Annotated in this window: 47 protein-coding genes and 1 pseudogene (2 of these 48 only partly in view); 14 read left to right on the top strand and 34 right to left on the bottom strand. The window is 71.7% G+C overall.

Annotated features, from left to right (window positions below):
• The 4 genes from ACRAS8_RS04520 to ACRAS8_RS04505 form a co-directional block, all read right to left on the bottom strand.
• Positions 1-512, bottom strand: the 5' portion of a protein-coding gene (locus ACRAS8_RS04520) for a cupin domain-containing protein (RefSeq protein ID WP_438484467.1). The gene continues 148 nt to the left of window position 1, outside the view; the window shows 512 of its 660 coding nt (coding positions 1-512); the start codon lies at positions 510-512; its stop codon lies beyond the left edge, outside the window.
• Positions 513-564: 52 nt separating this feature from the next.
• Positions 565-2253, bottom strand: a complete 1689-nt coding sequence (locus tag ACRAS8_RS04515; RefSeq protein ID WP_438484466.1) for an FAD-binding oxidoreductase — start codon at positions 2251-2253, stop codon at positions 565-567.
• 53 nt (positions 2254-2306) lie between these two features.
• Positions 2307-3926, bottom strand: a complete 1620-nt coding sequence (locus tag ACRAS8_RS04510) for an FAD-binding oxidoreductase (RefSeq protein ID WP_438484465.1) — start codon at positions 3924-3926, stop codon at positions 2307-2309.
• Positions 3927-4034: 108 nt separating this feature from the next.
• Positions 4035-4697, bottom strand: a complete 663-nt coding sequence (locus ACRAS8_RS04505) for an O-methyltransferase (protein WP_438484464.1) — start codon at positions 4695-4697, stop codon at positions 4035-4037.
• A gap of 366 nt (positions 4698-5063) precedes the next feature.
• Between ACRAS8_RS04505 and ACRAS8_RS04500 the strand changes: the two genes are divergently transcribed.
• Both ACRAS8_RS04500 and ACRAS8_RS04495 read left to right on the top strand, forming a co-directional pair.
• Positions 5064-5633 carry a flavin reductase family protein gene (locus ACRAS8_RS04500; RefSeq protein ID WP_438484463.1) on the top strand — a complete coding sequence of 190 codons (570 nt, stop codon included), beginning with the start codon at positions 5064-5066 and terminating at the stop codon, positions 5631-5633.
• A 42-nt stretch (positions 5634-5675) separates the two neighbouring features.
• Positions 5676-7253 carry a 4-hydroxyphenylacetate 3-hydroxylase family protein gene (locus ACRAS8_RS04495; RefSeq protein WP_438484462.1) on the top strand — a complete coding sequence of 526 codons (1578 nt, stop codon included), beginning with the start codon at positions 5676-5678 and terminating at the stop codon, positions 7251-7253.
• A 46-nt stretch (positions 7254-7299) separates the two neighbouring features.
• On the opposite strand, the gene ACRAS8_RS04490 is transcribed toward ACRAS8_RS04495, so the two are convergent.
• From ACRAS8_RS04490 to ACRAS8_RS04425, 14 genes are all read right to left on the bottom strand, one after another.
• Positions 7300-8691, bottom strand: coding sequence for a class I adenylate-forming enzyme family protein (locus tag ACRAS8_RS04490; protein WP_438484461.1), 1392 nt, complete (start codon positions 8689-8691; stop codon positions 7300-7302).
• A gap of 78 nt (positions 8692-8769) precedes the next feature.
• Positions 8770-9879: a 3-dehydroquinate synthase II family protein gene (locus tag ACRAS8_RS04485; protein WP_438484460.1), complete on the bottom strand. Its 1110-nt coding sequence runs from the start codon at positions 9877-9879 to the stop codon at positions 8770-8772.
• Entirely contained in the window at positions 9876-10682 is an 807-nt protein-coding gene (locus tag ACRAS8_RS04480; RefSeq protein WP_438490341.1) for a 2-amino-3,7-dideoxy-D-threo-hept-6-ulosonate synthase, read from the bottom strand. Before ACRAS8_RS04480 ends, ACRAS8_RS04485 begins: the two co-directional genes overlap by 4 nt.
• A gap of 208 nt (positions 10683-10890) precedes the next feature.
• Positions 10891-13773 (bottom strand): NACHT domain-containing protein, encoded by a 2883-nt coding sequence (locus ACRAS8_RS04475; RefSeq protein ID WP_438484459.1) that lies wholly within the window; start codon positions 13771-13773, stop codon positions 10891-10893.
• A gap of 87 nt (positions 13774-13860) precedes the next feature.
• Complete coding sequence (locus ACRAS8_RS04470; RefSeq protein WP_438484458.1) at positions 13861-14172, bottom strand: trypco2 family protein; 312 nt, start codon at positions 14170-14172, stop codon at positions 13861-13863.
• A gap of 219 nt (positions 14173-14391) precedes the next feature.
• On the bottom strand, positions 14392-15600 hold the full coding sequence (locus tag ACRAS8_RS04465; RefSeq protein ID WP_438484457.1) for a M6 family metalloprotease domain-containing protein: 1209 nt from the start codon (positions 15598-15600) through the stop codon (positions 14392-14394).
• 59 nt (positions 15601-15659) lie between these two features.
• Positions 15660-16925 carry an alpha/beta fold hydrolase gene (locus ACRAS8_RS04460; protein ID WP_438484456.1) on the bottom strand — a complete coding sequence of 422 codons (1266 nt, stop codon included), beginning with the start codon at positions 16923-16925 and terminating at the stop codon, positions 15660-15662.
• 175 nt (positions 16926-17100) lie between these two features.
• A complete protein-coding gene (locus ACRAS8_RS04455) occupies positions 17101-17841 on the bottom strand; it encodes a GntR family transcriptional regulator (RefSeq protein ID WP_438484455.1) in 741 nt (246 codons plus the stop codon).
• A 44-nt stretch (positions 17842-17885) separates the two neighbouring features.
• The gene (locus ACRAS8_RS04450; protein ID WP_438484454.1) at positions 17886-19268 is read right to left on the bottom strand and encodes an aldehyde dehydrogenase family protein; all 1383 of its coding nucleotides are present in this window, start codon (positions 19266-19268) and stop codon (positions 17886-17888) included.
• On the bottom strand, positions 19265-20269 hold the full coding sequence (locus tag ACRAS8_RS04445; RefSeq protein WP_438484453.1) for a proline racemase family protein: 1005 nt from the start codon (positions 20267-20269) through the stop codon (positions 19265-19267). The genes ACRAS8_RS04450 and ACRAS8_RS04445 overlap by 4 nt, the downstream gene beginning before the upstream one ends.
• 54 nt (positions 20270-20323) lie before the next feature.
• Entirely contained in the window at positions 20324-21235 is a 912-nt protein-coding gene (locus ACRAS8_RS04440; RefSeq protein ID WP_438484452.1) for a dihydrodipicolinate synthase family protein, read from the bottom strand.
• Positions 21236-21350: 115 nt separating this feature from the next.
• Positions 21351-22814, bottom strand: a complete 1464-nt coding sequence (locus tag ACRAS8_RS04435) for an NAD(P)/FAD-dependent oxidoreductase (RefSeq protein WP_438484451.1) — start codon at positions 22812-22814, stop codon at positions 21351-21353.
• Entirely contained in the window at positions 22795-23109 is a 315-nt protein-coding gene (locus tag ACRAS8_RS04430; protein WP_438484450.1) for a (2Fe-2S)-binding protein, read from the bottom strand. Before ACRAS8_RS04430 ends, ACRAS8_RS04435 begins: the two co-directional genes overlap by 20 nt.
• Positions 23110-23199: 90 nt before the next feature.
• Complete coding sequence (locus ACRAS8_RS04425; RefSeq protein WP_438484449.1) at positions 23200-24354, bottom strand: NAD(P)/FAD-dependent oxidoreductase; 1155 nt, start codon at positions 24352-24354, stop codon at positions 23200-23202.
• Positions 24355-24556: 202 nt separating this feature from the next.
• Between ACRAS8_RS04425 and ACRAS8_RS04420 the strand changes: the two genes are divergently transcribed.
• The 6 genes from ACRAS8_RS04420 to ACRAS8_RS04395 all read left to right on the top strand — a co-directional run bounded on the left by ACRAS8_RS04420 (position 24557) and on the right by ACRAS8_RS04395 (position 31123).
• The gene (locus ACRAS8_RS04420; RefSeq protein ID WP_438484448.1) at positions 24557-26299 is read left to right on the top strand and encodes an ABC transporter substrate-binding protein; all 1743 of its coding nucleotides are present in this window, start codon (positions 24557-24559) and stop codon (positions 26297-26299) included.
• A gap of 12 nt (positions 26300-26311) precedes the next feature.
• On the top strand, positions 26312-27259 hold the full coding sequence (locus tag ACRAS8_RS04415; protein WP_438484447.1) for an ABC transporter permease: 948 nt from the start codon (positions 26312-26314) through the stop codon (positions 27257-27259).
• Positions 27256-28242, top strand: coding sequence for an ABC transporter permease (locus ACRAS8_RS04410; RefSeq protein WP_438484446.1), 987 nt, complete (start codon positions 27256-27258; stop codon positions 28240-28242). Before ACRAS8_RS04415 ends, ACRAS8_RS04410 begins: the two co-directional genes overlap by 4 nt.
• Complete coding sequence (locus tag ACRAS8_RS04405) at positions 28242-29246, top strand: ABC transporter ATP-binding protein (protein WP_438484445.1); 1005 nt, start codon at positions 28242-28244, stop codon at positions 29244-29246. Before ACRAS8_RS04410 ends, ACRAS8_RS04405 begins: the two co-directional genes overlap by 1 nt.
• Complete coding sequence (locus tag ACRAS8_RS04400; RefSeq protein ID WP_438484444.1) at positions 29243-30325, top strand: ABC transporter ATP-binding protein; 1083 nt, start codon at positions 29243-29245, stop codon at positions 30323-30325. Before ACRAS8_RS04405 ends, ACRAS8_RS04400 begins: the two co-directional genes overlap by 4 nt.
• Before the next feature lie 87 nt (positions 30326-30412).
• The gene (locus tag ACRAS8_RS04395) at positions 30413-31123 is read left to right on the top strand and encodes an SDR family oxidoreductase (protein WP_438484443.1); all 711 of its coding nucleotides are present in this window, start codon (positions 30413-30415) and stop codon (positions 31121-31123) included.
• A gap of 132 nt (positions 31124-31255) precedes the next feature.
• On the opposite strand, the gene ACRAS8_RS04390 is transcribed toward ACRAS8_RS04395, so the two are convergent.
• The 6 genes from ACRAS8_RS04390 to ACRAS8_RS04365 form a co-directional block, all read right to left on the bottom strand.
• Positions 31256-31951, bottom strand: coding sequence for a formyltransferase family protein (locus ACRAS8_RS04390; protein ID WP_438484442.1), 696 nt, complete (start codon positions 31949-31951; stop codon positions 31256-31258).
• Positions 31952-32127: 176 nt separating this feature from the next.
• Positions 32128-32325, bottom strand: a complete 198-nt coding sequence (locus ACRAS8_RS04385; RefSeq protein WP_438484441.1) for an MbtH family NRPS accessory protein — start codon at positions 32323-32325, stop codon at positions 32128-32130.
• Positions 32325-33563 (bottom strand): cytochrome P450, encoded by a 1239-nt coding sequence (locus ACRAS8_RS04380; RefSeq protein WP_438484440.1) that lies wholly within the window; start codon positions 33561-33563, stop codon positions 32325-32327. Before ACRAS8_RS04380 ends, ACRAS8_RS04385 begins: the two co-directional genes overlap by 1 nt.
• Positions 33560-35344, bottom strand: coding sequence for a beta-ketoacyl synthase N-terminal-like domain-containing protein (locus ACRAS8_RS04375; protein WP_438484439.1), 1785 nt, complete (start codon positions 35342-35344; stop codon positions 33560-33562). The genes ACRAS8_RS04380 and ACRAS8_RS04375 overlap by 4 nt, the downstream gene beginning before the upstream one ends.
• A 34-nt stretch (positions 35345-35378) precedes the next feature.
• Positions 35379-37196 carry a non-ribosomal peptide synthetase gene (locus ACRAS8_RS04370; protein ID WP_438484438.1) on the bottom strand — a complete coding sequence of 606 codons (1818 nt, stop codon included), beginning with the start codon at positions 37194-37196 and terminating at the stop codon, positions 35379-35381.
• Positions 37193-43240: an acyltransferase domain-containing protein gene (locus ACRAS8_RS04365; protein WP_438484437.1), complete on the bottom strand. Its 6048-nt coding sequence runs from the start codon at positions 43238-43240 to the stop codon at positions 37193-37195. The genes ACRAS8_RS04370 and ACRAS8_RS04365 overlap by 4 nt, the downstream gene beginning before the upstream one ends.
• Positions 43241-44620: 1380 nt before the next feature.
• Here ACRAS8_RS04365 and ACRAS8_RS04360 point away from each other — a divergent pair.
• Complete coding sequence (locus ACRAS8_RS04360) at positions 44621-44806, top strand: hypothetical protein (protein ID WP_438484436.1); 186 nt, start codon at positions 44621-44623, stop codon at positions 44804-44806.
• Positions 44803-46149 carry an MFS transporter gene (locus tag ACRAS8_RS04355; RefSeq protein WP_438484435.1) on the top strand — a complete coding sequence of 449 codons (1347 nt, stop codon included), beginning with the start codon at positions 44803-44805 and terminating at the stop codon, positions 46147-46149. The genes ACRAS8_RS04360 and ACRAS8_RS04355 overlap by 4 nt, the downstream gene beginning before the upstream one ends.
• A gap of 148 nt (positions 46150-46297) precedes the next feature.
• On the opposite strand, the gene ACRAS8_RS04350 is transcribed toward ACRAS8_RS04355, so the two are convergent.
• From ACRAS8_RS04350 to ACRAS8_RS04325, 6 genes are all read right to left on the bottom strand, one after another.
• The gene (locus tag ACRAS8_RS04350) at positions 46298-47224 is read right to left on the bottom strand and encodes a ketopantoate reductase family protein (protein WP_438484434.1); all 927 of its coding nucleotides are present in this window, start codon (positions 47222-47224) and stop codon (positions 46298-46300) included.
• A 132-nt stretch (positions 47225-47356) separates the two neighbouring features.
• Positions 47357-48382 (bottom strand): D-alanine--D-alanine ligase family protein, encoded by a 1026-nt coding sequence (locus ACRAS8_RS04345; protein WP_438484433.1) that lies wholly within the window; start codon positions 48380-48382, stop codon positions 47357-47359.
• A 176-nt stretch (positions 48383-48558) separates the two neighbouring features.
• Positions 48559-49284 (bottom strand): VWA domain-containing protein, encoded by a 726-nt coding sequence (locus tag ACRAS8_RS04340; RefSeq protein ID WP_438484432.1) that lies wholly within the window; start codon positions 49282-49284, stop codon positions 48559-48561.
• Positions 49285-49335: 51 nt separating this feature from the next.
• Positions 49336-49776 (bottom strand): PPOX class F420-dependent oxidoreductase, encoded by a 441-nt coding sequence (locus ACRAS8_RS04335; protein ID WP_438484431.1) that lies wholly within the window; start codon positions 49774-49776, stop codon positions 49336-49338.
• A gap of 169 nt (positions 49777-49945) precedes the next feature.
• Positions 49946-50350 carry a thiol-disulfide oxidoreductase DCC family protein gene (locus ACRAS8_RS04330; protein WP_438484430.1) on the bottom strand — a complete coding sequence of 135 codons (405 nt, stop codon included), beginning with the start codon at positions 50348-50350 and terminating at the stop codon, positions 49946-49948.
• Between the two features lie 146 nt (positions 50351-50496).
• Complete coding sequence (locus ACRAS8_RS04325) at positions 50497-50883, bottom strand: DUF5997 family protein (protein ID WP_438484429.1); 387 nt, start codon at positions 50881-50883, stop codon at positions 50497-50499.
• Between the two features lie 96 nt (positions 50884-50979).
• Between ACRAS8_RS04325 and ACRAS8_RS04320 the strand changes: the two genes are divergently transcribed.
• Positions 50980-51783 (top strand): LysR family substrate-binding domain-containing protein, encoded by an 804-nt coding sequence (locus ACRAS8_RS04320; protein WP_438484428.1) that lies wholly within the window; start codon positions 50980-50982, stop codon positions 51781-51783.
• 22 nt (positions 51784-51805) lie between these two features.
• Here ACRAS8_RS04320 and ACRAS8_RS04315 read toward each other — a convergent pair.
• The 3 genes and pseudogenes from ACRAS8_RS04315 to ACRAS8_RS04305 form a co-directional block, all read right to left on the bottom strand.
• Positions 51806-52818, bottom strand: a pseudogene (locus ACRAS8_RS04315) (glycosyl hydrolase family 18 protein).
• A gap of 194 nt (positions 52819-53012) precedes the next feature.
• The gene (locus ACRAS8_RS04310; protein WP_438484427.1) at positions 53013-53642 is read right to left on the bottom strand and encodes a TetR/AcrR family transcriptional regulator; all 630 of its coding nucleotides are present in this window, start codon (positions 53640-53642) and stop codon (positions 53013-53015) included.
• A gap of 234 nt (positions 53643-53876) precedes the next feature.
• Positions 53877-54422, bottom strand: coding sequence for a GNAT family N-acetyltransferase (locus tag ACRAS8_RS04305; RefSeq protein WP_438484426.1), 546 nt, complete (start codon positions 54420-54422; stop codon positions 53877-53879).
• A 220-nt stretch (positions 54423-54642) separates the two neighbouring features.
• Here ACRAS8_RS04305 and ACRAS8_RS04300 point away from each other — a divergent pair, with 220 nt between their 5' ends.
• The 3 genes from ACRAS8_RS04300 (at position 54643) to ACRAS8_RS04290 (ending at position 56705) form a co-directional block, all read left to right on the top strand.
• Positions 54643-55116: a nitroreductase family deazaflavin-dependent oxidoreductase gene (locus tag ACRAS8_RS04300; protein WP_438484425.1), complete on the top strand. Its 474-nt coding sequence runs from the start codon at positions 54643-54645 to the stop codon at positions 55114-55116.
• An 87-nt stretch (positions 55117-55203) separates the two neighbouring features.
• Positions 55204-55629 carry a MerR family transcriptional regulator gene (locus tag ACRAS8_RS04295; RefSeq protein ID WP_438484424.1) on the top strand — a complete coding sequence of 142 codons (426 nt, stop codon included), beginning with the start codon at positions 55204-55206 and terminating at the stop codon, positions 55627-55629.
• 338 nt (positions 55630-55967) lie between these two features.
• Positions 55968-56705: a hypothetical protein gene (locus ACRAS8_RS04290; protein WP_438484423.1), complete on the top strand. Its 738-nt coding sequence runs from the start codon at positions 55968-55970 to the stop codon at positions 56703-56705.
• An 83-nt stretch (positions 56706-56788) separates the two neighbouring features.
• On the opposite strand, the gene ACRAS8_RS04285 is transcribed toward ACRAS8_RS04290, so the two are convergent.
• Positions 56789-57671, bottom strand: the 3' portion of a protein-coding gene (locus ACRAS8_RS04285) for a hypothetical protein (protein ID WP_438484422.1). The gene runs 8 nt beyond the window's last position; only the last 883 of its 891 coding nucleotides appear in the window; its start codon lies beyond the right edge, outside the window — the gene reads right to left on this strand; its stop codon occupies positions 56789-56791.

Below are 57671 nucleotides of genomic sequence, written 5' to 3'. Positions count from 1 at the left end.
GCCAGCGCACCGTTCATCAGGCGCTGCAGCGGCCAGGGGCGATCCGTGAAACGCAGCACGTCGGCGAACTCCCGCATGGTCACCGCATGCTGGAGCAGCCCCGGACGCCCCTCGGCGTCCGTCTTGCCGTCCTGCGCCAGCCCGAAGAGCTGACGCAGTATCAACTGCTCGAAGCGATCGGCCCGGTTGACCAGCTCCACCACGGCGAACGAGGTCTCCTCGTCGGTGTTGCCGAACCATCGGTGCACCGTGCCCGCCGGCACCGTCACCGTCTGCCCCACCTCGGTGAGGAGCACGTCGCGGCCACCCACGTGCACGCGCAGGCTGCCGCGTACCAGCGTGAAGATCTCCTGGCTGTACGGATGGACGTGATAGCCGGCCGCGAACCCGCCGGGCTCGACATAGAGATCCATGACCGCCCGTACGCCGCCGGTGTGCGCGGCGGGCGTCCTGATGACGATCTTCTCCCGGCAGCGGGGGTTGTAGTAGACCTCGCCCGGACGAACGGACATCTCTCCTCCCAAGGGGAACCGCCCGGCCGGCCCTCCGGCCGGGCGTTTCCCGTCACGGCTTCGGCAGTCGCACCGACTGGCTGTGGTGGAAGACGTTGTGCGGGTCGTACTTCGCCTTGACCCGCTGCAGCCTCGGGTAGCCGTCCTTGTAGTAGAGCGTGTACCAGGGCACGTCGGACTTGTTGTACGCGGGGTCGTGCAGATCGATGTCGGGGTAGTTGACGTAGCAGCCGTCGGTGACCTCGTTGGGCACCGGCACGCCACCGGTCTCGGCGTAGACGCCGTGGAAGAACTCCCGGATCCACTTCAGCGACTTCGCCTCGTCCGCCCGGTCCGTCCACCAGATCATCCAGGCGGCCTTGTACGCGGCCTTCCGGTGCGGGGCGGCGGTGGCGTCCGGTGCGACCGCGTTGACCTTCCCGCCGAAGGAGCTGAGCATCACCGATGCGGTGGGGTTGCCCGCGTCGTCGCGGGTCAACTGCTGGTAGAAGGTGTCGATGTGCGCGTCCGGCATGGCCGTGCGGTAGTACGCGGACTTGAAGTCGCCGTTGAGGCTCGGGTCGTTCAGGGTCGGGTTGGTGGTCCCCAGGTAGCGGGCGGCCTGCAGCCACGGCATCTTGCGCGGCGCGAAGAACTCCGGCATGGCCGGCAGCTCTCCCATGTGGACGGTCAGCGGCTGGTGTGCGATGCCCAGCCCGGCCGTCACGGCGGCCAGGAAGTCGTCCAGCACCTTCGCCGCGCCGGGGGCGGTCGCGTCGGCCTGGGTGACCAGGCCGATGTACCCGTTCGACTTGTGGTTCAGCGAGAGCATGCTGACCAGGTTGTCGTTCGGGGTGCCGGGCCGCAGGTGCTTGGCGTGCCACTCGCCGAAGTTCTTCACCAGGCGCCGGAAGCGTTCCTTCGTCATCTGCTGCCACGGCCAGGAGATGGCGCTGAGCAGCACCTCGGCCGGCGGCTGAGGGAGCAGCGCGGCCGGGTCGGTGCCCTTGGCGCCGGGGGAGCGGAACCAGAAGCGCGTGATCACCCCGAAGTTGCCGCCGCCGCCACCGGTGTGGGCCCACCACAGGTCGTGGTGCGGGTTCCCGGGGTCGCGCGTGGCGACCTTGGCCCGGGCCACGCCGTCCGCGTCGACGGTGACCACCTCCACGCCGTGGAGGTGGTCGACGACCAGGCCCAGCGGGCGGCACAGCAGCCCCCAGCCGCCGCCGCTGACGTGCCCGCCGGCGCCGACCTGGAAGCACATGCCGGCCGGCACGACCACGCCCCAGGTGCGGTACATGCGCTCGTAGACGTTGAGGATCTCGGCCCCGGCCTCCACGGCGATGGCGTTCATCCCGGGGTCGTAGTAGACCCGGTTCATCTTCGTCATGTCGAGGATGACCCGGACCTCGGAGTTGAAGACGAAGTCCTCCCAGCAGTGGCCGCCGCCGCGGACGGTCAGCCGCTTGCCGGCCGACACCGCCTGCTGCACGACGCGGGTCACCTGGGCCGTGGTCTCCGCCAGGCACACCTTCTCGGGCGAGGCCACCCAGCGCTGGTTCCACCCCCGGACCACGTCCGGATACCGCTTGTCGGACGGCGTGATGACGGTGACCGGCTCCGCGGCCGTATCGCCCCCGCCGTCGGCCGCGGCCGCCGTTCCGGGTAAGCCCGCTCCCCCCAGCAGCGCGGCACCGCCGGCCGCGGCGCCCGCGGCGAGGACGTCCCGCCGCCGCATCGCGCCCTCCTCGTTCCCCCTCATGCCAACTCCTCGCAGATCAAGTGTCGTTGTTGTCGATGGACGCGGTGTACGGGTCAGCGGGCGTGCGGCCGCACCGACTGGCGGTGGCGGAAGACGTTGCGCGGGTCGTACGCCGTCTTGATCCGCCGCAGCCTCGTGTAGTTCTCCTTGTAGTACAGCTCGTGCCAGGGCACGTTGGACTTGTTGTACGCGAGGTCGTTGAGGTCGGCGTCCGGGTAGTTGACGTAGCAGCCGTCGGTGACGTCGTTGGGCACCGGCACACCGCCGGTCTCGACGTACGTCTCCGCATAGCTCTCCCGCGCCCAGGCGATGTACTTCGCGTCGTCGGCGGGGTCGTTCCACAGGACGGACCAGAGCATCTTGAACGCCGCGCCCCGGTGCACGAGGGCGGTCTCTGTCTCGCCGACCGCATGCGTCCGGCCACCGTACGGCGTCAGCTGGATGTTGATCTTCGGATTGTCGATGTCGGTGCGTGTGAGGTGCTTGTACAGCGTCTCCGCGTGGGCGCGCGGGAAGTTCGCCTTCATGTAGGCCGACTTGTACTTGGCCCGCAGCGTGGGGTCGTTGAGCTGGGGATTGGTGGTGCCCAGGAAGCGGGTGGCCTGCAGCCAGGGCATCCGACGCGGCGTGGCCAGATGCGGCATCGGGCCCACCAGCTCGCCCATCGGCTCGGTCAGCGCGCCCGGCCCGGTGGTGACCCCGGCGTTGATGTACGCGAAGTACTCGGCGAGCATCTTCTCGGCATCGGGGACATCCGCGTCGACCTGGGTGACCATCCCGATCTGGCCGTTGGACTGGTGGTTGAGCAGCAGGAAACTCGTCAGGAAGCGGGCGGGGCTGTCCGGCGCGATGTGCGTGACGTGCCAGGAAGCGTAGTTCTGCACCAGCCGGACGAACTCGTCCCGGGTCAGGTCGCGCCACGCCCACGACACCGCGCTGAACAGCACCTCGGCCGGGGGCCTGGGCAGCAGCCGGCACGGGTCGCTGCCGGTGGCGCCCGGCGAGCGGAAGAAGTAGCGCGTCACGACCCCGAAACTGCCCCCGCCGCCGCCGGTGTGGGCCCACCACAGGTCCCGGTGCGGGTCGTGCGGCTCCCGGGTGGCGATCACCGTCCGGACCGAGCCGTCGGCCGTGACATGGACCACCTCCACCGCGTACAGGTGGTCGACGACGAGGCCGTCGCGCCGCACCAGCATGCCCCAGCCGCCGCCGCTGACGTGCCCGCCGACCCCGACCGAGTAGCAGATCCCGCCGGGGACGGTCACGCCCCAGGTGCCGTACAGCTTCTCGTAGACGTCCAGCAGTTTGGCACCGGCCTCCACCGCGATCGCCCTGAGGCCCGGGTGGTAGTACACGGCGTTCATCCTCGACAGGTCGAGAACCAGCTGGGTGCTCGCGTTGAAGACGAAGTCCTCCAGGCAGTGGCCGCCGCTGCGCACGGTCAGCCGCTTGTCGTGCCGCACGGCCTCGGCGACGACCGCCGGCACCTGGCTCGGCGCGTCGACCACCCGCACCGACTCCGGGCGGGCGACGAACCGCGCGTTCAACGCCCTGACCAGGTCGGGGTACTGACGGTCGGCGGGGGTGACGGTTATCGGGCCGGCCGCCCTGACGGCATCCGATCCGTGGTTGTCGGAGTAGCCGGCGGCTGTGCCGGCAGGGTGATGCACCATGGTCATACCTTCGTGACGTGGACCGTGAGGTCGTGGAGGGGAGAGGAGCCCGGCGGCCGCAGCCCGGCAGTCGCCGGAAGCCGGCCGTCGGGCCGGTTCAGGACCTGCTCAGCGCTTGAGGGCGAACGTCAGGCCGTCGGCGAACGGCACCACGCTCAGATCCACCCGCTTGTCGTCGCGCACCTTGGCGTTGAAGGCCCGCAGCGCGGTCGTCTCCGAATCCTGCTGGGCCTCGTCGAGCACCGCGCCGTGCCACAGCACGTTGTCCACCACGATCAGCCCGCCGGGGCGCAGCAGTTCCAGGGCGGCCTCGTAGTAGGCCGCGTAGTTCTCCTTGTCGGCGTCGATGAAGACGAAGTCGAAGGAGCCGGCCGCCCCCTCCTCCCGCAGCAGGGCGGCCAGCGACTGCCGGGCGTCACCGACGCGCAGCTCGATCTTCTCCCCGACCCCGGCCCGGCCGGCGAACTCCCGGGCGATCGAGGTCCACTCCTCGCTGATGTCCAGTCCGACCACCCGGCCGTCCCCAGGCAGTGCCATGGCGGTCGAGAGCAGGCTGTACCCGGTGAAGACACCGATCTCCAGGGCGCGCCGGGCACCGATCGCCTTCACCAGCAGCGCCAGGAACTGGCCCTGTTCGGGGGAGATCTGCATGAGCGCCAGGGGGAGTTCGGAAGTCTTCTGCCGGAGTTCCTTCAGCACGTCCGGCTCGCGCAGGGAAATACCGGCGACGTAATCCTGCATCGCCTCGTCGACGGTCACCTGAATGCGCATGAAACCCCCGTTTCAGAATCGCGATCACGGCCGGCCGGCAGGCAACGACGGCCCGCCGACCGTGCTCCCGGGGATCACTGTGAACGCCCAACTCGCCTGTCCCATACGGAACATGACGGTCCATGGCCGAACTGCGCCCCCGGCTTCCGAAAGCTAGAGCGCCGGGCCGACGCCCGTCAAGAGATCCATGACCACCCGTTTCTGGACCGTTTCTTCAGCGCCGGCTCGCACAATGCGGGGTAACGCCGCCGGACGCGGGCACGGGAATTTTTCCTGTTCATTGCCGACTTGCCGGCGCGGCGGCACCGGCGACCGAAGCGGAATACCCGCGCCCGCCTTTCCTCTCCTTTTCCCGCAGGAGGCCCCGTGGTGGACCCGGAACAGCGTGCTCTGAGGGACTGCCTGGGGCAGTTCGCCTCGGGGGTGACCGTGGTGACCACCGGTGACGGCACGGCCGTCCACGGTGCCACCGTCAGCTCCTTCACCTCGGTCTCCCTCGCCCCGCCGCTGATCCTGGTCTCCCTCGACCGCCGCAGTCGCATCCGCCACCGGCTCGCCACGACCCCGACGTTCGGCGTCAACGTGCTCGCGGCCGACCAGCGCGACCTCGCCCTGCTCTTCGCCGGACGCACCGGCGGGCCGGCTCCGGAGATCCATTGGGCGGGCGACCCGGGCGCGCCACGACTCCCGGGCGCCGTCGCGCACTTCACCTGCCGGCCCTGGGCCGGCTACGACGGTGGCGACCACGTGCTCCACCTCGGCGAGGTCGTCGACTTCGAGGCGCCCGGCGGTCCTCCGCTGGTCTTCCACTCCGGGGCGCTCGGCGAACTGGGCCGGGCGCCCGGCGGGACGGTGTGGGCCGGGTCGCTGGACGGCCCCGCACACGGCTGGGGGGCCGACTTCGGCGCACTCGCCGCGACCGGCGGGAAACCATGACACCCACCTCCACAGGGCCAACGACCGGACAAGGAGCGAAAGATGACGCTGTCCAAGGGCGACCCGGCATCCGGCGTCCCCCAGGATCCCGGAACCCGTCCGCTGACCGGTCGTGAATACCTGGAGAGCCTGCGCGACGACCGCGAGATCTATCTCTACGGGGAGCGGGTCAAGGACGTCACCGCCCACCCCGCCTTCCGCAACTCGGCACTGATGACGGCCCGGCTCTACGACGCGCTGCACGACCCCGCCCGGCGCGAGGTGCTGACCTGCCCCACCGACACCGGCACCGGCCGCACCCACCCCTTCTTCCGCACCCCGCACACCGTGGCCGACCTCGTCGCCGACCGCGAAGCCATCGCCGCATGGGCCCGCATGACCTACGGCTGGATGGGCCGCAGCCCCGACTACAAGGCATCCTTCCTCGGCACCCTCGGCGCCAACAGCGACTACTACACCCCCTACGAGGACAACGCCCGCCGCTGGTACAAGGAGTCCCAGGAGAAGGTGCTCTTCTGGAACCACGCCATCATCCACCCGCCGGTGGACCGCCACCTGCCCACCGAACAGGTCCAGGACGTCTTCGTGCACGTGGAGAAGGAGACCGACAACGGCCTGGTGGTATCCGGCGCGAAGGTGGTGGCCACCGGCTCGGCCATCACCCACTACAACTTCATCTCCCACTACGGACTGCCGCTGCGCGACCGGAAGTTCGCCCTCATCGCCACCCTGCCGATGGGCTCGCCCGGACTGAAGCTGATCTGCCGCCCCTCCTACGCGGCGACCGCCGCCGTCATGGGCAGCCCCTTCGACCACCCCCTCTCCAGCCGGCTCGACGAGAACGACACCATCTTCGTCCTCGACAAGGTCCTCATCCCCTGGGAGAACGTCTTCCTCTACGGCGACGCCGACCGCGTCAACGGCTTCGCGCCCAGGTCGGGTTTCCTGGAGCGGCTCACCTTCCACGGCTGCATCCGGCTCGCCGTGAAGATCGACTTCCTGGCCGGACTGCTGCTCAAGGCCGTCGAGATGACCGGCAGCAAGGACTTCCGCGGCATCCAGACCCGGGTCGGCGAGGTCCTGGCCTGGCGCAACATGTTCTGGGCGCTCAGCGACGCCGCCGCCCGCAACCCGCAGGAGTGGAAGAACGGCGCGCTGCTGCCGCGCCTCGACTACGGCATGGCCTACCGCTGGTTCATGACCATCGGCTACCCGCGCATCAAGGAGATCATCCAGCAGGACGTGGCGAGCGGCCTGATCTACGTCAACTCCGCCGCCGAGGATTTCGCCAACCCCGAGATCCGGCCCTACCTGGACACCTATGTCCGCGGCTCCAACGGGTACGACTCGGTCAGCCGCGTCAAACTCATGAAACTGCTGTGGGACGCCGTCGGCACCGAGTTCGGCGGCCGCCACGAGCTGTACGAACGCAACTACTCGGGCAACCACGAGCAGGTGCGCACCGACATCCTCCAGGCCCAGGCCGCCAGCGGCCAGCTCGACGAGTACCGGGGCTTCGCCGAACAGTGCCTGGCGGAGTACGACCTCGACGGCTGGACGGTCCCCGACCTCGACTCGTTCCCCGAACTGCGCGAGCAGCGCAAGCGGTTCTGGGGCTGACGCCACACGCCACGAAAGGGCCGGCCCGCGGGCAGCGGCCGGCCCCTCACCGGACCCGGCCCGCACCGTCCGGCCGCGGCGCCCAGCCCCGCCCGTGCAGCCGGGCCCGGTCCCGCAGCACCTTCCCGCTGGCCGAGCGCGCCAGTTCGGGCACCACGTGGAAGCACCGCGGCACGGCCGCCTCCCGCAGGAACCGCCGGCACCAGGCCGCCAGGTCGTCCCGCCGCAGTTCATCGGAACCGGCCACATGCGCCTCCACCGGGTCCGGGCCCAGCACCACGGCGTCCCGGACGTCCCGGTGGGCGAGCAGCACCGCCTCGATATCGGCCAGGCACTCGCCCGAGGCGGTCCGCCCGTCCCGCCCGCGCAGCCGCCACGCACCCGTCGCGGGATCCCCGGCCACCAGGTCGTGCGTCGGCAGCCAGCCGCCCCCCGCCGGCGGCGGGCACGGCTCGTACGGGTAGGGCGACGCGGGGACGTGCACCTGGAGAGCACCGGCGACCACCCGGGTGCGCACACCGGGCAGCGGTACCCCGATCGCCCCGGGCCCGTACTCACCCGCCAGGTCCGTGGCGACGACACCCGTCTCCGTCGTGCCGTACGCCTGCCCCACCCGGACCCCGTAGCGCCGGGCGAACGCGCCCGCGGTCTCCACCGGCAGCACGTCGCCGCCGGACACCGCCAGCCGCAGCCGCGGCAGCCGCGTCGCGGCAGGGGCGCCGGCCAACTGGGCGATGTGGCGGGGACCGCCCAGCACCACGTCGGCGTCGGCCGCGGCCGCCACGACGTCGGCATCGCCGCCGGAGGCCGGGAAGACCACCGTCGCCCCGGCCGCCAGCGCATGCAGCACACCCCCGATCAACGCGAACGAGCGCGCCACCGGCTCCAGGACCGCCACCCGCTCGCCACCGCGCGGCATCAGCGGCAGCGCACCGAGTCGCTCCACCTCGGCCAGCAGGGACGGCGCGGTGCGCCCCGCGGCCTTGGGCCGGCCCGTGGTGCCGGAGGAGAACTGCACCAGACAGTGGTCCGTGCGCGCCGGCCGGCCGCCGGGCCGCCGCCGCACCAGGACCTCGCACTCCGGCGCGAACCGGTCCTCGTCGCCGAGGAGTTCCCCGAGCGTGATCACGAACTGCGGGCGGCTGAGCTCCAGCAGCGCCTGCCGCTCCGCGCGCGGAGCCGACGGCTCCAGCAGCACGACCTGCGCACCCACGGACCACAGCGCGCACACCACCCACAGCTGGGTGAAGCTGGGCGTGCCGTGCAGCGCGACCGTGCTGCCCGCCCGGATGCCGTGGGCGGGCAGGACCCGGGACAGCCACCCGGTCCGGGCGCGGAACTCCCGGAAGGACACCGCGTCGGCGCCCGCCCGGGCCCACTCCGCGGACGGGTCCCCGGCGGCGAGGAGCCCCCCGCCCCACCAGCCTTCGTCGCTCATCATCTCTCCAGGCCGATGCCTCCCCGCCGGCGGTGCCGCCCCCCAACGGGAACGCGGCACCGCCGGTACGTACGGGGTCTACTTCTCGACGCAGAACTCGCCGACGGGCCAGCCGACATGGCGCTTGTCCGTGGCGATGTGCCCGAGCAGCTGGTCGCCCCGCTTCAGCTCCGTCACGTTCAGGACCGCCGCACCCGGGCCCAGGACCCGCACGTGCCAGTCGTCCTGCACGATCAGACTGACCTCGACACCCTCGGGCGAGAGCGCCCGGATGCCCAGCAGCGGACGCGATTCGAGCTTGATCCGCCCCACCACGATCCGGCGGGTCCGGCCGTCGGCGCCCACCGCCAGCACCGCCGAACCGGCCTTCAGCTCGCTCAGATAGTTGGTGCGGTTGTCCTGACCGAAGACGTACGAGTGCAGCGCACCCGCGTTGACGCGGAACGGGCGCGTCGGCATGTAGGGCAGCGGATGGGTCTCGCTCACGCACAGGACGAACCCGTGCGCGTACGAGCCGATGAGCATCCCCTCGTCCTTCTCGAAGTGCGTGCAGGTGTCGATGCACACCCGGTCGCCCAGGCCGAGGTGCTCGATCGACTCCACCGTCAGCGTGGTCAGCTCCAGGTCGGGGGTGGTCTCCCGCAGCAGCTCCACGAGCCGGAAGACGTCGTTGGCATCGCGCGGCGCCAGCAGGACGCCTTCCGACCCCTTCTCCAGGACGTCGACGATGACCTTCGCCTCCTCCAAGTCATCGGCTCGACAGACGAGTTGGCCGGGCGACCGGTCCGCGGCCGCGATCACGATCTCCAGCGGGATCTTCGTCGGGTCCTTGAACTGCACCACCGCGTACGGCAGTGCCACCGCCGTCTCGCAGGCCAGGGTCAGCGTGGGGTCGTCGACGACGTCCACCAGACCCGCCACGTCCGGCTCGCCCGCCTGATGCCGCGTCCGGAGCCGGTCGAGGTCACCGGCACCGGCGACCTCCCGCAGCACGATCAGCCCGTCCGGGGCCCCGTCGGCCGGTGGCTCCGCGGCGGCCAGGATGCGCTTGACGGTGACCGGCAGCGTGCCGAGCGTGTCGATGTCGTCGTCCACGATGCCGTCGACCCGGGCGTGGACGGCCGCGTCGACGACCGCCTCCCGGTGCTCGGCGGGAACGGTACGGAGGTCGATCCAGGCGAACTTCACAGGGCACCTGCCAATTCGGGAGAGGACTCGGACGGGTGCGCGGGACCGCTGCCGTGGACGATCGCGGCCAGCTGCCGGACCACGCGCTGGGGAGAGGCACTGGTGAACACCCGGCGGCCCACGGCGAGCCCGGCGCAACCGGACGTCATCACCGCTGTCGCGAAGACCGCCAGATCCTCCCCGGACCCGGCGCCGCCCGCGACGACCACGGGCAGCGGAGCGGACCGGACCACCTCGGCCATCCGCGCCGCCGGTGCGGCGAGCACCGTCTTGACGATGTCGACGCCGAGATCCGCCGCGACGCTCACGGCGTGCGCCACGAGCTCCGGCCGGGCGGGATCGGTCACCCGGGGACCCCGGGGATAGACCATCGCGATCAGGGGCATGCCCCAGCGCTCGCACGCCCCGGCCACGGCTCCCAGGTCGCGCAGCTGCGCGGACTCGGTGTCCGACCCCAGGTTGACGTGGACGCTCACCGCGTCCGCGCCGAGGCGCAGGCACTCCTCGACATCGCCGACGAGGACCTTGGCGTCCACGTCCGGCCCCACGCTGGTGCTCGCGCTCAGATGCACCACGAGTCTGGTCTCCGCCAGCAGACTGGGCGGGATCGTCCGGGCTCTGCCCTTGTGCACCACGACGGCGTCCGCACCGCCCGCCGCGAGGTCCGCCACCAGGCCGGGAAAGCCGGCCGCGGGCACGATCGGCCCGTCGGAGACGGAGTGGTCCAGCGGGACGAACAGATACCGGCCGTCACCGGGACGGGACAGCCGTGCCAGGCGCAGCGCTTTTCCGGTCAGTGGCATCGTTGTCATGACACGCCCCCATTCGTACGCGACAGCTCTGCCTCAGGACTGCACTCTCGCAAGAGCCGCTGAAGAATCGAGCCAACCCGTTTCCGCAGGCAGGAGCCCTCACCAGGAAACCGACCCGCACTGCCCCGAACTGCCCGACACCGCGGCCCCGTTGACGAGCCCTGAGCCGGGGCTGTGCCCCGGCTCAGGGCCGCCGAGGTCACCGCCGCAGCCACTCCAGCAGTTCGTCGTGGCGTACCTGGTAGACGGTGCCGGCCGACCTCAGCAGACCGCGCCCGTGGCACCAGCGGAGGAACGTGGCCAGACGCCAGGGCAGCTTTCCACGGGTGGCCGCGAGCAGGCCGAGGTACTGGCGGCTGGTGACCGCGACGAAGCCGGGCCCGGCGGCCACGCCGCAGGCGAGGGCCGTGCCGACGGCGAGCGGCCAGGGCGCCCGCAGCCACTCGACGGTCAGCGTCCCGTAGAGCGTGAGGGCCGCGACGACGGCACCGGACACCATCCCGGCCATCAAGTCATTGCGCAGGGGGGACAGCGGGGTGGGCACACCGGGCGGATCCGGGTCCGGGTCTCCTCCGTTGTTGCGGCGGGCCGCGCGGAGCCCCGCGGGTACGCCCGCCGCCAGCCCGATCGCCCCGGCGCCGCATCCGGCGGTGAGACCGACGAAATCGCCCAGTCCGCCGGCAAGGAACCCGGCCGCCACCGCCACCGCCAGGCCGGAAGGAGCGCCGGCTGCCACGAGATGACGGCGGTCGATGTCCGCCCGCACCGACAGCGCCAGGCCGAAGCCGAAGACGACGGCGAACCCGGCTCCGGCGGCCTGCGCGAAGCCCTCCCCGAACAGGGCCGTCAGCGGCAGCATGAGGACACAGCCAAGGGTGACGCCCAGAATGATCCGGCTCCAGCCGAGTCTGCTGCGCAGCCGCTGGAACAGGATGCGGCGGGGCTGGACGTATCGTGCGCGTGCGTTCCAGGCCGACAGGAGCGGCGCCGGTGTCAGCAGCGCGAGGAGCACCGTGCCCGGCAGCGGCAGCGCGTGGTTCCGACGGAGGCAGAACCCCAGGAGGAGCAGGGCCGGTATCCAGCAGGCGAGGGTGAGCGCTGCGGCGGCGTAGCGGGCGCCGCGCGGTCCGGCGACCGGCCAGAGCGTATGGATGGCCAGGTCCCGGGAGGGTACGACGGTGCCGCCGCGGTCGGTCGGCGCGGCGCTGCCGCCGCGCAGGCCGGCGGTGAGCAGGCGCAGCCACCGGGTCACGGCTTGCGCGGGGTAAGGCGGACGCCGGTCGGCTGGGTCCGGCTCGCACACCGACGGTATGAATGCGTCGAGCAACGCCGCGTGCAACTCCTGCCGCCCCCGGCCGGCCGAGGCCGGAACCCCGGTGAACGAGCGGAGTTTCGCAGCTCCGGCTTCGGTCTGCGACGCCAACGACGCCAGCGTGAGCATCCACGGTGAGGACAGTGCCTCTCTCGTGACCGTCCCCGCGGCGAAGAGCGCGTCCTCCATGTCGGCGAGCCGGGCACGGTTCGTGGTCCGACCGAGCAGGTACCGTCGGCCGTCGGCGGACCGGACCACCTCGATCCGCACCTTCGCACAGTCCAGCAGCCGCTGATCGGCGCGGTGGAGATCGTCGTACTCCTCCGAACGGCAGGTCAGCACCAACGGCCCGGCAAACCGGTTGAGTTGGCCGAGCGCGGCGCCGGCCCTGGGCCGCCTCCTCCCGGGAGGGTCCATCTCGTCGAGGCCGTCCAGAACCGGCATGATCCGCCCGGACGCCAGCAAATCCCGCGCGGTGACGGTGGAACCGCCCAGGTACTCCCGGCCCACGCGCTCGCTGAACCATTCGGTGAAGGTCACGCTGGTGGTGTCCCACTCCGACAGGCCGACCGGTACCGGCACCGGACCGTCATAGCCCTTGCGGGCGAGTACCCGATGGACGAGTTCACACGCCAGGAGCGTCTTGCCCGAGCCGGGGCCGCCCGTGATGACCAGGCGCTGCGGCCGGAGACCGTCCAGATAGCGGGCGATACCGTCGAAGTCCCCGCGCGGCCACGCCCTGTCGGCGTCCCTGCCGCCCTGCGGAACGGTGACGAAGGTGACGTTGATGGCCTTGCTGTCGTTGCCCAGCAGCTGCCAACGGCGTCGGCCCACTTCCGCCTGAACGGTCTCGGCCAGCTTTCGGACCGCGGCTTCCCGGCCGGCCCCCGCCGGCCGCGGACCACGGCGCCAGCCGATGCCCCACACCGCCATAACGCCGGAGAAGGCCGTTCCGACCCGCCAGGTGACGCCCGACGCCGGCGGGGCGAGCGCCATGAGTACCAGGATCGCCATCGCTCCCCCCGCGGCGGGCAGCAGCAGCTTCCGCAGGCGATGCCGCACGGCGGGTGGCGGCATGGCGATCGGCGCGAAGCCCGTGTCGCCACCGGGATCCGGAGGCGACCCACCGATGTCCTCGACGACGAAATGGATGCCATGGGCCGATAACGTCTGCTCGAATCCGGGCAGTTCGGCGAGGACGTGGACGGGTACGGCCTCCAGCACGCCGGGCGCGAGACTCTTCTCCGTCGTCACGACCGCGACCAGGTGCACATCGCAGAACAGTCCGGTCCCCGAGCTGCCGCGCCATCCCGATCGGCCCGGCACGATGCCCACGTCGACGTGCACCGTGGTCATCCGGGACTTCATACCGTGCAGCGGATCCACATGGCCACGCATCGGCATGGTGTCCCGGGAATGGTCGGCACGTGCCACCGCGTTGGGAAACCCCAGTCCGAGGCAGGGCACGCGGTCCCTGCCCACGATCCGCCCGAACCGCACCGGCGGTGTCATCGGCGGCTGCCACTCCGGCCCGGTGATCCGCAGCAGCGCACCGTCCGTCTCAGGCAGGGCCCCCGCCCCCGCTGCTTCCGGCCGCCACAGCAGTTCGGCAGCCGTCCAGGCCGTACGGCCCTCCGGATCCAGCTGCCGGACCTCCACGCCGCCGCCCGCGTGGACTCCGTCCACGACGTGCAGCGCGGTGAGCACTACTTCGTCACCGAGCAGGTACCCGCTGCCGGACTTCCCGAGGACCGGATTCCAGATCTCCATGACCCTTGCCTGGTCCATCCCTCACATCCCCCGCATCCCCCGTCCCGTCCTTCACCTGACGAGCTGCTCCACGCGGACCGTGCGGGGCTATTTCGGACGCTGCGGAGAGTCGGCGGAGATCGTCAGATCGTTGTCGCCGCCGTCGACCGGTTGCAGCGTGAGCTTGACACGGTGGGTCCGCCCCACGCTGCCCGCCGCATGGGCCTCGACCGACCACGGAAGGACGAAGACCTTGGCCTTGGCCCCACCGTCCTTCTTGACCTCCACGGTGAATTCGAGCTCCACCGGCCCGGTCCGGAATCTCAGCGAATCCTGCGCGCCCGCCTCCATGGCGCCCTGCAACTCGGCGCGAATCGCGCTGATGGTTTCCCCCAGTTCAGCCCATGGTTCCCGCGACAAGTCCCCACCCCTCTGATCACTGAGTCCCAGCCCGGAGAGCGCACAGGCCAGGCGCGGCAACGCGCGCCGGCCCACTCCGGTCCGCACCGTATCCGCTTCCGCTCCCCCCGGCGACTCGTTCCGGAAAACATCTGTCACTCCGCCAAAACATGGGCCCCTGAGGAGTTTTCGCTTCCGGCCGCCGTGTCTGCTGCCCACTTCGCCGCCGGACCGGAGGGCTTACGACCTGCTGAGTTTCACCAGGTCGCCCGATGTGTCGCCGGCGAGCACGTCGATGCGGACGCCGTGGTCCGGGTCCGTGAAGTGCTGACCGGGTGTGTACGCGGCCAGGTCGAGGGCGGTGCAGCCGGCTTGCGGCTTGGCGGACGGGTGGCCGTTCATGACCCGGACGGGGCCCTCGCCGGTCGGGGTCGCGGAGTTGACCTGGTAGATGAGGACGCCGCGCGAGCAGGCGTGCGCGTCGTGGCCCTCGGCCCTGCGGGACTCCGCGACGTACGCCGTCGTCGCACCGGTGCGCAGGACGGCGATCTTGGTGCCGCCGCGTCGTTCCACCGGCGTCAGGCGCACGGTGCGCCGGCCGGGTGCGGCCGAGCAGGCGACCTGGGCGTCACGGGTCCAGCCGAGTTTCCAGGAGTGCCAGCCCAGGTACTGGGGTGCGGGGCCGGCGATGTTGCCCATCACGTCCCAGCCGCCGACGTACTGGTGGGTGGCGCCGGTGAAGGAGTACAGGTCGGGCAGGCCGAAGGTGTGGCCGGTCTCGTGGTCGGCGACCTTGGGGCCCCAGTGCCACAGGTCCTGGCCGAAGGTCACGGCCCACTTGATGCGGGTGCCGTCGGCGGTCACCCCGGGCGTGCCGGGGTCGTAGAGGTAGGTGGGGGAGAAGGAGATCGCGGAGGCCGCCTTGGTAGGTACGACGTAGACCATGTCGTAGCGGGAGAAGTCCGCGTACGGGTCGGCGGCGGTGATCGCGTCGCGTACGTACTTCTCGTGGGCCTCGAAGGTGAGGCCGCGCCGGAATCCGTACGAGTCCGAGGTCGCCGGCATGCGGATCCAGCGGTGCAGTGCGGTGAGGGCGAGGCGCGTGTGCCCGTAGCTGGCCGTGCGCATCCAGTCGGCGGCGGGGGCGAGTTGGGCCGCATAGGCATCCGTGGAGCCGGTGGCCCGGGCGTCGGGGAAGTCCACGAACAGCATCAGGACGCGCCTGGTTCCGGTGGCGCGCTGGAACCGGGTGTGGTCCGTGGCATGGCCTTCGTCGGTCCATCCGGTTCTGCCGGGCAGTGCGCAGTCGCCGGCGGGGGAGGGGGAGGAGGGGTGTCGGGGCGGCGGTGGCGTGGCTGTGGCCCCGTTCGCCGATGCGGGGGTGGCGAGGCAGGACGTGAGGACCAGTGCCGCGGTGACGGCGCGCAGACGTGCGGAGCGGGGGGACATGTCACTCCTGTCGGGGGAGGGAGGAGAAGGGAGGAGGGGCGGTGCGCGGGGTGCGAGGGCTACGCGCGTCCGGCGGCCAGGTCCATCAGGCGGGCGAGGACCCGGCCGTTGGAGGCGGTGACGCCGTCGTGCTCCCATTCGTTGGTGACCCAGGCGCGGGTGGAACCGACTTCACGCGCCGTGCGCAGCGAGAGTCCCGCGTCGACGTACATGTCGTCGTGGTAGACGACGGCGGCCAGGGGGACCTGATTGGCGGCGAGGCGTCGGGGGTCGTAGAGCGGGGCCCAGTCGGTGCGCCGGGCGAGGAGATCCGCGGCGTCCGCGAAGGGGCGCAGGCCCCTGATCTCACGGAACATCCAGGGGTAGATCATCTCGCCGGTCAGGAGGAGGGGGTCGGCGTCCTCGGCGAACTCGGGGAAGTCGGTCAGTGACCGGGCGGCGGCCCAGGCGGTCGGACCGGCTCCCTGCCCGTACAGCGTCTCCTGCATGACGGCGTACAGCGGGTTGTCGATGAAGCCGGTCAGGGACTCGGCCTGGTGGAGGAAGGTGTCGGTCAACTCCCCGGCCGGGTCCAGGGATTCGTCGAGCAGCCAGTGGAGGCGTTCGAAGCCGTCGCCCATCCCGAGGACGAGGCCGAGCGTGCGGAGACGGCGGGGGGTGAGGCGGTCGCCGCCGGGCAGCCGGATGTCGTCGGAGGCGAGAAGATCGGCGATCTTGCGGAGTCGTGCGGCGTCGTCGGGGTAACGGGCGTAGAAGTCGAGGACCCGGTCCCGTACGCGGGGGTAGGTGCGGGCATAGACGTCGTCCGCGGTCGCGGTGAGCCCCGGCAGGCCGCCGGTGACGTAGCAGGCCCGCAGGCCGTGGGGGGCCCGGGAGAGGTAGGTGAGGGTGAGGAAGCCGCCGTAGCTCTGGCCGAGCGTCTCCCAGGGCTCGTCGCCGCACAGGTGTCCGCGGATCAGCTCCGCGTCGGCCACGATCGCGTCGGCGCGGAAGTGGGCCAGATACGCGGCCAGTTCGGACGGGGCGGAGAACCGGGCGGCTGCCTTGGCGGTGACCGGAGTGGAGCGGCCGGTACCGCGCTGGTCGAGGAGGAGCACCCGATGGGTCTTCAGTGCCTGGGGCAGCCAACCCGGTGATCCCGCCGAAGGGCGGGGCGCCTTGCCGCCGGGGCCGCCCTGCAAGTAGAGCAGCCAGGGCAGTTGGTCCTTGGCGCGGGCCGGGTCGACGACCTCACGTGCGAAGACCTGGAGGGTCGGGCCGTCCGGGCGGGAGTGGTCCAGCGGGACGGTGAAGACGTGATCGGTGGTGGCGTGAGCGGGGTTCATGGTGCCCCTGGTGTCCTTTCGGTGCGGTGTGACATTGCATGGGTGCGCGCGCATCAGCGTGCCTCAGCCGTCCGCCTCAGGGGAGCCCTCGTCCGGGCATAGCGCGACGTTATGGAAGAGGGGCCCTTCGCCGACTCGGCGCTTCAGTGCCTCATGGCCTCATGGCCTCATGGCCTCAAGAGGAACGCTTCCCGGAGCGTCGCCCCGCCCCCTTCGTCCCGGTGGTTCCGGTGGTTCCGGCCGGGGAGGAGCTGCCGCTGCCGGCCCACAGGGAGCGGATGTGGCCCAGGTGCCGGGCCATGCACCGCTCGGCCTTCTTCGCGTCGCCGGCGAGCATCAGGTCGAGGAGTTCCAGGTGTTCCTCGGCCGAGGGGAGCAGTTCGCCGCGCTCGTCGAGGGCGGTGAGCCCGTACAGGCGGGAGCGCTTGCGCAGGTCGCCGACGGTCTCGACGAGGCGGTCGTTGCCGGAGAGCGCGAGGAGGGAGAGATGGAACCGCCGGTCGGCCTCCAGATAGCCGATGAGGTCATGATCGCGGGCGGCCCGCACGATCTCCTCGGCGACCGGGCGCAGCGCCTCCAGTTCCTCGCGGGCGGCGGTGCGGGCGACCTGGCCGACCGTGGGGATCTCGATGAGCGCGCGGATCTCGGTGTACTGGTCGAGGTCGCGCTCGTTGACCTCGGTGACCCGGAAGCCCCGGTTGCGGACGGGCTCGACCAGGCCCTCGCGGGCCAGGTCGAGCATCGCCTCGCGCACGGGGGTGGCGGAGATCCCGAAGTCCTCGGCGAGGACCGGCGCCGAGTACACCGCGCCGGGACGCAGTTCACCGGAGATCAGGGCGGCCCGCAGGGCGTTGCTGACCTGGTCGCGCAGCCGCTCCCGGCCGGCGTTGAGGTCGCGGTGCTTGAGGTGCCCCATGGCGCTCGTGGTCCCTTCGGTCTGGTGTGGACCACCGTACAATGTCACGTTGCCTTCGACGGTGACAGGGTGTAGGTCCGGGTGGAGGTGTAGAACTCCAGCGCCGCCCGCCCCTGTTCGCGCGGCCCGTGGCTGGATGCCTTGGTGCCGCCGAACGGCAGGTGGAAGTCGACACCGGTGGACGGTGCGTTGATCCGGATCATTCCGGTGTCGAGCCGGTCCAGGCCGCCCAGCGCCGTGTCCAGATCGGCGGTGTGGACCGAGGTGACCAGGCCGTACGGCACGGAGTTGGTGAGGTGTACGGCGTGCGCGAGGTCGTCGGCGGGCAGCAGGACGGCGAGCGGACCGAAGATCTCCTCGCGCAGCAGGCGGTGTCCCGCGGGCACCTTCTCGACCAGGGTCGGGGCCGCGTACCAGCCGGGCCCGTCGGGCACCGTTCCGCCCACCACCGGGCTCAGGCCCCGCCAGGCGTCGCCGACCCGGTCGCGGGCCGTTTCGCTGATCAGCGGACCGCTCACGGTCGCCGCGTCGGCCGGATCGCCGACGGGTACGGCGCGCAGTGCCGCGGCGAGCGCCTCGCGCAGGGGGGCGAGGGCCGCGCCGACCGCGATGACGCGGCTGGTGGCGGTGCACTTCTGCCCCGCGTACCCGGCGATGGCGGCGGCGAGGTGGGCCGCGGCCCCTTCGATGTCGGCGTCGGGGAGGACGATCGCCGCGTTGAGGCCGCCCATCTCGGCCTGGACCGGGACGCCCCGTTCCGTGGCGGTGCGGGCGACGTCCCGGCCCACGGCGGTGGAGCCGGTGAAGGAGACGACGTCGGTGGTGGAGACGAGCGCCCGGCCTTCGGTGGCTCCGCCGGGCAGGAGGGTGAACACCCCGTCGGGCAGCGCCCGTTGAACGATCTCGGCCAGGCGCTGTGCACAGGCGGTGGCCTCGGGGGCCGGCTTGAGGACGACCGCGTTGCCGGCTGCCAGCGCCGGGGCGGCCTTCCAACTGGGGATGGCGAACGGGAAGTTCCAGGGCGTGATCAGTCCGGCCACACCGTGCGGGCGGCGGCGGGTGAGCAGCAGGCCGGGGCCCGCGGCGGTCTCGTGGACGGCGCCGACGGGTTCGTACGGGGCCTGGGCGTAGTAGCGCCAGATCGCGGCCGTGCGGGCGACTTCGGCCCGGGCCTCGGCGAGCGGTTTGCCCACCTCGCGGACGGCGAGTGCGGCCAGCTCGGCCGCGGCGGAGTCGATGGCGGTGGCGATCGCGCCGAGCGCGGCCGAGCGGGCGGCCGCCCCGCCGAGCAGCCAGTCGGGCTGGGCCGTGCGGGCCCGCTCCACGGCGTCGGCGGCCCCCGAGGCGCCGGGCGCCGGGATGCGGAGCAGGACATCGGCGGGGTCGGCCGGGTTGTGCGAGGTGAGGAGGGAGGCGGTGTCGGTCACAGGAGGAAACCTCCGGGGAAGGGGTCGTCCGGGGCGAGGAAGTACTGAGCGGTGCCGGTGATCCAGGCGCGTCCGGTGACGGTCGGTACGACGGCGGGCAGTGTGCCGACCGTGGTTTCCCCGGTCAGCCGGCCCGTGAAGCGGGTGCCGATGAAGGATTCGTTGACGAAGTCGCGGTGCAGGGGAAGTTCGCCGCGGGCGTGCAGCTGGGCCATCCGGGCCGAGGTGCCCGTTCCGCACGGGGAGCGGTCGAACCAGCCGGGGTGGATGGCCATCGCGTGCCGTGAGTGGTGGCCGTCGGAGCCGGGCGCGGCGAGGTAGACGTGCTTGACTCCGGCGATCTCCGGCCGCTCGGGGTGTACGGGCCGCTCAGGTGAGGTGTTGATGGCGTCCATGACGGCGAGTCCGGCGGCCAGCAGCTCGTCCTTGCGGCCGCGGTCGAACGGCAGCCCCAGCGCGTCGAGTTCGACGAACGCGTAGAAGTTTCCGCCGAACGCCAGGTCGTAGGTGACCGTGCCGTGGCCGGGGACCTCGACCGTGCGGTCCAGGGCGGCGCAGAAGGCGGGGACGTTGGTGAGCGTGACGGACGTGGCGGCGCCGTCCGCCACCCGTACGTCGACGCTCACCAGCCCCGCCGGGGTGTCGAGCCGGACGGTGGTGACCGGTTCGGCCACCGGCACCATGCCGGTCTCGACCAGGACGGTGGCGACCCCGATCGTGCCGTGCCCGCACATCGGGAGCAGCCCGGAGACCTCGATGTAGAGGACCCCGTAGTCGGCGTCGGGGCGGGTGGGCGGCTGGAGGATGGCGCCGCTCATGGCGGCATGACCGCGTGGTTCGTACATCAGGAGCGTCCGGAGGTGGTCCAGGTGCTCGATGAAGTACGTCCGCCGCTCGGCCATGGTGGTGCCGGGGATGACGCCGACGCCGCCGGTGATCACGCGGGTGGGCATGCCCTCGGTGTGGGAGTCGACGGCGTGGAAGACATGGCGGGTGCGCACGGGCTTCCTTTCGGTGGGCGAGGTGCTCCGGTCATCGGCGGGCGGGTGACGCGGTCAGCGGTGGCCGTCGGCGACGGCCTTCGTGGTGGCGGTCCGCACCGCCGCCTCGGTCTCCCCGGTGAGCGGGGAGCGCGGCGGGCGGGTGGGTCCGCCGCGCCGCCCGACGATGTCCATGGACAGCTTGATGGACTGGACGAACTCCGTCTTGGAGTCCCAGCGCAGCAAGGAGTGCAGGGACTTGTAGAGCGGGCGGGCGGTGTCCAGGTCGCCCGCGACGGCGGCGTGGTACAGCGTGGCGCAGCTGGCGGGGAAGGCGTTGGGGTAGCCGGCGATCCAGCCGACGGCGCCGGCGAGGGCGAGTTCGAGCAGGACGTCGTCGGCGCCGATCAGCAGGTCGAGTTCCGGGGCGAGTTCGGCGATCTCGTAGGCCCGGCGGACGTCGCCGGAGAACTCCTTCACGGCGACGATGCTGCCGTCCTGGTGCAGCCCGGCCAGCGTGCCGGGGGTGAGGTCGACCTTGGTGTCGATGGGGTTGTTGTAGGCGACGACCGGTACCCCGACGCGGGCGACCTCGGCGTAGTGGGCGCGTACGCCCGGCTCGCCGGCCCGGTAGGCGTTCGGGGGCAGCAGCAGCACCGAGCTGCAGCCCTCCTCGGCCGCCTGCTCGGCCCAGCGCCGGGCTTCGCCGCTGCCGTAGGCGGAGACGCCGGGCATGACCCGTGCCCCGTCGCCCGCCGCCTCGACGGCGGTACGGACCACACGGGCCCGCTCCTCGTCGGTGAGGGTCTGGTACTCGCCGAGCGAGCCGTTGGGCACGACTCCGTCGCAGCCGTTGTCGATCAGCCAGCGCACGTGCTCGGCGTAGGCGTCGTGGTCGACGGAGAGGTCGTCCCGCAGCGGAAGGGCGGTGGCGACCATGATCCCGCGCCACGGACGGTCGGTGTTCCAGGTGGTGGAGACGGACATCTCGACAAGAACCTCTCTGTGAAACGTGACATTTTACTGTTGGGATGGTTGGTGTGGGGGTGGTTGGTGTGGGGATGGAGGGTGCGCCGGAGCCCGAAGCGGGCCCGGCCCGGGGTCAGCCGTCGTCGGCGGGGTCGTCGAGCGCGGCGAGCGCCGAGAGCGGGACGGGAACGGCGAACGGACGGCGTTCGGCCGGCGGTTCGACGGCTTGGCCACGGGCCGCGAGGCAGGCCACCGCCGCACCGCACATCCGGCCCTGGCACCAGCCCATCCCGGCTCGGGTGAGCAGCTTGACCGTGCGGGCGTCCCGCGCTCCGAGGTCCTCGACCGCCTCCCGGATCCGCCCGGCCGTGACCTCCTCGCAACGGCACACGTCGGTGTCGCCGGTGAGCCAGCGCGACCACCCGGGGCCGGGCGCGTGGACGGCGGTCATCGCGTCGGCGAAGGCGCGCATCCGGTCCCGGCGGCGCCCGAGCTCCCGGACCCGGCCGCCGTGGGCGGGCCGTCCCAGGATGCGTGCGGCCACCGCCACGGCCGCCAGCTCCCCTTCCGTCCGGGCCAGTTGGGCCCCGCCCACCCCGCCGGTCTCACCCGCCGCCCATAGGCCGCGCACCGACGTCTCCTGGAGGTCGTCCAGGGCCAGGGCCCGGGTGCCGTCGGACAGCGGGCGGGTGACGCAGCCGAGCGTCACGGCCAGCTCGATCTGGGGGACGAGGCCGTGCCCGACGGCCAGCGCGTCGCAGACGATCCGGCGTCCCGTCCCCCGCACGGGACGCCAGTCGCGATCGAGACGCGTGACGGTGACGGCCGTCACCCGGTCCGTGCCGTGCACCTCGGTGACCGCGCTGCGCGGCCGCACCCGCACCCGGTGCCACAGCAGCGCCGCGCCGTGGACCAGCCCCTCGGCGGCCTTGTGGAGATTGGTGGCCAGCGCCCGGAGGTGGCGGGCGTAGCGGAGATAGCCGGACGCCTCGACGACGGCCGGCACGCGCGCGCCGGCGGCCGCCAGCGTGGAGGCCACCGCGAGCAGCAGCGGGCCACTGCCCGCCACGACGACCTTCCGACCCGGCAGTACCAGACCCGACTTGAGCATGGCCTGGGCTCCGCCGGCCCCCACGACACCGGGCAACGTCCATCCGGGGAAGGGGAGTTGCCGTTCGTAGGCGCCGGTCGCCAGCAGCACCGCACGGGCCCGTACGCGCACGGGGCGTTCACCGCCGCCGTCGGCCCCGGTGACGGCGTGCACCGCCCACAGCCCGTCACCGGCTCCGTCGCCCGCACCCTCCGCGTCGTCCTTCGTCACGCTCCACACATGATGCCCGGGAAGATGACGGACCTCGCTGTGGGCCAGCCGTCGTCGCAGGTCGGTGTAGGCGGACCAGTCGTGGTGCAGAGCCTCGGGGCGGACGGCTCCCAGGGCGGGGGCCGGGGTGCGGTAGAACTGTCCGCCCGTCTGCGCGGCGGTGTCCAACAGGGCCACGGACAGCCCGAGTTCAGCGGCAGCGACGGCTCCGGCGAGACCGGCGGAGCCGGCACCGATCACCGCGAGGTCGTACGGTTCAGACGCCGAGATCGCCACGGCCGTGTCCTTCCTGAGTGGTGATGGCGTCCCCCGGCCGGGCCGGAACCAGGCAGGCCCGCCGGTTCGGTTCTCCGTTGATGGTGGCGAGGCAGTCGTAGCACTGGCCGATGCCGCAGAACGCGCCGCGCGGGCGTCCGCCGCCGCGCGTGGTGCGCCAGGCCAGGATTCCGGCTCCCCAGAGGGCGGCGGCGACGGACTGGCCGGGCAGAGCGGTCACGGCGCGCCCGTCGAAGGTGATCCGGAAGGGCGGACCGGGCTGGGCACCGACCAGTTCGGCGGGGGTACGGGCCATGGCTCCTCCTCTCATGACTCATCGGGCAGTGATGCGTCGATGCGTCGATGCGTCGATTCATCGGGCAGTGACGCGTCGGGCAGGCGGTCTTCAGGCGGCCGGGGAGAAGCGCTCCGGCCTGAACGGGGTGAGGTCGAGCGGTGGTTCGCCACCGGTCAGCGACCGTGCGACGGCCAGTCCGGTGGCGGGGGCCAGTCCGATCCCCGCGCCCTCGTGGCCGCAGGCGTGCAGCAGGCCGGGGACGCGCGGATCGGGGCCGATGGCGGGCAGGTGGTCCGGCAGGTACGGACGGAATCCGACGTAGGTGCGCATCGCCCGGACCCCGGCCAGGACCGGGAAGAGGGCGGTGGCCTGGACCGCCAGGCGCCGCAGCGCCTCGGGCGAGAGCGTGCGGTCGTAGCCGACCCGTTCCCGGCTGGCACCGATCAGGACCGGCCCCGCCGGGGTGCCCTCCACCACCGCCGAAGTCTGCAGCGCCGCGGAGCCACTGGCCACGTCGGCGACGTAGTCGGCCGCGTACACCTTGCGGCGCACGACGCGCGGCAGCGGCTCGGTGACCAGGACGAAGCCCCGGCGGGGGCGGACGGGAAGCGCGACCCGCGCCAGGCGGGCGATCTCACCGCCCCAGGTACCGGCGGCGTTCACCACGTACGGGGCGTGGAGTTCCCCGGCCGTCGTCCGCACGCCCCGGATCTCGCCACTCGCCCCGGTGAGCAGGCCGGTGACCTCCGCACCGAGGCGCAGCCGGACCTGCTCGCCACCCGCGCGCAGCAGATGGGCGGCGGCGAGCGCCGGCATGACCTGGGCGTCCTGCGGATAGTGGAAGCCCCCGGCCAGTCCGGCGGCGAGATGGGGTTCCAGGTCCGGCAGGCGGTCGGCCGGGACCTCCTCCGCCGTGACACCCGCCCCGCGCTGCCCGGAGGCGAAGTCGCGCAGCGCGGCCATCCCCGCCTCGTCGGAAGCGACGACCAGCCCGCCCTTGGGTTCGTACTCGATGTCCGGCGGGAGTTCTTCGGACAGTGTCCGCCACAACGCGGCGGAAACCCTGGCCAGTTCGAGTTCGGGGCCCGGCTCCTTGTCGGACACCAGGAGGTTGCCCTCGCCGGCCCCCGTCGTACCGCCCGCGACGGGGCCGCGGTCCAGTACGGCGACGCGGAGGCCGGACCGGGCGGCGTAGTAGGCGCAGGCCGCGCCGACCACGCCTGCCCCGATGACGACGACGTCTGCGGAGTTCCTTGTCAGCACGTCGGTAATATTTCACATTGCACTCTCGGTGCCAAGGGTCCTCGGCCAATTGCCGCCGGATGGCGGTGAGTTCCGTCGGGTCCTCGGGGGCGGGGTGAGCGAAGAAGTCGCCAACACCTTGTCAGTGCAATTTCACATTACTATGTTACCGGTCACACTCCAGCCAGCTCTGGCTGTCCGATCGCTTCCGGAGTGACCACCCATGAACAAGCGCACCTCCACCGCCCTGTCCACCGCCCTGACGGCGGCCCTCCTCCTCGGCACGGCCGGCTGCTCCGGCGGGCGGCAGGCGGACGGCGCCCACGGCAAGAACCTCGCAACGGCCAACAACGGCCGGGTAGTCGGCGGGGTACCGCAGAAGGGCGGGACCCTCACCATCCTGTCCGACCAGGACTTCACCCACCTCGACCCGGCCCGCAACTGGGTGGTCAACGGGATGGACTTCGGGACCCGCCTGCTCTACCGCACCCTGGTGTCGTACAAGGCGGCCCCCGGGACCGCCGGCAGCGAACTGGTCCCCGACCTCGCCACCGACCTCGGCACCCCCTCGGACGGCGCCAGGACCTGGACCTTCCACCTCAAACCAGGGATCAAGTACGAGGACGGGACGCCGATCACCGCCCAGGACATCAAGTACAACGTGGAGCGGTCCTTCTCCCCGGACCTGCCCGGCGGCGCCGACTACGCGGCCCGCTACCTCAAGGACGCCGAGGGCTACCAGGGCCCGGCCGGCGGCAGGCACCTGGACTCCATCAGGACGCCGGACGACCGGACCCTCGTCTTCGAACTCCGCAGGCCCTTCGCCGAGTTCCCCAACGTGACGGTGATGCCCACCTTCGCCCCGGTGCCGAAGACGAAGGACACCGGGCCCCAGTACGACAACCGGCCGTTCTCCTCCGGCCCGTACAAGATCGAGACGTACCAGCGCAACAAGAAGCTGGTCCTGGTCCGCAACACCCACTGGGACCCCGGGACGGACCCGATACGCAAGGCGTACCCGGACAGGCTGGTCATGGTCATGGGGCTGAGAGCCAACCAGATCGACGACCGGATGGTCGCCAGCCGGGGCGCGGACGCCTCCACCGTGCCCTGGTACGCCCTCCGGCCGGAGAGCGCGGGCAAGGTCCTGCCCAGAGCCGACGTCCGCGAACGGCTGCTGGCCGAGTCGACGAACTGCACCGACATGGTGCAGATGCACACCGGCCGGGCCCCCTTCAACGAGGTGAAGGTCCGTCAGGCCGTGCAGTACGCCCTCGACAAGGAGGCCGTGGCCACCTCCTCCGGCGGTCCCGCCTTCAACGACGTGTCCACCGCGTACATGCCCGCCGCGCTCTTCGGCGGCAAACAGCCCGACTCCCTGGGGATCCCCACCACCGGGGACGCGGCCAGGGCCAGGCAGCTGCTGAAAGAGGCCGGCAAGGCGAACGGTTTCACCACCACGATGACCGTCTCCAACGGCGACAAGGGCCGGGCCGAGGCGATCCAGCAGGCGCTCGCCAAGGCCGGCATCAAGGTCACCATAGAAACGGTCGACCCGTCAGCGTTCTACGCCACCATCGGCGACACCGCCCACCGCACCGACATGGTCTACACCGGCTGGTGTCCCGACTACCCGTCCGGCTCCACCTTCCTGCCCTTCGTCTTCGACGGCCGCTACATCAAGGACAAGGGAAACTCCGGCAACCACTCCCTCTTCCGCGACGCTGCGACCATGCGGCGGATGGACGAGATCGCCGCCATGACCGACGCCGGGAAGGCCGCCGCGGCCTGGCGGAAACTGGACGGCGAGATCCTCGCCAAGGCCCCGGCGGTACCCGTGCTGGTGCGGCGCTACCCGCTGGTGGTGGGGACCAACGTCGCGGGCGCATACGGGCAGACGTCCTTCGGCGGCCAGCTCGACTATGCCTCGGTCGGCCTCAAGGACCCCGCCAAGAGCGAAGGCTGAGGGGGCACCGTCATGGCCACCACCTCCACCACATCCACCTACGCCTCCACCGTCGCCCCGGCCGGCAGCGGCCCCTGGCAGCGCGCCTGGGAACAGCTGCGCCGACGCGCCTCCGTGAAGACCGCCCTCGTCGTGATCGCGCTCTTCGCGCTCATGGCGGTGGCCGCCCCGCTGCTGAGCGCGCTGGGCGGCTGGTCACCCGAGGCGTTCGACAAGGCCGCGGTCGACCCCTACCTGGGCGGTCAGCCCATCGGCCCGCTCGGCGGAATCTCCGCCGACCACTGGCTCGGCGTCGAACCCGTCACCGGCCGCGACCTGTTCGCCCGGGTCGTGCACGGCGCCCAGGTCTCCCTGCTCATCGCCTTCACCGCCACCGCGATCGTCGTCGTCGCCGGCACGGCGGCCGGAATCGCGGCCGGCTACTTCGGCGGCCGCACCGACGCGGTGCTCTCCCGGCTGATGGACCTCACCATGTCCTTCCCGTCCCTGATCTTCATGATCGCGATGATGTCGGTGGCCCGGGACGTCAACCGGATCGTGCTGATGACCGCCGTGATCGGGCTCTTCGGCTGGCCCGGCATCGCCCGTGTGGTACGCGGCCAGACGCTCTCGCTCAAGCACCGTGAGTACGTCGACGCCGCCCGCGTCGGCGGCTCCGGCCCCTGGCGGATCCTCACCCGCGAGGTCCTCCCGGGCGTCGCCGGACCCGTCATCGCCTACACCACCCTGATCATCCCGGGGATGATCGCCACCGAGGCGGCGCTGAGCTATCTGGGCGTCGGCGTCCGCCCGCCCACGCCCTCCTGGGGCCAGATGATCGCCGAGAGCGTCGCCTTCTACGACACCGACCCGATGTACTTCGTCATCCCCAGCAGCTGCCTCTTCCTCACCGTGCTCGCGTTCACGCTGCTCGGCGACGCGCTGCGGGACGTCCTGGACCCGAGGGGAAGCCGCACATGATCTCCTACGCCGGCCGCCGGCTGCTCAGTGTGCTCGGCGTCCTGATCGCCGTCGCCGCCATCACCTTCGTCATCTTCTACGTCCTGCCGTCCGACCCGGCGGCCGCGGCCTGCGGCAAGTCGTGCAGCACCGAACGACTGGCGGCGATCCGTGCGCACATGGGTCTCGACCAGCCGCTGTGGCGGCAGTTCACCGACTTCGTCACCGGCATCTTCACCGGCCGCACCATGGGCAGCGGCCAGTACACGCTGCACTGCCACTTCCCGTGCCTGGGCTACTCCTACGAGAACAGCCAGGACGTCTGGGACCTCATGATGGACCGGCTGCCGGTCTCCGCCTCACTGGCCGTCGGCGCCGCCGCGATCTGGCTCGTCCTCGGGCTGTCCGCGGGGGTCGTCGCGGCCCTGCGCAAGGACACCCTCACCGACCGCGCCCTGATGGTCGGTTCCGTGGCCGCCGCCTCGCTGCCGGTCTACTTCACCTCGATGATGCTGATCTACGGGGTGATCCGGATCGCCGGCCTGCTGCCGTACCCGAGTTATGTGTCCTTCGGCGACGACCCGCTGCACTGGGCGTCGAACCTGCTGCTGCCCTGGCTGGCCCTGGCCGTCCTGTACGCGGCCATGTACGCGCGGCAGAGCCGCAGTTCGATGATCGAGACGATGGCGGAACCCTATATCCGCACCGCCCGTGCCAAGGGCCTGCCGTACCGGACCGTCGTGGTCAAACACGGCCTGCGAGCCGGCATGACGCCCATCCTGACCCTCTTCGGCATGGACCTGGGCGGGCTCCTCGCCGGCGCGGTGATCACCGAGTCCCTCTTCGGGCTCCCCGGCGTCGGACGGCTCTTCTACGGTGCGCTCTCCAGCGGCGACCAGCCGGTGATCCTCGGCGTGACGCTGCTGGCGGCCACCTTCATCGTCCTCGCCAACCTGGCCGTCGACCTGCTGTACGCCGTCGTGGACCCACGAGTGAGGTACTGATGAACGCCCCCGAACCCCTCCTCTCCGTACGGGACCTGACGGTCACCTTCGCCACCCCGCGCGGCCCGGTGAGGGCCGTGGACGGCCTCGGCTTCGAGGTACGGCGCGGAGAAACCCTCGGCATCGTCGGCGAGTCCGGCTCCGGCAAGTCCGTCACCTCCCTGGCCGTGATGGGGCTGCACACCGGCGCCTCGGTCAGCGGCTCCCTCAAGCTGGACGGCCGGGAACTGACCGGCCTGGCGGAGCGCGAACTGAACCGGCTGCGCGGCCGGAAGATGGCGATGATCTTCCAGGACCCGCTGTCCGCCCTCCACCCGTACTACACCGTGGGGGAGCAGATAGCCGAGCACCACCGCGTGCACTTCGGCAGCGGCCGGCGAGCCGCCCGCGCGCGTGCCGTGGACGCGCTCGCCGAGGTCGGCATTCCCGAGCCGCGGCGCCGGGCGCGCGACTACCCGCACCAGTTCTCCGGCGGCATGCGTCAGCGCGTGATGATCGCCATGGCCCTGGCCTGCGAACCCGACCTGCTCATCGCGGACGAACCGACCACCGCCCTGGACGTCACCGTCCAGGCACAGATCCTGGAACTCATCGCCCGGATCCAGGAGGAGCGGCAACTCGCCGTCATCATGATCACGCACGACCTCGGTGTGGTCGCCCGCGTCGCCCACGAGGTCCTGGTGATGTACGGGGGCAGAGCCGTCGAACAGGCCGACGTGGACACCCTCTTCGCCACACCGGCCCACCCCTACACCCGCGCCCTGCTCGACTCCCTGCCCCGCCTCGACGACGACGGCGACGAACCTCTACGGGCCATCACCGGCAGCCCGCCCTCCCTGCTCACCCCGGGCCCCGGCTGCGCGTTCGCGCCCCGCTGCCCCCGACTCGCCGACGCCACCGCAGAGGAACGCACGCGCTGCGCGACCGAACGCCCCCTCCTCGACGGCTCGGCCGGCCACCCGGCCGCCTGCCACTTCCCCACGCACGAAGGCGTGACGTCATGACGACCACTGAACCACCCACCGAACCGCCCACTGCACCGACCACCGACCCGACCACCGAACCGTCAACCGAACCCCTCCTATCCGTACGGGACTTGAGCATGACCTTCCCCGGGCGACGGCGGGCCGCTGCCCCGGCCCGGGCCGTCGACGGCGTCACCTTCCAGGTGTCCGCGGGCGAGACGCTGGGACTCGTCGGAGAATCCGGGTGCGGCAAGTCCACCACCGGCCGCCTGATCGTCCGGCTTCTGGAGCCCACCGCCGGATCGGTCACCTACGACGGCCGGGACATCAGCCACCTGTCACAGCGCGAACTCAAGCCGCTCCGCAAGGACCTGCAGATGGTCTTCCAGGACCCGCACTCGTCCCTCAACCCGCGCCAGACGGTGGCCCGGATCATCGCCGACCCCCTCCTGGTGCAGGGCACTCCGGCAGCCGAGGCACGCGGGCGCGCCGCGGAGCTGATGGAGCGGGTGGGGCTCATCCCCGAACACCTCGACCGCTATCCCCACGAGTTCTCCGGCGGCCAGGCACAGCGCATCGGCATCGCCCGCGCCCTGGCCACCGGCCCCCGCCTGGTCGTCGCCGACGAACCCGTCTCCGCCCTCGACGTCTCCGTCCAGGCCCAGGTCGTCAACCTCATGGAGCGGCTGCAGCACGAACTCGGCCTGGCCTACCTCTTCATCGCCCACGACCTGTCGGTCGTCAAGCGGGTGTGCGACCGGGTCGCCGTGATGTACCTGGGCCGGATCGTCGAGATCGGCCCGAAGGCGCAGGTGTACGCGGCCCCGGCGCACCCCTACACGCGCGCGTTGCTGTCCGCCGTCCCGGTGCCCGACCCGGCCGTCGAGCGAGCGCGCGAACGGGTCTCCCTCCTCGGGGAACCTTCCCCGGGCTCCCCGCCCCGCTCGCGCCGGCGAGCCCCCGACGGCCCGGCCGCCCGCCCGCCGGGCTGCGCCCTCCGCCCGCGCTGCCCCAAGGCCCAGGGGATCTGCCGCACGGACACTCCCGCCCTGCTCCCGGTGGAGCCGGGCACGGCCCACCAGGTGGCCTGCCACTTCCCGGACGCGCCCCTGCCCTGACAGCGCCGACAGCGCTGACCGTAAGCTGGGCTGCGTCTCAGCCCACGGCGGGCAACGCCCCAAAGACTGTGGAGGTTTGAAGAGCGGATGCAAGACGTTCTGGTCACCGGCGCGAGCAAGGGCATCGGACTGGCGGTTTCCCGGCGGTTGGCGAAGGCGGGGTACAGGGTCATCGGCGTGGCCCGGAGTGCGCCGGAGGAGGAGTTCCCCGGCACGTTCCTGCGGTGCGATCTCGCCGATGTCGAGGACACCGCGCGCATGCTCAAGGAGGTGACCCGGGAGCGTACGGTGTGCCGGGTGGTCAACAACGCGGGTATCGCCCAGCCACAGCCCATCGAGGAGCTGGACCTGACGGTCATGCAGCAGGTGGTCGACCTGAGCCTGCGTGCTTCGGTCCAGATCGTCCAGGCACTGGTGCCGGGTATGCGTGCGCAGCGGTTCGGCCGGATCGTGAACATCACCTCGCGGGCGACATACGGGGCCAAGGACCGCACGTCCTATGCGGCCGCCAAGAGCGCGCTGGTGGGTTGCACACGCTCGTGGGCGCTGGAACTGGCCCCGGACGGCATCACATCCAACGCGGTGTCGCCCGGCCCGACCGCGACGGAACTGTTCCGCCGCGCGCGGCCGGCCGGCAGCGAGGGCGAGCGACGGGCGATCGCGTCGATCCCGATGGGCCGTCTGGGCACCCCCGACGATGTCGCCGCGGCCGTGGCGTTCCTGCTCTCCGACGAGGCGGGCTTCATCACCGGCCACGTCCTCGACGTCGACGGCGGCAGCAGCCTGGGCGGCCGCTGAAACGACGCGACCTGACGCCCTGTTGGGAACGAACCGTCGCCCGTGTGTGGCTGCCAATCGTGTCGCCGCCGGCGCGGTGGGCCCTGACAGCGCGGTTGGCAACGCGCTGTCAGGGCCCTGGTTGGGTGGGGGTCAGGGGGTGTGGAGGGCCCACTTGTTGCCGGCTACGGGGGTTGTGCCGGGGAGGGCTATGAGTTCGGGTTTGAAGAGTGGGGGTGCGTCCATGGCGGGTTCCCAGGTTGCCAGTTTCTCGTCCTGGGGGACCTCGATGTGCCGGCCCTCGGCGAGGTCGGTGACGACCCGTACCAGCAGGCGCACGCCGAGCGGGGCCAGGTGCTCGCGCCACAGGCTCTGCGCGGTCGAGCCCGGGGGCACGAACAGGTGCTCCTGGGCGGCGATCGGGCCGGCGTCGGTGCGTTCGGTGAGGTGGTAGACGCTCCCGCCCGTCACCTTGTCACCGTCGCGGATCGTCCACCGGATCGCGTCCCGGCCGCGGTGCAACGGCAGCAGGCTGGGGTGATAGCCGATGGTCGCGACGTTGGCCCTGGCGCGGGTCCGGCGGCCGATGAAGGCGTGCGAGTGCGCGGCGACGATGAGGTCCACCCCGTCCGGGATGTGCATCGCGCGCAGCTCGGCCGAATCCGTCCACTGGACGCTCCTGGGGTACGCCCAGGAGCGCAGGCGGTCCCAGGACAGCGCGTTGCTGTCGTCGGAGTGCCCCTTGCGCAGCCGGGGGGCGGCCACGCCCACGATCTGGTGGCCTTCGTCGCACAGGGCCTCCGTGACCTGTACCGCGAATGCTCCTTGTCCTGAAATATAGATCTTCACTCGCGCTCCCGGCGGTCGCTGGTCGGGTGTCTGTTCCGTACGGCTGAGAGAGCGCTCCACCAAGGCACCGGAGCGGCTGAGCGCGGTTCCGGTGTCCAGTGCGTTCTCGCGTGCGGTTCGTCGGTGTCGGGGGCCGGCCGTGTGCGGTGCGGGGCCGGCCCCCGGAGCGGTTCAGTTCAGGGCGTTGGTGTCTCCGCAAGCGTCGTGAAGTGCTGTTCGACGTAGTCGAGGGCGCCGTCGCGGGCGGTGGCGGTGTGGACGACCCGCCAGCCCTCGGGCACCTTCAGGTGCGGCCGCCACAGGGCGTGCTGTCCGCCGGCGTTCGCCACCACCAGCCAGTCGCCCTCGCCGCCGTCGAAGGGGTTGCCGCTCATCAGCCGACCTCTTTCATTCCGGAGTGGTCGGGCCGGAACCGCACCGGCAGCGTGGAGAACCCGGTCAGGAAGTTGGACCGGATGGGCAGCGCCTCGCCGGTCCGCTCGAATCCGGTGGTGAAGTCCCGCAACGCCATGAGCAGTTCGGCGATCTCCACCTTCGCCAGGTACGAGCCGACGCAGAAGTGCGGGCCGTAGCCGAAGGCCATGTGCTTGTTGGGGGTGCGGCCGAGGTCGAACGTCCCGGGCCGGTCGAAGACCCGCTCGTCGCGGTTGCCGGAGGCGTGCCAGAGCGTGACGATCTCGCCCGGTCGCAGCCGTACGCCGTGCAGTTCGGTCTCGCGGACGACGCTGCGCCCGAAGTGCATGGTGGGGGACGCCCAGCGCAGCACCTCGTCCACGGCGGTGTCGATCGCGACCTCACCGTGCTTGAGCCGCCGCCACTGCTCGGGCCGGGCCGCGAGGGTGTGGACGCTGTCGATCATCGTGAGCCGGCTGGTCTCGTCGCCGCCGATGATGAGGCTGTAGCAGTTGAGCACGATGTCCTCGTCGGACAGCGGCACACCGTCGATGGAGCTGCCGACCAGCATGCTGATCACGTCGTCGCCCGGCGACTCGCGCCGCTCCTCGACGATGTCCATGAAGTACATCAGGATCTCGTTGCGGGCCATCTCGGAGTCGACCTCGTCGACGTCCTCGTCGTCGGTCGACAGCGCGGTCTTGGTCAGGCCGAGCAGGTAGTCCCGGTCCTGCTCGGGCACGCCGAGCAGGTTCGAGATCGTGGTCATCGGGATCCGGCCGGCGATCTGCTCCGCGAAGTCGCAGCCGCCGGACTCGACCGCCTCGCGGATCCACTGCCGGGTGTTGATCCGGACCGTCCGCGCGACCTCGTCGAGCACCCTCGGCGAGAGCACCCGCTGCAGGATCTTGCGCAACTCGTGGTGCCGGTGCCCGTCGGTGACGGCCAGCATCCGGCCGGCACCGGCGTCACCGCCGCCGAGCAGGGTGACGAGCACGTTGCCGCGCTCGGAGGTGAAGTGCGCGTCGTCCCGGTAGGTGGCCAGGATGTCCTCGTGGCGGGAGACCACCCAGAACCCCCGGCGGCCGTCGGCCGGCGGGTTCCAGTGCACCGGTGCGGTGTCCCGCAGGTGGCGCCAGAACCCGTCGAGGTCGTGGTCCGCGAACGTGCCGGGGTCGCCCAGGTCCACGGTGTCCAGTGCTGGTGTGGTCACGGTCACCAGTCCGTACGCCAGAGCCGGCGCGGCTGGAACGGGTAGGTGGGCAGCGGCACGCGGTGGCTGGCCTCCCCCTGGTGCAGGGAGCCGAAGTCCACCCGCTCGCCGTTCACCCAGGCCGCGGCGAGGTCGAACAGCGCCGGTCCGTCCTGGCCGGACGGCACGATGCCGTCGTCGTTGCGGCGGAGGGCGGCCGCGTCCACCTTCGGTGCGGCGCCGGTCGCGGCGGTCAGGCCGCGGGGGGCGTCGGCGGAGAGCGCCTCGATCAGCTCGGCGCGGCTGCGGACCACGGCCGCCCACCGGCGACCCATCACCTTGCGGCCCAGGTTGAGGCTGTAGCAGACGTCGTCGAGGCGCAGGTCGGGGTTGGCCACCAGCCAGTCCTTGAGCCGTGCGCGCTGACGCGCCAGGGCCTCGTCGTCCAGCGCGGACAGCGTGGCCAGTCGCGGCCGGCCGACGGTCTCGGGGGTACGCGCGGCGAGGGTCGGCGGCTCCTCCAGCACCAGGTGCGCGTTGTAGCCGCCGCCACCGATCGCCGTGGCGCCCGCGCGGCGGATGCCGGACTCCGGTTCCCAGTCGGCGAGTTCGAGCTGTGGCACGAACGGGGTGCTGGGGAAGTCGATGTCCGCGTTGACCTCCGTCAGGTTGATCGTCGGTGCCAGCTTCTTGTGGTAGAGCGCCAGCGCGGCCTTCGCGGCACCGAAGCCGCCCGCCACCACACCGCCGTGGCCGACGTTGCCCTTGACCCCGCCGATCGAGCAGGTGCTGGTCTGCTTGCCGAACGCCATGCTCACGGCGTGCACTTCGAGCTCGTCGGTCATCGGCAGACCGAGGCCGTTGGCCTCGTACATGGACACCGTGTCCGGGGTGACGCCGCCGACCTCCATGGCGTTGGCGATGCACGCGCTCAGCCGCTCGGGCTGGGCCAGACCGTAGGCCACCGCGCTGACGCCGTTGTTGTTGATGGCCGAACCCTTGATCACGGCGTAGATGTGGTCGCGGGCGGCGACGGCTTCGGCCAGCGGCTTCAGCAGCATCGTGACGACACCGCTGGAGAGCACGGCGCCGGTGCCGTTGGCGTCGAACGGGCGGGTGTGGCCGTCCTTGGACAGGATGCGGTTCTCCTCCCACAGATGGCCCCGCGGGTGCGGCAGGCGGACCATCGCGCCACCGGCTATCGCCATGTCGGTCTGGCCGAGCAGCAGCGACTGGCAGGCCAGGTGCACCGCGTAGTGGAAGCCGGCGCAGGCGGTGGTGACGGTGACGGCCTCACCGGTCAGCCCCAGGTAGTACAGCGCGTTGGACGTCATGGTGTCCGGCGACCAGGCCAGGCCGTGCTCGATCGCCTCGGGGCCGACCGACACCCGGTCCGGCGGAGAGCTGTAGAGGGCGGCGGTCTGCGGGTTGTTGGCGCCGTAGATGCCCACCTCGCCCCCGACCCGGTCCGGGTCGTAGCCGCCGTCCTCCAGCGCCTCCCAGGCACTCTCCACGAACAGCCGGTTCTCCGGGGTCATCGCGGCCGCCATCCGGTCGCTGATGCCGAACACCGACGGATCGAACGCGTCGTACCCGTCGAGCACGCCGCAGGCCGGCACGTAGAACGGGTTGTTGATCAGCGTCTCGTCGACGTTGATCTCGTCCTTGGACAGGAACCGCACGGACTCCCTGCCGTGTACGAGGTTGTCCCAGAACTGTTCCTTGGTGCGGGCACCGGGCGACTTGCACGCCATGCCGATGACGGCCACGTCGCCCGGGTCGTAGTCCTGCTCCGGACTGTCGGACATGAAAGGCTCCTGCTCAAGTGGGGTGGGTGGGGACTCAGTTGCCGGTGGAGGCGGTGCGGCCGCGCAGCGCGGCGCGGCGGACGCTGCCGCGGCGGCGGGCCGACTGGACCATCTCGGGGGCGGCGCCGCTCTCGTCGTCGAGCCAGCGGCCGAGGGAGTGGATGTCCCGGAAGCTGAAGAGGTCGGGCACCCGGACGCGGCGGTCGAACCGCCGGGTCATCAGTCTGGCCAGCCGGACCAGCAGCAGCGAGTCGCCGCCGAGGTCGTAGAAGGCGGCCCGGACATCGATGCCCGCCGGTTCGAGGTTGAGCAGCTGGCCCCAGATCTCCGACAGCGCCACCTCGGTGGGCGTGCCGGCGGCCGTCACGGGGCCGGTGTCGGCGGCCGGCGGCTCGGGAAGCGCGGCGCGGTCGAGCTTGCCGCCCGGCCCCAGCGGAAGCGCGGCCAGGAACACGATCGCGTCGGGCACCATGTACTCGGGCAGCTCGGCGGCGAGCTTGCCGGCGATGGTGGACTGGAGCCCGGCGTCCAGCCAGACACCGTCCCGGGTGTCGCCCTCGGGCACGGCATAGCCGATGAGCCTGCGGCCCTGGACGACGGCGGCGGCTTCCCGGACCTCGGGGCAGCCGGTCAGCCGGGCCTCGACCTCCTCCAGCTCGATGCGGTGGCCGCGCACCTTGACCTGGTTGTCGGTGCGCCCGACGAACTCCAGCTCACCGCCGTCCGTCAGCTGGACGACGTCGCCGGTGCGGTACATGCGTTCGCCGTCCAGGAACGGGTCCGGGACGAACCGTTCGGCGGTGGTGCGCGGCCGGTTGACATAGCCGGGCGCCAGGCCCGCGCCGCCGAGGTACAGCTCACCGGGCACGCCGGCCGGCAGCGGTTGGAGGTTCTCGTCGAGCACATAGACCCGGGCGCCGGCCGACGGCGGGCCGATCGTGGGCTCACCGGCGCCGTCCCTCGGCACCGGACCGAAGGTGCAGAAGACGGTCCCCTCGGTGGGCCCGTAGGCGTTGAAGACCCGGTCGGCGCCGGTCTCCTGGTACACCCGGTCCACCAGCTTGCGCCGCAGCGGCTCGCCGCCGAACACGACCGTGCGCAGGTTCGGGGGCAGGCCGCCGGCATCGAGCAGGCTGTTCATCACCGACGGGATGGCGTGGAGATGGGTGATCCGGTCCACGTGCGGACTCTCGGGCAGATGGACGGCGCTCTCCACGAGGACGACGGCGCCGCCCCGGCACAGCGCGGGGAAGATCTCCATCACCGACATGTCGAAGCAGATCGAGGCGGCCGCGGAGACGCCGCTGCGGTCGCAGCCGTCGAGCACCTGGTCCATCGCGTCCAGCATGGCGACGCAGCCGCTGTGCCGGATGGCCACGCCCTTGGGCCGGCCGGTGGAGCCCGAGGTGTAGATCACGTACGCGGTGTCGGCGGGCACGACCGGTACGGGCTGCTCGCCGGGCTCGGTCTTGACGGTGCCGTCCAGCACGACCACGGTCGGGCCGGCCGGGCAGTTGGCCCGGGAGGCGGGCGTGGTCAGCAGCAGGCGGGTCCCGCTGTCCCGGACCATGAGGTCCAGCCGCTCGGTCGGATACCTCGGGTCCAGCGGCACATAGCAGGAGCCGGCGCCGAGGATGGCCAGGAGGCCGACGAGCAGGTCGGGGGTGCGCTCGATGCAGAGGCCGACCGGGACGCCGGGGCCGGCGCCCTCGGCGACCAGCCGTTCGGCCAGCGCGCGGGACCGCTCGTTCAGCTCGCGGTAGGTCAGGTCGCCGGCGTCGGCGTGGACCGCGGTGGCGTCGGGCCGTTTCTCGGCCTGTGCGACGAACTCGGTGTACAGGGTCTGGGTCACTGGTCCGTCTCCTCAAAACGGCCGCCCGGCGTGATCTCGTCGAGTGCCAGGTCGGGTTGGGCGATCGAGTCGAAGAGCACGGTGCGGTAGAGCGTGAGCAGTGCCGTCACGGTCTGCTTCTCCAGGTAGCTCGGTTTGTACTGGACGTGGCCGACCACCTCGCCGGAGACCTCGGCCATGGAGATCTCCAGGTCGAACTTGGCGAGGTGCCTGCGTACGGGCAGCGGCTCCAGCGGCAGGGCGCTGTCGGGTGCGAGGGTGTCGCCGATGCCGTGGAAGAGCTTGACGGAGCGCGGGAAGGCGTCCGCGGACAGCCAGTTCACGACCACGTCGAACCACGGCGAGCGGCCCTCGGCCCGCGGCGGCTTCAGCGTCGAGGCCAGCAGGTCGAGGGGGTAGTTCATGTGCTCCAGCAGGCCGAGCGCGAACGCGTGGACCTCGCGCAGCAGGTCGCGGAAGCTGCGGTCGCCGGCGGGCTTGGCGCGCACCAGCACCGTGTTCAGGTAGTAGCCGATGGCGGACTCCCAGCCGGCCTCGCCGCGTTGGGCGATGGCGGTGGCCAGCACGGAGTCCTCGACGCCGGCCGCGCGGTTGAGGGTGGCGAAGAAGCCGGCCAGTACGACGGTGCTGAGCGAGACGCCCTCGCGCACCGCGAACTCCCGGAGCCGGCGGGTCTCCTCGGCGCTCCAGCGGAACGTGAGGTCGCGGCCCTCGTAGGTGACGCCGGGCGGGCGCTCCTTGGTGGACAGGTCGAGGTGGGCGGGCGGATCGGCCAGTTCCCGCGACCACCAGTCCAGTGCCGCGTCGGCCGCCGGGCCGGCCAGCCACTGCCGCTCCCACTCGACGAACTCCGTGTAGGGCGCGACCGGCTCGCTGCCGGCGGGGTCGGCACCCTCGTAGAACTCCTGGAGTTCGCGGATCATCACGTCGGCCGACGCCGCGTCCGAGGCGATGTGGTGCACGAGCACCAGCAGGTAGTGGTCCGCCGGACCACGCGTCATCAGCACCACCCGCACCAGTGGCCCGTTGTCCACGTCCAGCGGCTGGTGACCGTACTCGGCGAGTTCCTCGCGGGCCTGTTCGTCGTCCAGGTCCGTGCTGTCCACGACGAGGAATTCGTACAGCGGCTCGTCCAGGATGACCTGGCGCGGGACGCCGCCGGCCTCGACGAAGACCGTGCGCAGCGCCGGATGCCGCTCCATGACGGCCCGCACGGCGCGGTCGAGGGCGTCCTCGTCGACCGCGGTCCGGACCCGGGCGGCCACCATGAAGTTGTAGGGCACGGCGTCCGGGTCGACCTGCTGCATGAACCACAGCGAGACCTGGCCGTGCGACGCCGGCGCCAGTGCGAAGCCGAGACCGTCGGCGCGCAGCTGGTCGAGCGCCGGTGCCTCGGTGGGTTCCAGCAGACCGCGCGCGGCCAGTTCGTCCACCAGCTCCTCGGCGTCCAGCTCGGTCAGGTCGTCGAGGAGGTTCCGTACCGGCCGGTCTGTGGGTGCGGGCACCGGTGCCGGCGGGGCCTGCGCGGCCGGTGCCGGTGCCGGTTCGGCCGCCGGGGTCGCGGTGCTGGTCGCGGCCGGCCGGCCGACGGTCTCGACGATGTGGTCGACGAGCTCGGGGAGGGGCCGGCCGTCGAGGAACACCACCGGCGACACGCGCTGCCCGAACAGCGACTGCAACCTGTTGACCAGGCGGATCGCCAGCATCGAGTCCAGTCCGAAGTCGCGCAGGCTCGCGCCTTCGCCGAACCTGTCCTGCGGCACGCCGAGCGCGTCGGAGATCTCGTCGAGGACGATGTCCGCCGTCGACCTGTTTTCCACGGTTTCCACGTCTGTGACCACGGGCCCGGCCACCGTCGCCGGCGCGGCCACCGTCTCGGCGACCGGTGCCGGCGCGGCCTCGACCCGCGGCCTGGTATCGGTGTCGATCCAGTAGCGGTCCTTCTGCCACTGCACCAGCGGCGTCTCCACGACCTCGACGTCGTCGGCGAACAGTGAGTCGAAGGTCAGCGGGATGCCCCGGACGTACAGCGACGCGGCGGCCCCCAGCAGGCAGCGGCGGTCGCTCTCGTCGCGCCGCAGGGAGTTGACCGCGTGCACCCGGGCACCACGGGTCAGTGCGATCTCCTCGACCGCGCCGCGCAGCGTCTCGTGCGGGCCGATCTCGACGAAGGTGCCGACGCCGTCCTCGCTCAGCGCGGCGACGGTCTCGGCGAACCGGACCTGGTTGCGCAGGTTGTGCACCCAGTAGTCGACGTCGGCGACCGGGTTCACCGTGTCGGCCAGTGCCGTGGAGTAGAAGTCGATGCTGCCGGTCAGCGGGGTGATGCCGGCGATCCGTTCGCGCAGCGGCTCGATGAGCGGGTCCATGCCCGGGCTGTGCACGGGCCGTTCCACCCGGATGTTCCGGGTCGAGATCCCGTCCCGCCGGAGGTCCGCCTCCAGGGCGCGGACGGCCTCGGGTGAACCGGAGACCGCCGCGCTGGTGGGGCTGTTGACCACGGCGATCGCCGCATGCTCGGCGTACGGGGCGAGCCTGGGCAGCAGCTCCTGCTCCGGCAGGTCGACCGAGATCATCGCGCCCGGGGCCGCCTTCCGTTCGAGCAGATGCGACCGGGCGACCACGACGCGCGCGGCGTCCTCCAGCGACAGCAGGCCGGCGACACACGCGGCCGCGACCTCGCCCAGGCTGTGCCCGACGACGGCGGCCGGCTGGACCCCGAGTTCGAGCCAGACCTTCGCCAGCGAGACCTGCAGGGCGAACAGGACCGGCTGCTGGAAGTCCATCTCCTCGAACCTGGCCTGCTCGGCCGGGGCGGCGAGCTGGTCCAGCACCGAGCAGCCGCCGGCGGCGCGCACGGCGGCGTCACAGGCGTGCATCCAGGTGCGGAAGCCGGTGTGCCAGTCCATCAGCTCCCGGCCCATGCCGACCCACTGCGTGCCGCCGCCGGAGAACACCAGCGCCACCCGCCGGTCGCTGTTGCCGACGACCGTGCCCGTGACGACATCGGGGTGCGGCCGACCGGCGGCGACCCGGGCGAGGCCGTCCAGGACGTCCTGCCGGTTGCGGGCGAACAGCGCCACCCGGTGGTTCTGCGGGGTACGCCGGGTCGCGAGCGTGTAGGCGAGGTCGGAGACCCGCAGGCCCGCATCGCGTTCGACATGGTTGGACAGCTCACGGCAGGTGTCGGCCAGCGCGGCCGCCGAGTGCGCCGTGACGGGTACGAGGTGCAGCTGCTCGTCGGCCGCGGGCCCGCCCTGGGCCGGCGTGACGTGCCGGCCCCGGTCGCCCGCGAGGAACGGGCTCGCCGTGACGGGGTGGCCGGCGGCGTACAGCGCGCCGAGCGAGCCCAGCAGCGTCGAGGCTTCGTCGGACCCGCGCCGCAGCGACGGCAGAGTGGTCGCCGGCAGGATCTCGCCCACGGACTTGAGCAGGACGGGATGCGGGCTGAGTTCCACCACCGCGTCGATGTCGTGGTCGCGCAGGGCGGTCAGGGCGTCGACCACCCGGATCTCCCGGCGCAGGTTGTCCGCCCAGTAGTCAGGACCGAGCTCCGCGCCGTCGACGAGCTCGCCGGTGACCGTCGAGATCATCGGGATGCGCGTGGACTGGGGCGCGAGGCCGGCGAGTTCGACCTTCAGCGGGCCGAGGACGTGGTCGACCAGCGGCGAGTGCGGAGCGTGGCCCATCCGCACCCGATGGGTGGTCAGGCCCTCCTCGGTCAGCCGCTGGACGAGTCCGTCGATCTCCTCCGGGGTGCCGGTGACCAGCGTGGAGTTCAGACCGTTGTGGCCGGACACCGTCAACTGACCGGTCAGATACGGCTCGACGGCGTCCGCACCGGTCGTGACGACGATGCCCTCGCCGCGTCCGACGGCCAGCTGCTGGAGGAGCCGGCCGTGGCAGGCGGCCAGACGGGAGGCGTCCTCGAAGTCGAGGGCACCGGCGATGTGGGAGGCCGCGAACTCACCGACGCTCTGTCCCACGACGACGTCCGGCTCCACCCCCAGCGAGCGCCAGGCGTCGGTGAGGGCCACCTGCATGCAGAACAGCAGCGGCTGGAAGACGTCCATGTCGTCGATGCGGCCGTCGGGCGCCAGCAGCTGGTCGACGAGCGAGAAGCCCAGCAGCTCCCGCATCCGCTTGTCCGAGCGCATCATGGACCGCCGGAACACGGGCATCCCGGCGAGCAGCTGCCGGCCCATGCCCACCCACTGCGAGCCGTTGCCCGAGAACAGGAACGCCACCCGGGGCCGGCGTCCGGTCTTCTCCCCGACACTCAGCCCGGCGGCCGTGGTGCCGGCGGCGAAGGCGTCCAGCTGCGTCCGCAGCTCGCTCATGTCGCGGGCGGCGGCCGCGAGCCGGAACCGGCCGTCGCCGGGCTGCCGCCGGCAGACCGCCCGCAGGTCGCTCTCGTCCCGCAGCGCCAGCGCCTGCTTGGCCAGCGCCTCGGGGGAGTCCTCGGCCAGCAGGACCAACGAGCCCTCGGGGCGGGGAAGTTCCTCGACGGCGACATGGCAGATCGCGCCGCCGAAGCCGAACGAGCTGACGCCGCCGCGGCGCGCGTCGGACCGGCGCGGCCACGCGGTCAGGCGGTCCTGGACGGTCAGGTTGTACTCGTCGAACAGGATCTGCGGGTTCGGGGTGGCGTAGTGCAGGCTCGCCGGCAGCACGCCGTTGCGGATCGACAGCGCGAGTTTGACCAGGCCGACGATGCCGGCCGCCGCCTCCAGGTGCCCGACGTTGGACTTGACCGAGCCGAGCCGCAGCGGCTCCGGACGGTCACCGCCCAGGACCGCGCCGATGGCGTTGGCCTCGATCGGGTCGCCGAGGGGCGTCGCGGAGCCGTGGCACTCGATGTAGTCCACGAGGGACGGTGCGATGCCGGCCCGTCGGTACGCGGTGCGGAGCATCAGCTCCTGCGCCTGGGGGTTGGGCGCGGTCATGCCGTTGCTCAGGCCGTCGTTGTTGGACGAGCTGCCCTTGATCACGCAGTACACCGGCAGCTCGCGCTCCAGCGCCACGCTCAGCGGGGCGAGCACGACGACGCCGGCGCCCTCACCACGGACATAGCCGTTGGCGCGGGCGTCGAACGACTTGCAGCGGCCGTCCGGGGCGAGCGCGCCCATCTGGTCCATGGCGGTGTAGTAGTCCGAGACGAAGCTCAGGTTCACGCCACCGGCCAGCACCAGTTCGCTCTCGCCCAGCCAGATCGACTGGCATCCCACGTGCACCGAGACCAGCGACCCCGCACAGGCGGCGTCGATGGCCATGCTCGGGCCCTGCAGACCGAGGATGTAGGAGACGCGATTGGCGATGATGCCGTCGTGCATGCCGGTCGCGGTGTGCGGGGTGATCTGGCTGTCGGGACCGCGATAGTGCGCCAACGCGGCGTAGTCGCCCCAGCAGGAGGCCATGAACACGCCGGTGTCGCTGCCGACGAGGCTGAGCGGCGGGATACCCGCGTCCTCCAGCGCCTCCCAGGCCAGCTCCAGCGTCAGGCGCTGCTGCGGGTCCATCTGGACCGCTTCCCGGGGCGAGATGCCGAAGAACAGCGGGTCGAACTGGTCGATGCCGTCGATGAATCCGCCCCAGCGCGCGCTGTCGCGCAGCAGCTCGCGCCGCGCGGCCGGCACCGGGCCGACGGCGTCGCGGCCCTCGGTCAGCATCTGCCAGAACGCGGACGGGTCCGGTCCGCCCGGGAACCGGCAGCCGATGCCCACGATCGCGACGGGCTCGTGCGAGGCCGCCCGGCGTTCGGTGCTCGGGGCGGCGGGCTCCGCGGCGCGTGGACCGTCGACGAGCGCACGGCTCAGCTCGTCGACGGTCGGGTACTGCCACATCCAGGTGACCGGCACTTTCCAGCCGAGGAATTCGGACAACGACGCGGCCAGCGCGGCCGCCTTCACCGATTCCAGGCCGTACTGGTGCATCGGCGCCCAGCGATCCACCGTCTCCTCGGACACGTCCAGCAGCTCGACGACGCGAGAAAGCAGAAAATCTGTTACGGCGCGCACAGTGCGCGGTCCGTGCTCTTGGGGCACTTCGCCTCCTCGGCAGGGCGGATGGAGTGGATGGATCGGATGGAGCGCATGGAGCGCATGGAAAGGGCTGGTAGCGGGTTGCCGCGGGCGGATCGAAGGCGCGGGAAACTCCTTCGACCGGGCAACGGCAGCAGGTACCAAGGGAATTGAGGGGGTGAGAGGATGAGGGGATGGGGGTGAGGGATTGGGGGAAGATGGCTCGGCGCATGCGGCCGTATGCCAGGGCAGTCAGTTCCCGGAAAGCCGGCTGTCCGGGCCCTGGTCCGTCAAATCCGTTCCTCTTGACACCGGGAAGCGGATTGACACCAAGAAGCAGAACCCGACGCGTCACCATCCACGCGAATGTGCCTACGCGCGCCGATGACCAGATGACCAGCGGTTTCGAAGTCTGCCCGAGTGATCGGGGATTCGCGGCTCGCGGTCGGCTACCGGCCGACTCGCGCTGTCACAGCCGCGTCCGGCCGGGCCGTCGGCCGCTGTCGGCGTCCGCGCGTCCGCGCCGTTGCGTCAGCCTCGACGCACCTACCGGGCGGTGTCCGGCCGCACTCGGCGGTGCGCCGGCCTCGTCGGTCAGGCTGGAATACGGCGAGCGTGAGAGGAGGTATGGCGGGCGTGAGAAATATGGCGGGCGTGCGGAATATGAGGAAGCCCGGTCAGGGCGAAGAGAGCCGTATGGTGCTCGACGGCCGGTACCCCCCTGGAGATGAAGGCGTAGCTGCCGAAAGGCCGGTAAGTGCACGGTGCTTGCCCCCGTTGAGTCATCCTGACCGAATCAGGTCACGGTCTGATTCGGGATCACTGCCCGGCATTCGATCCGCCGGGTACGTCGTCCATCTGCTGGTCAAGTTGATCGGCGACTGCTTTGACTGTGGCAACTCTGGCTGTGGCAACGTGCGGGCGAAAACTCCTCGCCCGCACGACCACAACCGACGGGCTTCCAGGTCCGCTTTATCCAAAGGGACCGGATTACGAGGCGCTTGCCCGATCGGCGAACTCAGACTGCCACTCTGCGAACGGCTGAGACAAGAGTGATCTGCTGGCCGGAAGGTGCAGTGGCAAGAATTGACCCCCAAGTGGCTGGTTCCGACTTTTTCTCGCGATGGGCGAGGGAAGATTCGGGCGTCCTGCGCCAAGCTCGCCATCCGTGCGCAAGCCGGGCAATTCCGGACGCATGCCCGGTCGATGTCGGGCGCAGGCACCCCGTCCAGGGGCTGCCCGGCCTCGACACCTGCCAGTCACCCGTGAACACCTGCCAGTCACCCGTGAACTAGGCGATGTTTCCAGCCAGTTGGGAAACAAGCAGTTGACCTGCTGTGCGGCGCGGTGATCGGCTTGGCGCGTTCGTGTCCAACCCGCCTGGGGAGAGGAAGCAACACCGCTATGCGCAACAGATCATTACGGGGGCGGGCCCGGCCGGCCGCGACGGGCGCGGCCCCGCTGCGGCCCGTCGGCTCGGTCGGCCGGGCGCATGCCGACAGTCACCTGTCCTTCACGGGCGGGCAGAACCTCCTCCGGGCAGCCGCCGGCCACCGCCGCGACGAGGCGTTCCTGGGTAGGTCCGCATGACCACCCTCGCCACGACCACACGGCGCAGGCCGGGCCTGGCGCTCGGCGTGCTGGCCGGGGCGCTCGCACTGGATCTGAGCGGCATGGCCGTCCTGAACGCGGCCCTGCCGTCCGTCGGAGAACGCTTCGGACTGGCCGACACCACCCTCCAGTGGGTCATGACCGCCTACTCCGTCACCTTCGCCGGCTTCCTGCTGGTGGGCGGCCGACTGGCCGATGTCTTCGGCCGGCGGCGGGTCTTCGAGGTCGGAGTCGCCCTGTTCACGGTGGCCGCACTGGCCGGGGCCGTGGCGCCGACCGGTGCGGTGCTGCTCGGCGCGCGGGCGGCCCAGGGCGTCGGCGCGGCGCTGTCCGGGCCGGCCGCGCTGGCCCTGCTCACCGAGGTGTTCCCGGACGGACCGGAGCGCGGCCGCGCGCTGGGCGTGTACGCCGCGGTCGGCGCCGCCAGCTTCAGCGGCGGGATGCTGCTGGGCGGCGTACTGACCGAGTTCCTCGGCTGGCGGTCGGTCCTGTGGTTCTCGGTGGCACTCGGCGTGCTCGTGCTCGCGGTCACCCGGGCCGGACTGCCCGACGGGACGGGCCGCAGAGGCCCGGTGGACATGGCCGGCGCCATCACCGGCACCCTCGGCCTCGCGCTGCTCGTCGTCGGCGTGAGCCTGGGCGGGGCGCGGGCCTGGGGCGTGATCGCCGCCGCGGTGGTCTTCCTGGTGCTCTTCTTCGTGCGGGAACGCCGCACCGCCGACCCGCTGTTGCCGCTCTCCCTCTTCCGGCTCTCCTCGGTGCGGCTGGCGACCGTGGCGGCGCTGCTGCAGTACACGGCGTCGGTCGGGATCGTGTTCTTCGCGCCGCTGTATCTGCAGGGGATGCTGCACTACTCCCCGGTCGAATCCGGCCTCGCGCTGGTGCCGATGTCGCTGACCGTCTTCCTCACGGCCACGTTCGCCACCGGACGGCTGCTGACCAAGTACAGCCCGCGGGCGCTGATGGTCATCGGGATCCTGTTGATCGGCGCCGGAACGGCGCTGTGGATGACCACCCCGCAGCAGGGCAACTACCTGCTGCACGTGATGCCCGGGTTGGTGATCAGCGGCATCGGCCAGGGACTGAACTTCCCGTCCATGACGACGTCCGGGCTCACCGGCGTTCCGGAGCACCAGCACGCGGTCGCCGGAGCGGTCAACGTCGTTGCGCAGCAGATCGGTTCCAGCGCGGGCGTCGCGGTCCTGGTACTGGTCGCGGCGACCGGCGGCACCCAACTGGGCGGCTATCACCTGGCCTACCTCGCGGCCGGCGCCGCCTGCGGGATCGGCGCCCTGGGTATCGCGATGGTGCGGCGGACCTGAGCGGGCGGGCGGCGGGCGGGTGTCCTGCGCTGACCTGGCCGTCGATCAGCAGCGCCGGATCCACCTCGTTGCCACGGCCGGTGGGGATTCCTCACCTCGGAAATCCCCGCCGGCCTGTGTCGTTGCGCTGCCCCGGGGCGAATGACGCTCAGCCGGCGGCCAGTTCCGTCACCAGGCGCTTCAGGAGCGGCGCGTCGATGCTGTGGCGTTCTGCCGCGCGGAGCACGGCACCGCCGATGGCGTCCAGCTCCAGTGGACGGCCCGCTTCCGCATCACGTTGCATGGAGGACTTGCCGGCGGGCGGGAAGGCGTCGAAGCGCGCCAGGAGTTGGGCGGCGTCGCCCGGGCCGCCGCAGGCCCTGCTCACGGCGGCGGTCTCCTCGACCAGCGCCGCCAGCTCCTCGTGCCGCTCGGAGCAGATGTCGCCGATCGGAGCCCGGTAGCGGGTGGTGAGGAGGGCGAAGGGGGCCAGGAAGGCCAGTTTGGCCCACAGGACCGCGTTCTCGTCCGGCAGTACGCGGGTGTTCACACCGGCGGCCGTGAGCGAGGCGGCGAGCGGGCCGAGCCGCTCCTGCCCACCGGCCAGGTCGATCTCGACGAACGGACTGCCGTGCTCGATGACCCCCGGCGCGGTTCGGGTGGACTCGACACGGATCACGGCCGGAACCACCTGCCGTATGCCGAAGCGGGCCCGCAGGAGGTCGATGTGCTCGACCCCGTTGAGCAGCGGCAGAACCACGCCGTCGTCGAGAAGATGAGACGGTACGCGGTCGAGTGCCGCGTCGAGCGTGGTGTGCTTGACCGACATCACGCACAGGTCGACCGGTGTGCGCAGGGCGGTATCCGCCTCGACCGCGGCGGTGAAGTCACCGAACTGCCCGCTGCGCACGCGGATACCGCCCTGTTGCAGGGTGCGTGCGGTCTCGTCGCCGGCGATGCAGATGACGCGGTGTCCGGCGCGGGAGAGGAGCGCGGCGAGCAGTCCACCGACGCCGCCGGGCCCGAGGACCGCCACGGTCGAGCGGGTGTCGGGGGACGGGGCGGGGGCGCCGGTGAGCGGACTGGTGTCTGGCATGGCTCGGGTTCCTCTCGGCTGCTGGTCACCGGCCTGTGGGACCGGAGGCCGGTCTGGGGCCTGTGATCGGCGAGCGTACCCGGCGGTCCGCGGGGACTGAGAGATCCCAGGGTCCCAGCGGCCCCAGGGGGCCTAGAGGTCCACGATGCGCTGGATCAGCTCGGGGTACGTCCAGCCGGCCCCGCCGGCCGCGAGCGGCAGCAGACTCGTCGACGTCAGGCCCGGAAGCGCGTTGACCTCGATGCACATCGGCTCGCCGCGGCCGTCGCAGCGGAAGTCGGTGCGCGAGTACGCACCGTCGCCGAAGCCCAGAGCCCGGTGTGCGCGCAGGGCCATCTCCTGGAGCCGGCGGGCGAAGTCGTCGGGCACCTTTGCCGGACAGACTTCACTGGCCGCACCGGGCTGGTACTTGGCGGTGTAGTCGAACAGCGGAGTCGTCAGCAAGATCTCGACGACGGGCAGTGCCTGGCTTCCGACGACCGCAACGGTGAACTCCCGCCCTGGGAGGAACGGTTCCACCAGCAGCTCGTCACCGGCGGACCCTTCGGCGCCGATCTGCGCCAGTTCCGCAAGCGTGTCGACCCGGTGGACGGACACACTGGAACCGTCCGCAACCGGCTTGACCACCACCGGACCCGCGGCCACCAACTCCTGTGCAGCCTGTGGTACTTCATCAACCCCAGGCCGCCACAGCACCCGTTCGGCCACCGGCAGACCCGCGGCGGCCAGTACCGCCTGTGCCCGCCCCTTGTGCCACGCCGCCCCACAGGCACCGCTGTCGGCACCGGTGAACCGTACGCCCGCCATCTCCAACAGTGCCTGAACGTGCCCGTCTTCGCCCCAGCCGCCATGCAGCGCCAGGAACACCGACTCCGCACCGCGCAGCAGCTCCAGTACCGGCCCGCCGGTCAGCGCCGCATGCATGCGCCGCCGCAATGGTTGCCGGTCGGCGGCGGACGGCGGCTCCGTCCCGACCGCGAACTCCTCGACCTCGTCACCGGGTTGGAGCGGCCCGGCCAGGACCGGCGCGTCGGCGGCCGGGTCGACCAGCGTCACTTCGTGCCCGTGCTCCAGCATGGCTCTCGCCACGGACCGGCCCGAAGCATGGGAAACGTCGCGTTCCGAGCTCTCTCCGCCGCACAGGATCACTACCCGCATGCCCGGCCGTCCTCTTCCCTGCTCGTGATCATGCCAGGCATCGTAGGGCAGTGGCTTGGGTTTTCCAAGTATCAACTTGGAAAACCCAAGCGACAGTCTGAGGTGGGTAACCAACGAGAGCGAAGACGAAGACGAAGATGAGGAAGACGAAGATGAGAGGCCCGGACCGCCGTTCGTCAGGCTGGGGGAAGCACGCCGCAGGCACGGGCGGCCGTCAGCCAGGTGGGGAACTCGCCGAGCAGCCGGTCGTAGAGTTCGGCGTCGGGCAGGGCGGCGGGGGTGGTGCCGGCCGGGAAGAAGCCGGCGTTGTCGACGATCCTGCGGGTGGGGACCGGGAGTTCGTCCAGCCGGCGGAGGAAGTCGAACTCGCGGTGCTCCGGGTCGCCGAAGCCGATGAACTGCCAGAACAGCGGCAGCCGGGCCGCCTTGCACAGCCACTTCTCGGCGGCGGTCCGGCTGGTGGGGCCGCCATCGGTCTGGAACACCACCAGTGCCGGCGCGGTCGTCCCGGAGGCGAGATAGTGGTCGAGCACGGCGTCCATCCCGGCCTCGTAGTGGGTGCGGCCCATGTGACCCAACCGCTCGTGGCAGGCGGCCACCCGCCCGCGGTAGTCGTCCAGGCCGATCTCGTGCACCCCGTCGACATCGGTGGAGAAGAACACCAGCGGGACGACCGCGTCATCGTCCAGGTGCGCGGAGACCGCCAGGACCTGTTCGGCCAGGCGCTGCATGGTGCCGTCCTTGTAGTACGGGCGCATCGAGCCCGACCGGTCCAGCACCAGGTACACCGCGGCCCGCTGCCCCTGGAGCCCGTGCTTGCGCAGACTGACTCCCGCCTGCTTGTAGAGGCTCACCAGCGGCGGCGCGGCCTGCCGCACCTGCTCCGGACTCAGCGGACTCATCGATCAAGCTCCTTTCCTCCCCGGGAGCCTACGACGCCGGCGTCGAGTGGGTCAGCGGAGCCTGGCTCCGTAGACGTGGTCCACCGTCATCGCCATCAGCACCCTGCGGTCGGACACCATCACCGAGCGGTACTCCTCCCAGTCGGGATGCTCCCCGGCGGCGAGCCGGTAGTAGCGCACCAGCGCCTCCACCTCGGGGCCGTGGGGGTCGGTGCCCGGCCCTATGAGTTCCGCCGTGCCCTCGGCGGTGGCCCAGGAACCACCGTCGGCGCTGGTGACCTCCAGGGTTGCGCGCGGGTCCCGGCGCAGGTTCGCCGTCTTGGCCCGGCCCTCGGTCATCGAGACGTAGAGGACGTTCGCCGCCGGGTCGTAGAACGGCATGACGGGGGAGAGCTGCGGGCGGCCGTCCGACTTGATCGTCGCGAGCACACCCAGGCGGCTCTCCGCGAGCAGGGTGCGCGGGTCGAAAGTTGTGCTTGGCGTAGCGGTCATGTGAGGGAAAGGCGCGGCGGCCGACGGCTATTCCCGGCAGGTCACGGCGGGTCGCCGACCGTACACAGAAGTGCCTGACTGTGCCCGGCCGTCCTCGCCTGGCCGTCCTCTCGGCGTCGGCCGTGCCTGCCCTGTGGCCCCCGCCCGCTCCCGGGTATCCGGACGCTCCTCAACGCCCCGCGGTCGGCCGCGAATTGGCCGGCAGGGCGCAGGCCGGGGTGCCGCCCGGCATGCGGTGGCGGTTGTCCGCGACGAGGCGGTAGACGGCGTGGGCGAGCCAATGCACCGGGGGCAGGGTGAGCACGGCGCCGGCGACGGCCCAGGGGCCGCCCGCGTTCAGCAGGAGTTTGGCGACGGCCTGGGCGCCGCCGTACACCGCTCCCGACGGCGTGATCCACAGCAGCTCGTGCTCGGCGCGCTGCTGGGTGACGCCGAACTCGTCCAGGTCCGCGAACTGCCAGGCGGTGATCCGGCAGCGCGGGCGGAGGTACCGCTCGGCGGCGTTGACGGAGGTGGTGCAGAAGCCGCAGTCACCGTCGTAGACGAGTACGGGCCGGGTCCTCGGAGTCGTCATCTGCCCCTCGTGTCGGGTCGGGTGCCGAAAGATCGGGTGCCGAAAGGGTGCGGCAAGGGTGCGGCGGCGGGTGTCGCCGGATCGTGCCGGCCGCCGGTCCGGCACGCGGAGGCCGGACCGGTGCGCCGCCCGCCGTGGCGGGACGGTTACGCCTCGTTCTGGGCGCGCCGCTTCTCCTTGAGGCGGGCCCCCTCCTTGCGGACCTCGGCCTGGGTGGCGCGCTCCTTCTGCAGCCACTCCGGGTTCTCCGCCTTGAGCGTGTCGATCTGCTCCGTGGTGAGGGCCTCGGTGACCCCGGCACGGGCCAGCCCGGAGATGGAGACGCCCAGCTTCGCGGCGACCACCGGGCGGGGGTGGGGGCCGTTGAGCCGCAGCTCGCGCAGCCACTCGGGCGGATCCGCCTGGAGTGCGTTCAGCTCGGCGCGCGAGACCACGCCCTCCTGGAACTCGGCGGGGGTGGCCTCGAGGTACACACCCAGCTTCTTCGCCGCGGTGGCGGGCTTCATCGTCTGGGTGGTCTGGTGCGACTTCATGGCTCCAGGGTATCGAGCGTGCGCACCACCGCTGACCACGGCCTCCGGCCACGGCCGCTGGCTACGGCCCCCGGCCACGGCGGGTAGCCTGGCGGGGTGACAGGCACGGAAGCATCCCCTTCGTTCCGGCTCGCGTATGTACCGGGAGTGACACCCGCCAAGTGGGTGCGGATCTGGAACGAACGCCTGCCGGACGTACCGCTCACCCTGCTCCAGGTATCCGCCGCCGAGGCCGCCGACCTGCTGCGGAGCGGTGGCGCGGACGCGGGCCTGCTGCGGCTGCCGGTCGACCGCACGGACCTCAGCGCGATCCCGCTCTACACCGAGACGACGGTGGTCGTGGTGCCGAAGGACCACCTCGTCGCCGCGTTCGACGAGATCCCCGTGGACGATCTTGCCGACGAGCTCGTGCTGCATCCGCTCGACGACACCCTGGACTGGGAGCGGCCGCCGGGCCGGCCCGCGATCGAGCGCCCCGCCACGACACCGGACGCCCTCGAACTGGTGGCGGCCGGCGTGGGGGTCCTGATCGTCCCGCAGTCGCTCGCCCGCCTGTACCACCGAAGGGACCTCACCTACCGGCCGCTGACCGGCACGCCCCAGTCACAGGTCGCGCTGTCGTGGCGCGAGGACCGGACCACCGACCAGGTGGAGGACTTCATCGGAATCGTCCGCGGGCGGACGGTGAACAGCACCCGCGGCCGCCGCCCCGCCACCGCGGAGAGCCCGCAGCAGCCGGCGACCGGCAAGAAGGCGAAGGGCCAGGGCACGGGGGCCAAGAACCAGGGCAAGGGGGCCGGGGCGGCGCGGGGCAAGGCGCCGGCCGGGCGGAATCCGCGGCGCACGGCCGGGGCGCCCAAGGACGGGGGCCGACGCGGTCGGCCGCGCCGGCGGTCGTAGTGTCGACCGGACGTCCCGGGGCTCAGCGGCCCTGAGCGGCCCTGACGTTGTCGCCGAAGGTCCAGTCTTTGGCGCCGTCCCAGTTGAGGGACCAGGTCATCAGGCCCTTCAGGCCGTTGTGGTACGCGTTCCACGCCTGTGCTTGTCGTAGGGGACCTCGACGGTGGTGCCCTGGACGGTCAGGCCCTGGTCGAGGCAGTCGGTCTGTTTGGTGAAGCCCTCGACGGTGCCGGCCTCGTAGGAGTCGCCGGAGCACCCGTACATGCTGCCGTTGTAGTACTGCATGTTCAGCCACCACAGGCGGCCGTTGTCGGCGTACTTCTTGATGAGGGGCAGGTAGGCGCCCCAGATGGAGCCGTAGGTCACGCTGCCGCCGGTGACGTACGCGGTCTCGGGGGCCATCGTGAGGCCGAAGCCCGCGGGCATCCGGGCGAGGATGCCGTCGATGATGCGGACGAGGTTGGACTGGGACGGTGACAGCTGGTTGATGTCGCCGCTGCCGCTCAGGCCGGTCTCGATGTCGATGTCGATGCCGTCGAAGTTGTACTTCTTCAGGAGCGGCACGATCGTCGCGACGAAACGGTCCGCGACCGCGGTGGAGTTGAGGTCGATGCCGGCCGTCGCGCCCCCGATGGACATCAGGATCGTTGCGCCGTCGGCCTTGGCCTGGCACATCTCGGCCGGGGTCGGCACCTTCACGGTCGCGTCCATGCCGTCCTCCCAGAGGGCGGTGCCGTCCGCGCCGATAACGGGGAACGCCGCGTTGAGGACGTTGTAGCCGTGGGCGCGGATCCGGGGGTCGGTGATCGGCGTCCAGCCGAACGGCGGGTGGACGCCGTTGGCCGCGCCGTCCCAGTTCTCCCAGTAGCCCTGGAGGACCTTGCCGGCGGGTCTGGGTTTCGTGGCGCAGGTGTCGCCGTGGGGCGCGGCGGCGACGGGTGTCTCGGCGACGACGGGTCCCGCGGCACCCAGCAGCGGCAGGAGGCAGGCGGCCGCCAGGCCGGTTCTCAGCAGACGCGCTGTCCGACCGCTCACGCTGGCTCCCTTCGCGCCGTGACGGACGTCAGCGGCGGGGAAAACGGGGGGTGGTGCGGGACACCGTAGATTGGTCCATACCTATCGTCAATGGGTAGGGACGGAGCAGGAGTTGGCGCGGCACGACGTCTGCGGTGGTGGCCGTCCGCTGCGGGACTTCAAGAGTCAGTGGGACTTCAGGAGCACGTAGGACTTCAGGAGTCCGTGTGACGGGTGCGACGGGCCCGCGAGACTGCGTTGATCATGAGCGGGAGGTAGGTGCCGGGCAACTCGTCCGGAGGGAGGCGGTCCGGTTCGACGAGGCTCTGCGCGAGGGAGCCCTCGTGGAGGGCGGTGACCAGGCGGGCGAGGGAGTCGAGGTCAACGGTGGGGCGCCTTCCCAGGCGGTCGAAGAGGGCGGCCAGCAGCCTGGCGATCTCCGCTCGGAGCCGGCGGTCGTGCTCGGCGAGCGTACGAGCCGTGTCGGGGTGCCGGATCGCGTGGAGGGTGAACTCCGTCGACAGCAGGTACCAGCGCCGCTCGGCCTCGTCCAGCGCGCTGGTGCGGGCGATCAGCGCGCGCAGGGGGTCCTCGCTGTCCTGCATCTCGTCGACCGCCGCGGCGAGCCGGTCGACCACCCGCCGGGCGTGCAGGTCGAAGAGGGCGAAGAACAGCTCTTCCTTGGTGCGGTAGTTGGAGTAGAACGCGCCGCGGGTGAGACCGGCGCGTTCGCAGATCTCCTCGATGGACGCGCCGTGGAAGCTGCGGTCGGCGAAGGTCGCCAGTGCCGCGTCGAGCAGGCGCGCCGTGGTCTGTGGCCGGCGCTTGGTCGGTCCCTTGGGCAACGCGTTCCTCCACGGGCATCGACAGGGACATCGGCACGGCCGCTGACGCGGGCCCATCGGCGCGCCGGCACAGTCGCCGACGCACCGACGTGAACGAACCCGCAACGAACCCGCTCACGGTACAGCAACGTATCCGATGCGGACCTGTATCGGATCTGCCTCGGATACGGTGCGGATACGGTCCGGATCAGGCTTGGATACGGCTCGGGTCCGCCTCGGACACGGTTCGTCGTCCTAGCGTTGCGTCAGCCACTCCTCCCGGTTCAGCGCATACTCCACATCGCCCTGTTCGTCGCCCTCGACCCGGTAGGGCCACTCCTCGAAGTAGGTGCGGACATAAGAGAGTCCGCACTTCTCCATCACGCGACGGGACCCCGTGTTGACATACATGGTGTTCGCGGTGATCCGGTCGTAGCCCAGCTCGCCGAAGCCCTTCGCCACGAGCGCGCGGGCACCCTCGGTGGCGAATCCCCTGCCCCAGGCGGCCTTGCGCAGCCGGTATCCCAGATCGGCAGAGCCCGCCGGGGCGCCCTTCAGCGGGCGGAGACAGTGCCAGCCGAGGAACTCGCCGGTCGCCCGCAGATGCGCGGCCCAGAACCCGCCCGGAAGCATCCGCGCGAAGGACTCGGCGCGGATCTCCTCACGGGTCATCGGACGGCCGCCGGTGATGTACCGCATAACCTCCGGGTCGCTGTCGAGTTCCACCACCAGATCGAGGTCGGCTTCGGTGTCGGTGAACGGGCGGAGAGCCAGACGCTCGGTCGTCAGGAAGGTGTCCATGCGGCGATGCTCGGCGCGCCGGGCCCGCCTCCGCCAGTGATTTAAGGGGGAGAGGGAGGAGGGCGAGGCCAGGAGCGGGGAGGAAAACGAGGCCAGGAGGGGGAGGGGACGGGACTGCGGAGGGAGCGGGGAGGGGGGACGGGGCATGGAAAGCGGAACGGGATCGTCCCACCGGACCGACTTGACCTTCACCCCGGCGTGAAGGTCGAGGGTGACGCCCATGAGCACCAGCATCGCGAACACCTCACGCCGCTCGGCCGAGGCCCCCGAGGGGGGCAACGACTTCAACCGCCGCGTCATCGCGGAGTTCCGCGCCAACGGAGGCGTCGTCGGCGGCTCGTTGGCGGGGCAGCGGCTGCTCCTGCTGACGACCACGGGAGCCAAGTCCGGCCTGCCGCGCACCACACCCGCCTGCTACCTGGCGGACGAGGACGGCCGGCTCGCCGTGTTCCCGTCCAACGGGGGCGCGCCCACCCCACCCGCCTGGTACCGCAATCTGACCGCCCACCCCGAGGTCACCGTGGAGGTCGGCACCCGCACCCTCCGGGCCCGCGCCACAGAGGTCACGGGGGCGTCCCGGGATCGCCTCTGGGACCGGCAGGTGGCCGCCGATCCGCAGTTCGCCACCTTCCAGGCCCGCGCCGGCCGGCCCATCCCGGTGGTCGTCCTCACCCCGCTCGGCGACCCGGCTTGACCTTCACGTCCACGGCAAGGTTTACGCTCCCTCCTGACGACGGCCAAACAGGACCCTCCTGACGGCAGCCACCAGGAGGGGGCAACCATGCGCATCGGGGAACTCGCCCGCACCACCGGCGTCACCACCCGGGCCCTGCGCTACTACGAGGAGCAGGGCCTGCTCCGCCCGGAGCGGTCCACCAACGGCTACCGCAGCTACGGGGAGAGCGCGGTGCGGGTCGTGGCCAACATCCGGCTCCTCCTGGCCGCCGGTCTGACCACCGACGACCTGCGGCTGCTCGACGACTGTCTGCGCGACGAGCTGACCGGGGCGCACGCCTGCGCCGACCCCGGCCCCAAGATCGAGGTCTTCGAGCAGCGGCTCGCCCTGCTCCAGGCCCGCATCAACGACCTGGTCGCGGTCCGGGACCAGCTTCTGGACCGGCTGTCCGACCTCCGCGGGCAACCGGACCGGGCCGGGCAGCCGGCCTGCCCGGCCTCCACGCATTCCGAGCCTGCCGCCGCGGCCTGATCCGCGGGGCGGGCCCGGCGACGGCCCCGCGGGCGTCATACCTGAGGTTGGCGTCATGCCTGGGGCCTACTGATCGGACCTGACAAGTACGACCCAGGGTTTGACGTCGGCCACCGGCCCCGCCAGGCACCGTTGAGACATGAACACAGTCATCCGACCGACCAAGCACCCTCGCGACACCGACACCGACACCGGCATCGACATTGGCACCGGCGCCGCCGAACCCACCTCTGCCATCACCACCACCTCGCCCACCCTCACCACCACCGCCGTCCACGACCTGCCCCTCTCCCCGGCATCGGCCGGACGCCCCGCCCGGCCGTGGGTAGCCTCCGGGCATGGCCTTCTTCCGACGCACGTCCCGCGCGAAGCCTGCTCCGCCCGTGCCCCCGGAGGCCGCCGGCTCTCGGGAGGAGGTGTTCGCCAACGGCCTCGAAGGGATCCGCCCGTTGCTGATTCCGCGGCTGCGGCGAGGGGATCAGCTTCCGGACCGGCAGGACCGTGTCCTCCGCGAACTCGGCGGCGGATTCGTGGCCGTCCTGGGGGCCCGGACGCCGTCCGGGATGTACTTCCTGCGGACCGGCCAGGTGCACCAGTGGGGCGTCGACCCGGCCGAGCTGTGGTCTCTCGGACTGCACAACCTGCGCCGCGAGCGCTGCGAGGTGACGACCTTTCAGGCGGGCTCGGCGCCGGTCTATCAGGTCAAGGGCGGTGCCTGGACGGCCACTCAGGTGCTGCGGGCCGAGGAACTGGTCGATATGGTCGCCCCGCACGGCTGTGTGGTCGCCATGCCCGGGGAGAACCTCCTCGTCATCCACCCGCTGACCGATGTCCACAGCTACCTGCGGATCATGGAACTGGCCCAGGTCCTGCCGCGACTGTGCGGCCCACAGGGCGGCTTCAGCGACGAACTGTTCCACCTGCGCGGGGGAGTACTGGCACCGCTGCGCGTGGTCGAACGGCGCGACCCGGACGGACAGCTCGTCCACTCCATCCAGGGCGACGCGGAGTTGGCCGCGATACTGCGTTCCTTCGGCGACACCGCCCGTCCGCCCGACCGGGACACACCGAGCTGATCCACGGCGCAGCCCTCCCCGGGCCGACCGTCATCCCTCACCCTGACCTGTCCCCATCCGAGCACCGATCGCCCGCTCTCCCCTCAACTGCCCTTTTTCATCCGGCGGGTGAGCGCGGACCCGGTCTCCGTGGTCCATTCCTCGCCCTCCGCCATCTTGGCCGCGAGGTCGCCGGCGTGGACGTCCACTGCCGACTCCAGCAGCAGGGCGTAGGTCGCGACGGCCGCCCGTCCGCGCCGCCAGCCGGACAGGGCAGGCACCGTGGCGATCAGGGCGGCGGGCCACCAGACGGCCGCGATCGCGGCGAACGGCAGTGCCCAGGTGGCGAGTTGGGTGGCCGCCTCGACCCGTCGGCGGGCCGCGGTGATCTCGTCCCGCACCTCCTGGGGCAGCACCAGCCACAGCCTGGGCCAGACCGCGGCGAGATCCAGCCCGTACTGGTGCAGCACCCGGGCGTCGGCCCCGGCGACCCGATCGCCCATCCACGTCGGCCGGGACGGCCGGGCCGGTGCGATCGCCTCGCGGACCTCCGCCGCCTCGTCGATCGCCCGCGCCTCGGCCGGCTCGCGTGGCGTCGGCAGCGTGGCCTGGAGCTCCGCCACCCGCCGCTGTGCGGTCTCCCACCGAACCTCCCGGCGGGCCGCCAGCACCGCCGCCGGGCCGCGCAGCGCCCGCGGCCACGACCCGAGCCAGAGCCGCAGCATCAGCCCGGCCGCCGCCTCCACCGCGACCCCGGCCGCCGCCACCGCCAGCAGCAGCGCCCCGGCGAAGAGGAGTTGCACCGACGGCGGGCGGGCCCCGAAGGACGCCGCGCAGTGGGCGACGGCGTGCACCAGGCGGGCGCTGTCGAACGGATGCCGTTGCCCGAGCGCCGCCCCGGTGAGCGCGGTGGCGGCGAGCAGCAGCCCGGGCAGCGCGAGCCGGCCGGCCCACCGCTGGGCGAGCTGCCGCCCCAGGTCGCCCAGT

The sequence above is a fragment of the Streptomyces sp. S186 genome (assembly GCF_051603415.1).
GTDB lineage: Bacteria > Actinomycetota > Actinomycetes > Streptomycetales > Streptomycetaceae > Streptomyces.
This window is presented reverse-complemented; position numbering and strand designations above follow the sequence as displayed.

Bases quoted from the DNA above. Each gene is read 5' to 3' on its own strand.
- ACRAS8_RS04515 (WP_438484466.1), bottom strand. From the start codon at position 2,253: ATGAGGGGGAACGAGGAGGGCGCGATGCGGCGGCGGGACGTCCTCGCC.
- ACRAS8_RS04510 (WP_438484465.1), bottom strand. From the start codon at position 3,926: ATGGTGCATCACCCTGCCGGCACAGCCGCCGGCTACTCCGACAACCAC.
- ACRAS8_RS04505 (WP_438484464.1), bottom strand. From the start codon at position 4,697: ATGCGCATTCAGGTGACCGTCGACGAGGCGATGCAGGATTACGTCGCC.
- ACRAS8_RS04495 (WP_438484462.1), top strand. From the start codon at position 5,676: ATGACGCTGTCCAAGGGCGACCCGGCATCCGGCGTCCCCCAGGATCCC.
- ACRAS8_RS04490 (WP_438484461.1), bottom strand. From the start codon at position 8,691: ATGAGCGACGAAGGCTGGTGGGGCGGGGGGCTCCTCGCCGCCGGGGAC.
- ACRAS8_RS04480 (WP_438490341.1), bottom strand. From the start codon at position 10,682: ATGCCACTGACCGGAAAAGCGCTGCGCCTGGCACGGCTGTCCCGTCCC.
- ACRAS8_RS04475 (WP_438484459.1), bottom strand. From the start codon at position 13,773: ATGGAGATCTGGAATCCGGTCCTCGGGAAGTCCGGCAGCGGGTACCTG.
- ACRAS8_RS04465 (WP_438484457.1), bottom strand. From the start codon at position 15,600: ATGTCCCCCCGCTCCGCACGTCTGCGCGCCGTCACCGCGGCACTGGTC.
- ACRAS8_RS04460 (WP_438484456.1), bottom strand. From the start codon at position 16,925: ATGAACCCCGCTCACGCCACCACCGATCACGTCTTCACCGTCCCGCTG.
- ACRAS8_RS04455 (WP_438484455.1), bottom strand. From the start codon at position 17,841: ATGGGGCACCTCAAGCACCGCGACCTCAACGCCGGCCGGGAGCGGCTG.
- ACRAS8_RS04440 (WP_438484452.1), bottom strand. From the start codon at position 21,235: ATGTCCGTCTCCACCACCTGGAACACCGACCGTCCGTGGCGCGGGATC.
- ACRAS8_RS04430 (WP_438484450.1), bottom strand. From the start codon at position 23,109: ATGGCCCGTACCCCCGCCGAACTGGTCGGTGCCCAGCCCGGTCCGCCC.
- ACRAS8_RS04420 (WP_438484448.1), top strand. From the start codon at position 24,557: ATGAACAAGCGCACCTCCACCGCCCTGTCCACCGCCCTGACGGCGGCC.
- ACRAS8_RS04415 (WP_438484447.1), top strand. From the start codon at position 26,312: ATGGCCACCACCTCCACCACATCCACCTACGCCTCCACCGTCGCCCCG.
- ACRAS8_RS04410 (WP_438484446.1), top strand. From the start codon at position 27,256: ATGATCTCCTACGCCGGCCGCCGGCTGCTCAGTGTGCTCGGCGTCCTG.
- ACRAS8_RS04405 (WP_438484445.1), top strand. From the start codon at position 28,242: ATGAACGCCCCCGAACCCCTCCTCTCCGTACGGGACCTGACGGTCACC.
- ACRAS8_RS04400 (WP_438484444.1), top strand. From the start codon at position 29,243: ATGACGACCACTGAACCACCCACCGAACCGCCCACTGCACCGACCACC.
- ACRAS8_RS04395 (WP_438484443.1), top strand. From the start codon at position 30,413: ATGCAAGACGTTCTGGTCACCGGCGCGAGCAAGGGCATCGGACTGGCG.
- ACRAS8_RS04385 (WP_438484441.1), bottom strand. From the start codon at position 32,325: ATGAGCGGCAACCCCTTCGACGGCGGCGAGGGCGACTGGCTGGTGGTG.
- ACRAS8_RS04375 (WP_438484439.1), bottom strand. From the start codon at position 35,344: ATGTCCGACAGTCCGGAGCAGGACTACGACCCGGGCGACGTGGCCGTC.
- ACRAS8_RS04360 (WP_438484436.1), top strand. From the start codon at position 44,621: ATGCGCAACAGATCATTACGGGGGCGGGCCCGGCCGGCCGCGACGGGC.
- ACRAS8_RS04355 (WP_438484435.1), top strand. From the start codon at position 44,803: ATGACCACCCTCGCCACGACCACACGGCGCAGGCCGGGCCTGGCGCTC.
- ACRAS8_RS04350 (WP_438484434.1), bottom strand. From the start codon at position 47,224: ATGCCAGACACCAGTCCGCTCACCGGCGCCCCCGCCCCGTCCCCCGAC.
- ACRAS8_RS04345 (WP_438484433.1), bottom strand. From the start codon at position 48,382: ATGCGGGTAGTGATCCTGTGCGGCGGAGAGAGCTCGGAACGCGACGTT.
- ACRAS8_RS04340 (WP_438484432.1), bottom strand. From the start codon at position 49,284: ATGAGTCCGCTGAGTCCGGAGCAGGTGCGGCAGGCCGCGCCGCCGCTG.
- ACRAS8_RS04335 (WP_438484431.1), bottom strand. From the start codon at position 49,776: ATGACCGCTACGCCAAGCACAACTTTCGACCCGCGCACCCTGCTCGCG.
- ACRAS8_RS04330 (WP_438484430.1), bottom strand. From the start codon at position 50,350: ATGACGACTCCGAGGACCCGGCCCGTACTCGTCTACGACGGTGACTGC.
- ACRAS8_RS04325 (WP_438484429.1), bottom strand. From the start codon at position 50,883: ATGAAGTCGCACCAGACCACCCAGACGATGAAGCCCGCCACCGCGGCG.
- ACRAS8_RS04305 (WP_438484426.1), bottom strand. From the start codon at position 54,422: ATGGACACCTTCCTGACGACCGAGCGTCTGGCTCTCCGCCCGTTCACC.
- ACRAS8_RS04300 (WP_438484425.1), top strand. From the start codon at position 54,643: ATGAGCACCAGCATCGCGAACACCTCACGCCGCTCGGCCGAGGCCCCC.
- ACRAS8_RS04295 (WP_438484424.1), top strand. From the start codon at position 55,204: ATGCGCATCGGGGAACTCGCCCGCACCACCGGCGTCACCACCCGGGCC.
- ACRAS8_RS04290 (WP_438484423.1), top strand. From the start codon at position 55,968: ATGGCCTTCTTCCGACGCACGTCCCGCGCGAAGCCTGCTCCGCCCGTG.